Raw genomic sequence first — 57,145 nt, 5'->3', positions numbered from 1 at the left:
TAGCTGATAGCTTACATATTACCTATCCCTGAACTGGTTCAACCAATTGGTCAAATCCACTTCGGTTTCAAAATCCAACAAGGCTTCCCCTAAATCCTCAAACTGGGAAAAGGATAATTGCTCAATTTGATGCTGTAATTGGGGATTGAGCTGACCTAGGCGACGGTTAAGTAGACGGATAATTAAATTAAGCTCATTGCGCTTTCCTTGTTCTAATCCTTGTTCTAATCCTTGTTCTAATCCTTGTTCTAATCCTTGTTCTAATCCTTGTTCTAATCCTTGTTCTAATCCTTGTTCTAATCCTTGTTCTAATCCTTGTTTTAATCCTTGTTTTAATCCTTGTTCTAATCCTTGTTCTAATCCTTGTTCTAATCCTTGTTTTAATCCTTGACTAATAATGCGTTGATAAACCACCGACTCTTGCATCATATCCTCCCGAAAATAAGCTTGAATTAACTGCTCATCAAATTTCACCCCAGCCAACAGTTGCACGCAAGCAGACAGGTTACGCTGCTGTTGTCTATCTTCAATCATATCGATTTTGGCTGCTACCTGGGAGAGTAATGTTTCTGGGACTTCAGCTTGTGCTAATACTGCCAAGGGTAGTAACCCCGGGGTTGTCAGTAACGGTTGTGGATCACATTCCCAAATCCGAATCACTCGGTAGTGGAAGGATAGGTTCGGTTCGGTAAATTGATTCACAAATACTCCCGCTAATCGGGTTGGTTTCAGAAAAATTATTACCTGGTCAATCTTACAGCGATACTGGCGATACAACCTCACCCAATAATCAATCATCCGCAGGGGTAACGGAGGTTCAGATTGGGGTAGGGTTTGAAATTCTAGATGCAAAATAGCATCAGCAACTCGCACAAAAAACAAGGCATCTGCCCGAATTGGTTCTGTACTTAATTCGGTGTTGAGAATTTCTATATCTTCTGGTGGTTCCTGGTTCCACAACCAACGGGTAAAGGATTGGGGATATTGTTCCACCAAATATTTCAGGGTACTGTCATAACTCATAACACATAATAAAAACCGGAAGTTACAGGTTACAGGTTAGTTTAGATTACAGGTTAGTTTAGATTTAATTTCATGAAGGGTCAATTGGCTATAATAGTAGATTATGCTCGTCTATAGTAATCTTGCTCACTTAGGCAAGTGCGATCGCATAAGCCTCTGAGCCTCGTAAATATCTAAATCTAAAATACTTATCCAACATTCCGCCGGAACTCGGCAGGGGTGTGCCCGGTCCAACGCTTGAAGGCTCTGCGGAATGCACGATCTTCTGAGTAACCCAGCAAACAAGATATGGCTTCGATACTGAGTCTGGGGTCACTGAGGAACTGTTGTGCGTTTGCTTGACGAGTTTGGTCTAACAATTGCCGAACGGTGATACCATGGTCTTGGGTCAAGCGTTGTAAAGCACGAAGACTCATGTTCATCTTTCGTGCTAGAGCCTCTGCACCATATTCAGAACGTTCAGCATTGTGAGCGATCGCATCACGGACTCTAGATAGTTCCGGAGAATCACTAGAACCTGCTAACCGTTCTCGCACCAGGTCTAGATGGCTCTGGATATAACGAAATAGATCCGGATCAGGCTGTTTGGTGGGTAGGTCTAGGGCCCCTTGACGAAAGACAAAGGCATTGTGGGATTGTTGAAAGCATACTGGGGTACCAAAGAACTCCTCATAAACCTGGATTGGTCCGAAGGGCAGGTGATTAAAGTCCACGCGCACAAGGAGATCATCCGCTCCCAGAATTTCCCGCATATAGCGCAACCCCAAAGCTAGTCCCACTTCAGCCGCGCAACCCCCATCCTCGGCATCCATCGGATGATGCATTTGTAAAATTCCCTCTGAGGAGGACTCAATCAGGGCGATGTGCAGTTGATCCGATAGCACAGACCGATAGCGCACTAAGTTCTGCAACGCTTGTCTGAGATTTTCAGCATATCTAGCTCCATAGGCTAGTGTTCCAAAGTATGAGAAGGGAGTAGCACTGGCCATGTGGAGTGCGATCGCTTCTCCTGGGTAAGCCTTGGTCAGTAAGCGCCATACCGTTGGTACCAGGTGTTGAGACAGGTGGGCATCGGGATCGAGCAGATCGGTACGGGTTAGTCCTGTGGCGGCAGTGATCTGTTCCATGTCCACTCCCCGTGCCACTGCATAAGCTACGGTACTCGCCACCACGCTAGCTAGCATTTCGGGTTTGTGCAATCTGTCGCGAAATGTCCGTTTTGGTGCGCCCATTGTCCTTATCACACCTCTGTTAAAGATGGCAATTTGGTTATAGAAAGCTCTTAAGCATTCAGCTCTCAGCTCTCAGCCGTCAGCTTAAAACAAGCTATTCGACTGATCAGTTCAACGGACTCAAAGCCAAAGACTATAAATTCCTAGCTTGGGCGTTCCCGTAGCGTAGCCGAAAGGCCAGGGAACTGAGATTAAACGAATGCTTAGCTCTTTCATTCAAAAGCTGATAGTAGCACAGGCTTCGACGCTGGGAGTTAGCCCATTAGCTGTTCGCGTAGCGTGCGCGTAGCGCTTAAGCTGAATGCTTACTATTTCAAAACCATTATAGTGCCCCATGAGCTGCATTATTGGTTTGCCATTTGTAAGGCATTTGATGACAGGGTTGCACCTTTAAATTTAGTCAAGAAATTTTTCAGTAAAGCGAGATTAAAGGAGTAGAACAATGAGTGAATACAATGTAAACGATCGATTTGATGCCCAGGATCTCCTTAAGAAACCTGGTGAAGGAGAAAGGACAGCCACCGACATGATAATCATGGCCCGATCCAGAGACATGGGTGGTGATTTCTCAGTGATGCAGGGTGTGATCAATCCCGGTCACTTGCTGTCACCCCACAGCCATAAGTTTTGCGATCAACTGGTCTACGTGATCTCCAGTGAACTTGTGTTCGAGATTGGCGGTGCAGATGGACTAAGGTTCACAGCTCCTGCGGGAAGCTACGTCCAAAAGCCACGGGGCATTGTCCATGCTTTCTGGAACTCCACCGATACACCGGCTCATTACATCGAGCTGTCAGGTCAGGAAACCTTTGAGGGGTTTGTTGACTCCTTGAAGGGGGGCGATCGCAAGGGTCTCGCGAACGCAGAGCGGGACTGGGGCATGGTTTTTGCTCTCGACGAAATTCCAAGGCTGATCAAGGATAACAACCTCACGGGCCTCGCCATGTCCGAGACTCCCGACTTACCCCATCTACCTAATCTTCCCGAACCAGTGGCAAAGCTGTTTAGCAATATGAAGTTGCGCTAGAAAATCTTGTAGGGTGGGCAAAAATTGTTTGGTTCTTTTGAGTTTTGTAGATAAAAGAACGTTGCCCACCCTACTTTAATTGGTATTTTTTTTACTTGTAGGAATGGGGAGATAGGAAAATGGGTAGGTTGTTGAGAATTCTAGGGATAGCGATCGCATCGGCTTATTTTGCCTCGATGTTAGCACTTAGCAGTGCCACAGCAACCATCCCTACACCGCCATCTCCCTCCTTTGCAAGGAATTTTACTGGGCAAACAGCGATAATCTCAGCCCAAGCTATGGAATCATCAAGGGTTCAACCTGCTATACCGGTCAAGGCTGAGATTGATGCTAAAACTGAAGTGTTGTTTGAGCAACTTTTTGAGGGATTTGGGGCATTCAATATCCTGATTATCTTTTTACTTACCGTCGGTCCGCTCAAACTAATTGTACCCTTTGTCAAGCTGACAGCTAATGCTGATCCGGCCTTGCGTCGCCAGCTTGCTTTACGGGGGTTTGGCATATCCACCTTAGTTATTTTTGCGGTAGCACTACTTTGCCAAAATGTTCTGAAAGCCTGGCAAATCGATCTCTCAGCAATGCTAATCGCAACAGGTATTATCCTTTTTTTAGTGGCTCTGCTAACAGTATTATCCCAGTATAATCACCACCAAAATAACGAGCACTCGCCTGTAAATCCTTCTCTGAAATTAACGATTAATCCTTTAGTTTTTCCCAGTATTTTAACTCCCTATGGCATTGCTGTTGTGGTGACCATTAGCGCCATGTTCGGACGGATGGCAATTGCTCCCGGTTCTATGTTTTTGCTATTATTTGTGGTAATGGTACTAAACTTAGGAGTGATGTTGGTCGCCCATCCCCTTTTGAATCTCATCAAACCCGTCACTCTAAGAGTGCTTGGTTTTGTGTTTGGGGTGATGCAGGTGGCTCTGGGACTAGATATGATTTTGACGGGAGTGAAACTGGAAGCGATCGCACTGAAATTTCTTCTAGGGTTGTAACATAATCGGCGTTGCTGATTCTGAGTATGGTTTCGCCCCCCTAGCCCCCCAATTCTGGGGGGAAAAAAACTCTAAAAGTCCCTTCCGGTGCGCGCCTCCTAGGGCGAGTAAATCGCCCTTGGGTCGCACCGCAAAGTTGGGGGACCCACGGGGGCTTTAAGAAAACCAGATGATCGCGGATTCATTCCTTAATTCAGCAACCCCACATAATCGACCCATAATTACCCGATCTCACCACATACTTCCCATAAATTTCCCTATTCCCGATCACAGACCAAGCTGTTGTCGCAACGCATCGGGCATATTCTCGGCTTTGTCCAAACCTGTAGCATTTTTCCACTTCGTCTGTCGATTCCAAGAGATGCCTTCAAGGTTAGCACTAGTTAGATCTGCACCAGTCAAGTCCATACCATTAAGGTTTGCATCTGTGAGATCTGCACCACTGAGGTCCGCATGTTTGAGGTTTGCACCATTGAGCTTTGCATATCTGAAATCTGAACCAGTCAGGTTCGCACTAGTGAGGTCTGCACCAGTGAGATCCGCACCCATGAAGTTGGCACCACTGAGATCAGCATTCCTGAGATCAGCATTCCTGAGCTCAGTAATACTCAGGTTGGTTTTACTGAGGTTCGCTCTAATTAGCAATGCTTTACTAAGCTTGGCTGTATTAAGGTTAGCTCTCGCAAGATTGGCTTTAGTTAGATCAGCTCCCGTAAGATTAGCTCCAGTAAGTTCAGCGTCATTGAGACTAGCTTGATGAAGTATAGCATTCGCCAAGTCAATGTCAATCAAATCGGCATTTGGGGCATCCAGCCCCCTCATGGAAACACCATAGTTGTTCAAAACCTCAAGGGCTTTTACTCTGGCATGACTAGTAGCTACTCCTGCTCCTGCGGCATTATCGACAATTTGCCATGCCTCATAGATTATCCTTTTTCTGCGCTCTAGACCTTCAAGCATGTAAAGAGACGCTCCAAATAAAAGAGCGAAACCTTCAAGATTTTGCACTTTAGAGACGAACAATAGTTGCTTTACCAAACAAAACCCGTCTGAATCTTGAGGTGAGCAAACTTGTTCGGTTTCAGTTGTCTTTGGCTCCAATGACGTTTCAGTTGTTTTTGGTTCGAATAACGTTTTAGTTATTTTTTGCTCCAATACACTTAATCCCACTAGAAAGAAGTAAGCAATAATGAAGGAAAGCACTACACGAAGCCAGATATTGCTTAGATACTTTTCGCTTTTGGGAACCACTACACGAAGCCAGACATTCCTTAGACGCTTGTTTAATAAGCCAATCACCTGTATCCTTATTTACTAAAAGTCCTGATCTTATTTGCAGTATATAGCAGGTCTTAATTGAGAGAGGTAATTTCGTCCTAGGTTGCGCGGGAGTAGGGAGTAGGGAGTAGGTAACTTCGGAATAGCTATACAGCTTTGGCAAAAGGCATTGCCACCATGAGCAACTGCCGTGGTTTCCCATGAGCAACTTCCCGTTGAGATTGGTTTTAGCACTTTTGGCTTATTTGAATTGGTCAATACATGAGTGCGTATTGTTATAATATGCTATAAGCAAAATAGTATCCCCCCCTGCGCCCGCGCCCCATAATTTGGTGAAAGGGTATTGCAGCTGTTACCCCCTTATAGATTGGGGGATGGGTACCTTGGGTGGAATTTTGCAGGTGGCGCTCTAGCCATCAGAATGCCTGGGAATTTGTCCTGCTTAACAAGGGATAGCTCCTGAAGGGCATCGGGAGCAGGTCAAAGTTGGCTAAAAAATCAACTATATATAGAGTTTTTCGTTCTTATGAGGGACAATCAGTGTCTTGATGCAGTCGGCCAAAGGGTGAAACCCTCAGCATAGGGCTGCATCCCTACTCTGTGTTACGAAGTCTCTGCTCCGATTAACCCACCACAAAAGCACCTCAACCAATTGAGAAATGCTATAAGTGACATACTCCCAAGGCACCTGATGATTTAGAGATGATTTCAAGTTAACTTATTTTGTCCTAAGCTAAGCTGATCTAGCTGGAGCAGTATCTTAGACCCTAGGGTAATACCGAACAGCCACAAAAGATGGTTGTTATGGTCTAACTATTTATGTATTTCACTCAGGGCAAACGCATCTAAAATTATAGAAGCCTTACTCAGAAGCAATGCAGCGCTTTAATCAGGGGGTTTCCACCAGTCGCTACTGCATCAAGACAAAAATTTCAAAATTAATCAGCAAAAATTAATCAGCAAAACTACCTATCCTATGAATCTCATATCCAGTAGGCATTTCAAAATAAGATGCGTCTACCCTGCGTCCTACCCTAAAGTTAAAAAACGCTAATCATCCACCAAGCTATAAAATTAGCTAAAGCAATTAATTCAATTAAAATAACCCAATGATAAGCTTAGAACCAGGAGATTCTATTAAAGACGGCGACTATACCATCCAACGTGAATTAGGAAAGGGAGGCTTTGGAACGACTTACCAAGCTACTCGTCACTTACCCGATGGTCAGGAAGAGATTGTTGCCATAAAAATTGGAAGAGAAGAACTACCCGATAATCAACGAAGCGAAAGAGAAAAAAAATTTAAAGATGAAGCGCAGCGACTCAACCAATTTAACCATAACCATATTGTTAAATTCATAGAGTACTTCTATGAACCAACAATATATCGTCCTTGCATCGTGATGGACTATATCGAAGGAGAGAACCTACACAGACTCACTCAACCAGGGAATGGAATTCCAGAGGAACAAGCCATCAAATATATTCAGCAAGTTGCCGATGCCTTGACAGCAATGCATAAGGTTAAGTTGATTCATAGAGATGTCAAGCCTAGTAATATTATGGTAAGACATGGAACTGAAGAAGCAATACTGATTGATTTTGGGATCTCCCGGGAATTTGTTCCTGACCGGACAATAGAGCTAACGCGACAATGGTCGGAACGTTATGCTCCACCCGAGCAACAACTACGCCGCTTTAAAGCAGGCCCACCACTTGATATCTATGCCTTATCCGCCACCTTCTATTTCTTGTTAACCGGACGCCAACCAGTTAGTAGCAGAGACCGGGAACATGAATTAAAAAGATATAGAAAAGACCCTCAAAAACAAGATGTGGAAAACTTCGTCACCAACAAAAAATTGAGAATAGCAATTCTCAGAGGTATGGAACTAGATCAACAGCGAAGACCTCAGTCAATCTCAGATTGGCTAAAATTACTAGAGTCTCCAGCAATAATAAGTCTAACTGATAGGTTTAGACCTATTGTTGGATATATATTTAGTTTTAGTATTGAAGCTCAAGTTAAAGTTTTATTGACAATTTATAAACTTATAAAATACAGAGATTTATACAGCTTAGAAAAAGCTATCAATCTATTTGAGCAAAATCAAAACAACTATCAAGGAAACAAAGAATTTGAAGAACTCTTTAGTGAAATAACTCGTAGATATGCTCAAGACGTATTAGCTCTAAGCGGAGAGCCAGGAGTTCGTAAGGGAATTGAAAAGTTGGAAGAAATTCAGCAAAGACTGGAGAATAACTTCGACATTGAAAACCTGCCGGAAGATGATATCATCGCTCAGGAATATAAAGATGTTAGTGCTCTTCTAGAGCAGATGATAAATTCCCGTAACGGTAACAATTAGGATTTTCATGTATTATTTAAATAACAGCCAAAGCAATTATCCCCAATAAAGCCAAAGCTGATACAATTGTAGAAGCACCTTTCTTATCCTGAGATAAATCCTCCTGTTCTTCAATCGGTTCTTTAATAGTTTCCCAGCACGCCTCTCTAATGGTCGCACTCCACTCACTGCCCATTTCTGAAAACCAAAACACATTAGGATCACCAATAAATGGCTGACGGTTAATGGTTTGCTCTTCACGGTTGACGGAAATTGGGTGACGGTTAATGGTTGAGCCTTGACGGTTAATGGTTGGCCTTTGATGATTGGTTAATGGGTGACGGTTATGGTAGTATTCGGACTGATATCGGTAAGTATCAACAATAATTGGTTTGGCCTGATCACCAGTAACGGTATTGTTTTTCTGTGACATCGATTAACACCCGATTCTCAAGGTTGACAAGGTAAGCATTCAGCTAAGGCACTAGCTGCTCAATGCTGAGTGCTAATAGCTGATTTCTAAGTATCTATAGACTTATCGGGTTAATCACCAAGAATTATGCAGAAAATTTTCAAGACCAGTAAGCTGTCAGCTGTCAGTGGTCAGCGGTCAGCGGTCAGCGGTCAGTGGTCAGCCGTCAGTGGTTAGCAGTCAGCGGTCAGCCGTCAGCCGTGAGCTTTTAGCTCACGCTACTTGAGGTGCCGTCAGCTTATTTTATTTAAAAGCACCTCAAGTACTGTGGCACAGGCTTCCAGCCTGTGACCTAACCCATAAGCTAATCGCTGCTATTAGCCTAGCTGAGAGCTGAGAGCTGATAGCTGATAGCTGTTCGCGTAGCGTGCGCGTAGCGCATACGCTTACCCTAAACCTATCGCCTCAAATTAACATAGCGAGTCAGAATCCGAATGATCTCACCCTCGACAGGGGAAGGAATCGGCGGGGTCCACGCTATGACTTCGGCAAAGCGAAGCACGTGCAATTGGTTAATCACACTCTCAACACCTTTGGGTACACCACAGGCGAGGAGGCGGACTGGGGTTTTGCCCTGAGGGACATCATAGATCGGAGCTTTGATGAGCTCTGGAAGCGATGCAGCGCGGTCTTGGGGGTTTCCCCCATGAGCGACTGCATCAAGACAGGAACGTGGGTTTACCATGTATATATCACCTTGTTTCTTTGGTGGTGGAATAGCGATCGCACAGAGGTTGTCGAGCCATAGAGTGCGATCGCTTTGTGCTGGCGAGGGAATTGCCAATCACTGTAACTGCGTACTTTTATAGTATATCCTATCTTGGCCAGTTTGTCAACACTTTGAGTTAAAAAAAAAATTATAGAAGTATTATTTTCAACAATTCATGCTGCGAGCGGTTACAATCAAACGTAACGACCGTTTAGTATGGTAAGAGGTTAAACACTAAAGTGGTAATTCACTGGAAATTGGCAGTAGTCATGGCTGAGCGCAACATCAGCAACAAAGACCTAGCTGAGATAATTGGAAAGCATCCTAACTCCGTTTCCAGGCTCAAACGGCATCGCCGTCTACCTAGAATTGACGAAGATATACTCAACTCTCTGTGCAAAGCACTCAAGTGCCAACCAGGGGACTTGATAGTCTATCAAGAGGATGAACAAGACCCCTAAAACGGGAAATTTACCGGTAATCGGAAATCGCAAATCGCAAATCGGTAACCGGTAATCGGTAATTTTCCCTGAGCCTTAGCCATCAGCGCGTTATGGATGGGCCCAAAAGATAGGAGCCCCTAGCTGTCTGGTGAATCGTCTCTGCAATTTTTTTAGCCACCTTTTCACTAGTCCAGTAGCTGTCGTGAGCACTGCCACCATTGATTAATGCTAAAAATGTCGATTGTATCGGTTTAGCGACATTTTCTAATAATCCAGAACCGTAGGTAATTACATCTTCAAGCTTAATAACTTTGTCATACTCATCTACTAATTTTGGTAACACTCCTTCTAGGGGCCAAGCAATGGGATCCCCGGGATGTACAAAGTTTTGCCAGGGTAACGCCACTCCTTGTTGAGTCAGACTTCCCAGTAATTCCTTTAGTTTGGAACTAATATCATGGGTACTCCCCTCTCTGGTGTTGCCAACAATATGGATCAGAGTAAATAGAGCAATCGGTGAACCCATAGTATGAACACTAGCCAGAGGAATGGCACTGTCTTGCTCAGATTCGATGCCCAAAATGCTTTTGCGAATCTCCTGAATACTCTGATGACCAGGTATACTTGGGTCATCCCATCGACTAGCAAACAACACATCAAATAGGATAATCGTTCCCCAACTGTGAGTAACTAGGTGCAAACGATCCTGATCTTGGTATCCTTCCAATCCCTGATAGGCTTGTTTACTCATCTGCTCAATAGCCAGAGAGCTAACATGTCTGCTGAGGTAGAGAGCCCCGTCTCCAACGAATTGTAAGATTTGCTTTTCACGGAAGTCTCTGAACCAGAATTCATTCCACACCTTCGATGCATTCAATGCTGCTACTAGTTCCTTCTCCTGCTCAATTACCACATTCCCCCAGTACAGAGGGATCTTTTTGAGTTGAACGGATGACTCAACATTATTTTGAATCAGATCGAAAAGCTTGTCAGCGTATTGGGGTGTTTCTCGATCTTGGCGAGTATTGACACCATGTATAAACAAAATGTAGTCAGTAGCCACGGATCACCCTCTCTTTTATGGAATTTTATAGATGATTCCATCAGTTTATGCGATCGCGTACCCTACCCGACCGCGATCATGGATTCCTGGTAGGGAGTAGAGAGTAGGGAGTAGAGAGTAGGGAGTAGAGAGTAGGGAGTAGGGAATATGGCATCAAAAACTATCTAAATGGAATTCTTGATCGATGATGTTTTTACAAACATACAAATAAGCAGGTACACAAAATTAATTACACATTTTACAAAATTAAAAGCCTTGCAGGGTAAGGGTTACAGAGATTGGCAGTAGAAAATTAATTCTGTGTAGATGCTTATAAGATGCACCCGATACAATTTATATCTTCTGTATCAGATCAAAAAAATAGCCAATTTATTAGGCTAAAATCAAGCCTTGAACAGGTAGTTTGGTAAAATAGTTTCGCTATCTATCTGTGTCAATTCAATTTGCTTTTGGGTCATATTTTTAGCTCCTTGGAGGTTAGCCCCTCTTAAATCTGTACCCTGGAGATTAGCTCCCTCTAAATTGGCTTCTTGCAAGTTAGCTTTAATCAACGATGCCCGCTGTAAATTAGCATTCCAGAGAATTGCCTTGTCTAGCTTAGCTCTCCTGAGAAATGCCCCTTCTAGGTTAGCATCAAATAAGCAAGCATCTGTCAAGTTAGCTTTTATCAAATATGCTCCTTGGAGGTTAGCTTGATTACAGTCTGCCCCTTCTAGATTGGCTCCGATCACAGATGCTCCTTTTAGATTGGCTTGATTAAGATCAGCTCCTTGTAGTTTGGCTCCATTAAGGTATGCCTCTTTGAGGTTTGCTTCTTTTAAGTTTGCCCCCATCAGTGTGGCGTGACGTAAATCAATTTTCTCATCTCCGAGCTCTTTTGAGCTGTCGCGCCTGCCAATAACCGTCAGGGCACCTTGAATATCAATGGGAAGTTTTTGATCTTCTGTAATGGGAAGAGGACTGCATGAGTCATTTATTTGCTTTTGCACCTCTACATGAATCTTCCAAGGGGACTGATATCGCACAAATGTCGATAAAATTTCCATGATTTTCCAGTGGTCTTCGGCAGAAACCTTAGCAATTCGTTCTAGGGCATAAATTCCACCTAGCCGCAGGGCAATCTGATCAGAACTCAGCCACTCCAAGGCATTATTCAAGGATTGAATTATTTCTTTTTCTTCTGTAACCCTAGGAGTCTTGGTAGTTATACCATTTTTTTCAAGATTCCTCCATAACCCTTTGTTTAAGTAGTAAATTTTAAGCAAAATTCCTAGTCCAATAGCCATTATTACAACTGCTATAAAAAACAAAGTTTGGTTTTTTTGATCTACTTGATTTACAAAAAAAAAGAGTTTATTGAGTTGCGATTTTTCAAGAAATCCCTCAATAAAATTGATGGGAAAAACCACAAACCAATATAACGAAGCAATCCCTAAGTAGACTAAGCCACTATAAATAAAAAAAACAACCATTTTAAACCGTAAAGGGTGATTGTTGGGCGGGTTTACCTTGAGTTTCATCTCTTGTATTATCTTTGACTCAACTGGTAGACCTAATTAAACCACCGTCTTGTGAATATAATGTGAATAAATCAAAAAATTTAACCAATTAGCTATATCTATATACAGCGGATCTGGGAATCGGGAATCGGGAGTCGGGAATCGGGAGTCGGAACCCACCCCTAACCCCTCCCAGGAGGGGAAGAGCGAGAAATGGGGAGAATTATAACGACACTTATTGTGTATTTTGATACATATTTTTAGAAATTTATAGGTAAAAAAAATACGTACTCGCCCCTTTTTAAAAAACCTAGCAATCTCCCCATCTCTCCATCTCCCCATCTCCCCATCTCCCCACACTTCCCTCTCTTTCCCTACTCCCTTGACTAATCAACGGAATAGAATAGGATAAATCTGACGCCAAGCTAGGATATAAAACACAGCAATCCATACCAACAACCAGATTAATTCTAAAAACCAGAACTCTGGTAACCCTAAAGGCCAACGTAACAAATCAACTATCGATGATAGGGGTAAAACAGCAGCGAGATAACCCAGTCCAGTGGGTAATGTATCCCTAGGAAAATAAGTACCACAGAGAGTAAACATTGGTACCACGAACAAGAAAATTGGCACATTAATATGATCAACAGTACGCACCGTTCCAGCTGTAAATAGCCCAATAGCACTAAACAGCATACTCCCCAAAATAATTACTGGAAAAGATACCAGCAATTGCCAGCCAGAGTAAAGTCCCCAGATAACCGCTACTAACCCTGTGATGGTACCAGCTAGAGCTCCCTTTGTAGTTGCCCATAGCCACTCTCCAATAAATACTTCCATGAAAGTCAACGGTGCTGTCAGCAGTGCATGCCAAGTTTTTTGAAAACTCAAGCGAAAAAAACTCCCAAATGCTCCCTCAAAGAATGACTGAAATAGTACCCCAAGTCCGATCATTCCAGGAGCTATAAAGTTCAAGTAAGATGTAGGTTGACCATAGTAAGAAACATCTCCCACTAGGGGAGTTAAACCATAGCCAAAGGCAATCAGATAGATCACCGGTTCAGAAATTGGGAGTAAACTATTGACTAGCCAAGTTTTTTGATACACTTTGGCATGACGATGCCAGACAGAGTAGATGCCCCAAAATGTTACAGAATTTCCTTTCATTATTTTTTATAGCGTTTTTATTTGAGTGTTGAACATAGGATTGAGATAAAAAGGGAGCAGGGAGCAGGGAGCAGGGAGCAGGGAGCAGGGAGCATTATAAAAGAGCTTGTAGGATTTTTTAATGTTATTAAAAATCAGCAAAATTGTTCAGAAACAATTTATAAATGCTATATAATTTTTGCAATTAATAATTTGCAAAAACCTAAAAAAATAAGATTACAATTATTCAACATTATGTTGATAGTAAACCTATCTAATTTACAGGTTTTTTCATAGCTATCAGGTAGACAGGATTTTTGACCTGTTCCCTGTTCCCTGTTCCCTGTTCCCTGTTCCCTGTTCCCTAAAACCTAAGAATTTTTACCTCACCGAATTTAAAACTGCTGTAATCAATCCAATGATGTTCCGGTCAGTCTTAAAAATACATCTTCTAAGTTGGTGCGGCGGCGGGTTAGACTAACAGATGGAATCGTATTTAGGTCCTGCCAGAGAGGTTGGGGATTGTCCATAGGTAATGCAATCAGATAGTTACTGCCAAAGGTGCGATACCAAGTTCCGTACTGAGTCGCTAATTGTTGCAGGATATCTGGCGAGATTCCCTCAATCTCCACTAGCTCTTTACCAACAGTGCGCTCAATCAGGTCATCGGGGGTACCTTCGTCAATCACTTTACCTTGCTGAAGTAAGATTAAGCGATCGCATAACCGTTGTGCTTCATCCATATAGTGAGTAGTCAACAACACCCCACACCCCTGATGTTTCAGGTGAATCACCAGCTTCCAAAAATCCTGCCGTGCATCCGGGTCAAGTCCTGTAGTAGGCTCATCTAAAAACACGACTTGGGGATGATTAATCAAGGCTCGTGCCAATACCAAACGCCGCTTCAAGCCACCAGATAGCTCATCAATCCGCCGCTGAGCATAATCCTGTAGCCCCACGAGCTCCAGTAACTCCCCTGCTCGTGTCCGAGCTGACTTACCGGTGATCCGGTAGTGGTGGGCAAAGACAACCAAATTCTCAAATACGGTGAAGTCCGGGTCAAGATTATCCTCTTGAGTAACAATCCCCATGGAAAAACGAACCTGTCGCCCTTGAGAATGTACCTGATATTGACCCAACTGTACAAAGCCACGACTAGGCACAACTGCGCCGTAGAGCATTCCCACCGTAGTCGTTTTACCCGCACCATTCGGTCCAAGTAAACCCAAAACTTCCCCAGGATTTAGGGTAAAACTAACTCCACTAACGACAGTGCGATGCTCCTTTGGAGCCGCTACGCGAACGCCATAAGATTTCCACAAATCGTAAGCCGTCAGTGCTACTCGTTCCGTATCGATTTCAGATGTTGTAAGATGCATAGCTAAGACCACAGATGGGTGGCTCAATTTTGAAGGTTAGCGGGTTGAAGGTTAGCGGGTTGAAGGTTAGCGGGTTGAAGGTTAGCGGGTTGAAGGTTAGCGGGTTGAAGGTTAGCGGGTTGAAGGTTAGCGGGTTGAAGGTTAGCGGGTTGAAGGTTGGCTGGTTGGAGGTTAGCTGGTTGAAGGTTAGCTGGTTGAAGGTTGGCTGGTTGAAGATTAGCTGCTTGAAGGTTAGCTGAGTGAAATACCCAAGGATAATCGGTAATGGGTAATGGCTCACGGACCACTGACCCAAGGTTAATTGAGTCTTACTTAAATAAATTCATGACTTGGGTAAATTCATTAGCTTCGCAAAGCCAAAGGAAAAACTTTGCTTTCACTTGTACTACAAAAGTAGTATGACGAGACGTTTTAATGCTGTCAAAATTAATCAAGACACCAAAGATGGATGAAGGGATAGAAATCAGGCATTAAAGCCAGAAAAACAGGTACTTATCAAGTCTTATCTCTATTTATCGTTAATTTCAAAGGTAACCAGTTAACCTGTAAGCATTCAGCGATCAGCGATCAGCGATCAGCGATCAGCGATCAGCGATCAGCGATCAGCTAGCTAACCTTGGCCAAAAGGCCACGCGTTCGCGTTCAACCTTGGCCTTTGGCCACGCGTTCGCGTTCAACCCCCTAACCTTAAACCCACTAACCTTAACCCTTCAACCAACTCCCAAAATCAACTCCCAACTATTCAACCTTCCCGTATCCATCGCTACATCATCCACCACCTGTAATTGCCATACTCCCGATGCTGGTTTATTCAAAACCGACTTCAAACCAGGAGTAGTTTCCACGGAATAGGTTTGTTTTAATAGGCATCGGGGATGAATAGGGAACCTTTTAGGACTATTTTCAGTCTGAACCTTAGATCCAACAACTCTGGTACCTGCTTTACCTTTCCAAGAAGCCCTTAATCGTTTGTGGTAATGGTACTATACCAATAGTTTGGATTTACTCTATTATTTTAGGTAACCAATTCCCAAAGCTATAGTATGGTTTATTCTGGCACTCTTAATCCGGTCAGGCTCGCCTGTTTCGTTGCTCTTCCCGTGATGGCAGCTTTGGTAGTACTGCCACCAGCACAGGCGCAAGGTGCTGATATCCAAGTAGAATCAGACATCACTGACCCCAACAATACCGGGCCGTTGACTCAAGAAGACAGCCTATTGAGTATGCCGGGGGGAGAGCGGATGATGCAAGAGGCGACGAACGCTATTGATTCAGGGAACTATAGCGTAGCGGCCAAAAAACTCCAAGAGGCACGTCAGATATTCAACCAGTTGTCTAACTTTTACCAACAGCTGGCTTCCAGTTTTTCCGGCATTGACAACCGAGTCTACGAGTCTCAACGGCAAAAAGCCCTGGAAACTGCTGAAAAGCGAGATGAAGCTACCTATCGGCTAGCCCTAGTCCATCGAGCCAATGACCAGCCAGAATTAGCTGTGCCCTTGTTAATTCAAATTATTCGGTCTCAAAATCCAACCAGGGAATTGGGAAAAAAATCCTACCAACAGCTGTTTGAGCTAGGATTCGTCGATTCTCCCTTTCCTAGAAATGGCAATAGCCAGCCCACCTCGTCCGCTGGTTCTAATAAAGGCAGTTAAATTGTAAGCTATCAGCTATCAGCTATCAGCCAATGGCCTTGGCCGTTGGCCACGCTACGCGAATGGCCACGCTGGGCGAACAGCTTATGGGCACGCTACTTGAGGTGCTTTTGAATAAAACAAGAGGTAAGCATTGGTTTGATCTGAGTTACGGAAAGCTGACCGCTGACCGCTGACCGCACCTTAAGTAGCGTGCGCGTAGCGCATATGCTTACGTTAAATTTTAGTGTATTTTAGAAATTCCAATAGAAACTGGAATAAAAAAAATGGATCCGATTAGTACACAGCAAGTTGAAGAAAAGATTAAAGAATCGATACCGGATGCTCAGGTAAAAGTAGAAGATTTAGGGGGTGGTAACCATCTCCAAGCCACTGTTGTCTCCTCCGAGTTTGAAGGTAAATCCTTGGTGAAACAACATCAGCTGGTTTATGGAGCCCTAAGCGAAGAGTTGGCAACGGAGGCCATTCACGCCCTAGCTCTAAAAACCTATACCCCCGAAGCTTGGGCTGGCAAGCAGTAAACTGGCCTAAGTCATAATTGGAAGAGTCTAGGATTTCGCGCCCGCTAGACTAATATAATATCGACTATCGAAATAACTATCTAGATATCCCAGGAGTTTAAGACAACGATGACACCAGAACTGAAAGAGAGAATAGAAAAATTAACACAAGAGCACAAAATTTTGGTATTCATGAAGGGCAGCAAACTAATGCCCCAGTGTGGCTTTTCTAATAACGTTGTCCAAATTCTGAATAGCCTAGGAATTAAGTACGAAACCGTAGACGTACTAGAAGATTACGAGATTCGCCAGGGAATCAAAGAATATTCCAACTGGCCAACTATTCCTCAAGTGTACATTAAGGGAGAGTTTATCGGTGGCTCCGATGTGATGATTGAAATGTATCAAAATGGTGAATTGCAGCAGACCGTGGAAGTCGCCCTGGCATCCTAATCCTTGACAGCAGCAAAGTATTGACAGAACTGAAGAACCGCAAAAAGCGATCGGATTAGGAAATGCGATCGCTTTTTTTTAGGACTTAAATACTGAAACGAAAAATCAAGATTTCAGCCCTAAGGCTGCTGATCCAACCAAACCGCTAAATCCGTTGCTGTCTCAAAATCCAACAAGGCTTCACTCAATTCCTCCAATCGAGTAATGGATAATCCCTCAATCCGCTGTTGGAGCCCAGGGTCAATTAAACCTAACCTCAGGGTTAGCTGACGCATCACAATTAATACCGCTTCCTGCTGCTTTCCTCGCTGGAGTCCCTGCTGGAGTCCCTTTTGGACTCCTTTTTGGATAATATCTTGATAGGTGACTGATTCTTCCATAACTTCCTCTGACAAGGTGAACACTAACAGTTCAATCTCAGCCGTGATCCAACCAAACCGCTAAATCGGTTGCTGTCTCAAAATCCAACAAGGCTTCACTCAATTCCTCCAATCGAGTAATGGATAATTCCTCAATCTTCTTTTGGAGCCCAGGGTCAATTAAACCTAACCTCAGGGTTAGCTGACGCATCACAATTAATACCGCTTCCTGCTGCTTTCCTCGGTCGAGTCCCTGCTGGAGTCCCTGCTGGAGTCCCTGCTGGAGTCCCTGCTGGAGTCCCTTTTGGACTCCTTTTTGGATAATATCTTGATAGGTGACTGATTCTTCCATAACTTCCTCCCTCAACAATCGACGCACTAAATCTTTGTCAAACCGCAAACCAGCCAGCACATCTACACAGGCCGCTAGGTTTCCCCGTAATGGTTTTTCTTCAATTCTATCGACTTCAGCAACCACTTGCTCCAACAATAGATTAGGCCGATTACTCCTGGCTAAAGTGGCCAAGGGTAACAAAGCCCGATTGGCTAACAGTGGTAATGGGTCTTGCTCCCACAGGCGAATTATTCGATAACGGTGCCAGGTATTAGTATCCCTAAACTCGTTATTGAATACCATCTGTGAGGTCGTAGACTTGAGAAAAATCACCACCTGTTCAATGGGACATCGGTATTTACGGTGTAGTCTGACCCAATAGTCCAACATCCGAAATGGTAATGGTGGCTCAGATTGGGGTAAGGTTTGAAATTCTAGGTGCAGAATTTGGTTAGTACTTTGGAGTACACTCAGAGCATCAGCTTGAATTGGTTCAGCACTTAATTCGGTTTTAAGTACCTGAATATCATCAGGTTCCTCACCCAATAGCCACTGAAAAAACTCTGATGGATATTCTTCTGCTAGGTATTTGCAGATATGATCGTAGGCCAAGGCAAATTGTTCAAAGTTAACACTATCTCAGACAGTGTAGTGAATCTGAGCTAAAAAATTGATCGCACCTGGATCTTGTTTATTTATTCAAGTTATGATACCGGAGTATTTCTGATTGACAGAATACCTTTAGATAAGATCTAAATCAGAAGGGTGCATCTCATTAAAGGTGTTTGACCTGGTGCCTGGAACAGGCATCTTGGTGGAACAGGCATCTTGCCTGTTTCCAGATCCACTGCTCCCTGTTCCCAGATCCGCTGTTCCCTACTCCCTATTCCCTACTCCCTACTCCCTACTCCCTACTCCCTATTCCCTTTGCTATTAGCTGAATGAGCATCCTAGAGTTAGAGTCTACTCTCAATCGTTATGAAGCTGCCCTGACCGCCCTTGAAAAAACTGACAATAATCCATCTCCTGAAGCCATTCTTCGTGTCCTGATTGCTCGCAATATTGTTCAGGAAAAATTTGCTGATATTGCCCACATTTCTAAAGATAAACTGATTAAACTGATTGAGTTAGATAGCAGATTGAAAAAGCAGGCTGGTTTGATTACTCAGACTGTGCAATTAACTAATTGGCGGACTAGCTTTCATCCCCCACAAGACTACTGGTGGTGGTTTCTACAAGCACCTACTCATCGCTTAGACCGTTTCGACTGGCTGTGGAATGCACTGACAGTTACTTCTTTAACGGCATCGGTGAGTCTAGTGGTAGATATTTCCTCCCGTTTTTTAAGTACTAGTCCGGGTTTTATAGGTTCTTTTGCGGTGATTTCCCAGAGTGCATTGACCTTGTTGACAGCTGGGGGGGTTTTAACCAAAGCTGGTCGTACAGGTGTTGAAGAAATTCTATCGGGATTAGGGATTAAAAAATATCTTTGGCAAGAAGTAAAATTGGGACTATCGGTGGTACTTTTAGTTTCGTTAATTGGCTTTCGAGGATCTTTGCCCTTGATTTCGGACTGCTTTAATAAATGGGGTTTCGACAAATATGATAATAAAGGAGACTGGTCAAGTGCTCAGTCTAATTATGAACGAGCATTGAGTCTCAATCCAGATAATGCCGAAGCGCACTACAATTTGGGTCGTCTTTATGAAGATTTACAGGAGTTGGATAAGGCGCGAACTCAGTATAGGTTAGCGGTAGAGGGGGGTTTAGATGCTGCTTATAATGAATTGGTGCGGTTGTATATTCAAGATAAAAACTATTCCCAAGCGGTATCTTTACTTTTGAAGGGGTTAGATACTGTGCCAGAAGCAGAAACGGGAACTCAATATGCATTATTGAAAAACTTAGGCTGGGCTAGGTTGAAGCAAGAACGCTATGCCGAAGCCGAAACCTACCTCAGAGATGCTATTGAACTAGACAAAACCTTTACGCGAACTCCGGCAGCGGCTCACTGTTTATTAGCGCAAGTCATTGAAAACAAACCAGAAAAAGATCCAGACAATGCCTTGGCAGAATGGAAAATTTGTTTACGCTATACTGATATCCGTAACCCTGATGAAGATATCTGGGTTGGGATGGCTCGTGAACGTATAGATGCTCAAGTAGGTGTTAAAGATAAGACTAGTGAATCGACTAAGTAAGCTGATTTGCTCTGCCCCGATCTTGACCATAGTTATGATTATGTTGGGAAGCCTGGTGAGTAAGCCAGTACTGGCAGGGCATTGGATTTTTAAAACCACGGGTAGAGTTGAGCTAGAACGGGAGGGATGGTCACGTTTCCATCCAGTGCCTAACTATACCACGATAAATCCAGGGGATCTGCTGAGACCACCATCGGGGGTTAGGGTTAAACTATTTTGTGATCATGGTAAAACTCACTCTGTACCTGCTGGGGTAACAACAGGCATTAATGGCATATGTCCACCACCGCGAATTAAAAGCTCCAGGAGAATTGTCAGAGCACGTCCGGTAAGCTCCTCTATTCCCTACATTATCAGCCCACGGGCAACTCGTTTACTGACTGACAAGCCCACTCTAAGCTGGCATGATGCCACCGATGCTAGCAGTTTCATGGTAACAGTGAGAGGGCGAGGCTTGAATTGGACTGAGGAATTTAGTCGAGAGCAGGTTTGTCAACAGGGTATTTGTCAGGTTGTTTATCCAGGTGCGACTCGTTAGCTATAAACCTTACCCTATAAGGGTTTGGAGGATTAGCTGCTTGGTTCAACAAACCATGACAACTTGATAATCATGATGGTGAAAAACCATCCCGGAGACAAAACCTTAGAATAGTGCAGCCTTAGTACAAAACCTTACTCCTATGATGCCTAACCTGCTGACCATAAAGGCTGCACTATTGTTTCGGTAACTTCTGACCCTCGCGAAATCCGAGTGACAGCCCTACCCTGATTTATAGAAATAGCAAACCTATAAATTGATGCAAGGGTCGAACGAGCGAAACATCCTTTAACCTGACCGATGTCAACTTAGGCAACGAACTCATGGGTACGCACAGGAAAGTACATCCGAATCATCGTCAGCAACACGTAGCGAAAATAAGGTTGACACGCTACAGACAAATAGTCAATGGAGTAAGGACTATAAGATTCTGGGTTCTTATAAGATTTCCCACAACTCCCGGTGAACAGTACTGCCCTAAAAGTTCAAAATATGATTATCAGGAACGAGGTAATTCTCACATGTACTCTCGAAAAGGTCGAACATTTCGAGTAGGTAGCTAGCCGCAAGTCATGTGAGGACAAGATTGAGTCAGAAGCAAATGCCTAGGGTAATACCTAGGATACGCAGACAGACTCACGTTATAGGAAAAGATATGGTCGTAAGTAGTAATGAATAAGTCTAAAACTCGGGGGTTCGCTCCACAGTCAGAATGGAACAAAGTTAACTGGCAAAAGCTAGAAAAGACTTTGTGGAAGTTACAAAAACGAATATATCAAGCCTCTCAACGTGGAGACGTCCGCGTGGTACGAAAACTACAAAAAATCCTGATGAAGTCCTGGACAGCCAAAATGATTGCGGTCCGAAGGGTTACCCAAGAGAACAAAGGCAAAAAGACTGCTGGAATAGACGGGAAGAAAGCTCTAACAAGTAAGCAACGACTCGCCTTAGTAGACAGCCTAATAATCTCAAAAAGGGCACAACCAACCAGAAGGGTATGGATACCCAAACCTGGACGGAAGGAAAAACGCCCATTAGGAATACCGACCATATACGACCGCGCATTACAGGCAGCGGCCATTCAGGCTCTTGAACCTGAATGGGAAGCCAAATTTGAACCTAACTCATATGGATTCAGACCAGGACGCTCATGTCATGATGCCATCGGAGCAATATATGTAAGCATTAACAAAAAACCTAAATGGGTATTAGATGCTGACATTGCCAAATGCTTCGACAAAATTAACCACGAAGCACTTCTAACTAAATTAAATACTTATCCATCCATGAGACGTCTAATAAAGTCCTGGTTAAAAGCCGGTGTGATGGATAACGGGATATTCTCACCTACAAATGAGGGTACTCCTCAAGGTGGAGTCATCTCTCCACTAAAGCGCGAACATAGCCCTCCACGGAATGGAAAAAGCCATATGGGATTACGCCAACTCTGTAAAAGGTAAAAAAACCCACTACAAAAAGGGATTAGCCTTAATCAGATATGCTGACGATTTCGTCATCCTACATAAAGACCAGAAAGTGGTAGAAGAATGTCAGGAAGTGATTAACAACTGGCTACATAACATGGGTTTGGAATTAAAGCCTAGTAAAACTCAAATGACCCATACCCTTGACGGATTCAACTTCCTCGGATCTAACATACGTCAATACAAAGCAGGTAAAAACCACTCAAAACAAGGCTTTAAAACCATCATCAAACCATCTAAGGAAAAAGTCCAAGAGCATTACGGGCAGCTCTCAAATGCCATTAGGAAACATAGAGCTGCCCCTCAGGAAGCATTAATACGCCACCTTAAACCTATTATACGTGGATGGTGTAACTACTACAGAGGGGTCTGTAGTAAAGAAACCTTCAACGACTTAGGGAACATGCTATGGAATAAACTCCAAAGATGGGGATACAGGAGACATCCAAAGAAATCGAAATCCTGGGTAAACAAGAAATATTGGGGAACCATCGGAGATGATAACTGGGTGTTCATGACTAAAGAGGGTATTAGCCTCCCAAAACATGCTAAAACAGAAATTGTCAGGCATAAAAAAGTCCAGGACACCAGAAGCCCTTACGATGGAGACCTAATCTATTGGAGCACCAGAATGAGAGAACATCCTGAGATGACCACTCAGAAGGGAAAGCTTTTAGAACGGCAAGAAGGGAAATGTACTCATTGTGGACTTACCTTTAAAGATGGAGATTTGTTGGAAAAACATCACATAATACCACGTGCCTTAGGTGGAAGTAATCTAAACAAAAATTTAGAATTATTACACCTCCACTGTCACGATGCCAAACACGGAAACAAAATCAACTCACATGAGATAGATGAAAATCCGTTTTAGAGGTACCAATGACAATGGTTCCTATGATGAGGAGCCGTATGATGGGAAACTATCACGTACGGTTCTGAAGACGAGTCGGTGAGGCGACTCACCGGCTTAGTTTAATGAAGTAAGCCACTAAAACCTGGAGTTAGTTATAAGTTGGTCGTCGAGACTGATAGAAATCGTGCCTCTACAGAAGATAGCACTGGAGGACTAGGATTTACGCGGATTAAGTCAGATCAAGCTAGAGAAATTCAGGTTATTGCTCGGCGGATTCAGGAACAGAATCTACCAAAGGAGTTCAAGCCCTTAGCTCTAGCTGAACTCTATGCTGACTACGATTTAACGGCTGAGGCCATTGAAATCCTGGAAGGACAAGAAAACGATCAAAAAATAGCACCGATTTATCGCTTACTGGGTGATTTGTATAAACGGATAGGACTAGTTGTGGAAGCTAAGGGTCCTTATTCAAAGGCAGTAGAACTGACCACAGCAACTGAGCATTGGGAAGAACTAGCAGCAGCCAAAGCTGGATTAGGGGAGGTTCAGTATGCTCGTGGGAATCGGCAAGAAGGAGTGAGTTTGTTAGAACAAGCGAAGGCAATCTATGAACAGTTTGGGGACCGAAAACGGGTAGGGGAATTAGAAAAGCAACTGTCAGAGTTAAAGTAAGATTTGAGATTCCCTAGGGATTAACACTGACTATACCAATCCTAAATGAATTGTGATATGTTTTGCGGCCATATTACCTACTCCCTACTCCCTGCTCCGAAGCTCCCTAAAACCCAGATATTTTTACCTCACTCGTTCTGAGAATTGCTAGATATGATTCAAACTATACCAGCCAGAGAAATTACTCTATACGAATTAGAAACAAAATTTGGGATTCACTTAGTTGAGGATAACGAATTTTTTCGAGAGTGGCAAGATGATTTGCCAGAAATTACTGCTACGGAAAAAGAAAGATTAGACCGAGTCAAGGTTAGTTATACAAATTTAACGAAATATCCTCCTCTGTTAGAAAACACCGTCAAAATGGTTGTGCTCTCTCCCTTGTTAGATTTAGCAGGGTTATACTTGCCTCCTTTTCACATCAAGTCAGAGAAGTCTGTAGAAATTGCCGAAGAAGACCGGGGAGTTATCGTCAGAGGAAATATCGATGTATTGGTGTTATGGGAGCAGTTTTTGGTAGTGGTTATTGAATCCAAGAAAGTGGCCTTTTCTTTGGAAGTGGGTAAACCCCAACTCCTGGCTTATATGCTGTCAAATCCCTATCCTGAAAAACCGGTTTATGGACTGATTACGAATGGCAGTAGCTTCAGGTTTATCAAATTAGTTAAAGGCGAAATAACTCAGTACGCTGTCTCTAAATTGTTTGATATTTTCAATCCAGGAAATGAGCTGTATAGCGTTCTAAGGGTACTGAAGGGTTTGGGTCAATTGGCAATTAACCAGGAATAATGGTGATTTGTGATGAGGGATAGGAGTTTACCGCCAATAGTTCTACATTACCTGGGAGTTCGTCTGTTGATGGTAACCCTGGTTCCTGCTATCTTCTCTGCTACTGTAACTGTGCCACTGATGGCTCAATCGAGCTGGGCACAGACTCAAAACTCCCAGGAAGAAGCCACCCCCTCAGACTTACTTCAGGCTAAAGCTGACCAACTGTTTGAGCAAGGAATTGAACAATACCAGTCAATATAAAGCTGCCCTCCAGTCCTGGCAAGAAGCCCTAGGCATTTATCGCGAACTGGAAGACCGCCACGGGGAAGCCAACTCCCTCAACAATCTCGGGCTTGCTTAGGATAGCCTAGGGCAATACCGCAAAGCGATTGAGTTTCATCAGCAGTCTTTATCCGATACTTTTTAGCTACCAAAACCTACCAAAGGCAAATTCTGGCTCGCCAATGCAAGATGCAATAGCATCCAGGGGGTATCTCCGCGCTTCTCTGACGGAATATCCCGCGAGCGCCATAAAAATGTCAAAAAAGTCTAACACCGGGATAGAGAGCGCAACTACTAAACCCTTGGTTTTCGGCTTTAATTTAAGTTACATAATAATCCCTGTCGGTGTTACCCTAATTTAAGTTTAACAAATAATAAGAGTTTTTGGTAGAGTCTGCGATATTTTCTCTAGCTGTTTACTAACTCTCCGCAACCGTCCCAAAAACCAGTGGGATCACGAAACGATTGCCGAAACCGAAAACAACCGAACTGCTCTGCGAAAAGACTACCAGGACTTGCTGGTTCAATTAAAAGTCCAAAACCCTGAAATCGCTAGCTTAAAAACTGTAGAAGTTGCCTCCCTCCCTGAAATCCAAGGCTTGCTGGATAGCGATACTACCCTAGTCGAGTACTTTGTCACGGATGAACGCACCCTAGCCTTCATTATCACCCGCAACAGCTTCCACACTGTCCCCCTCAATGTCACTCGCCAACAACTGACCGAAGAACTGACACTTTTCCAAGACTTTGCTGACTTAGATCAACCCCATCCCCTAGAACTTAAAAACCTGCACGACTGGCTAATTGTACCCCTCCAGCCCCATCTCAACACCACCACTATCACCATTGTTCCCCACGGTATCCTGCACTATCTCCCCTTTGCTGCCCTCACTGACGGCAAGGAGTACCTCAGTGACAACTACGCCCTATTGTCCCTGCCCAGTGCTAGCATCCTGCGCTACTTACCCGACAAGGGCAAATCAACCACAGGCAGTCTTCTCGCCCTGGGAGATCCCACCATTCCTGGACTTTCCCCCTTAAATCATGCTCAAAAAGAAGTAGAGACCATTGCCAACCTCTTCCAGACCAAAGCCCTGGTGGGGAAAGCGGCTACCGAAACCGCTCTCCGCTCTAGGGCTTGTAACAGTTTCCGAAAATATTCATATACCTCCCACAATCTCCCAGAATGTGTGTTAGATTAAAAACATGGCACTCATTCCACTCCGTAAGGCGGTCGAACTTACGGGACTCTCCAAAAATACACTAAGAAAGTACGCGGACGATGGAACGATTAGATGCGAGAAAACGCCAGGCGGAACAAGATTGTTTGACGTCGAAAGCCTGCTCACTTTCGGGAACAGTTCGTCAAGCTCTCGATCAGATCATTTTACAATTTGCTACTGTCGAGTCAGTTCCACTAAACAAAAAGACGACCTCGCCAGACAAATCGCCTACATGCACTCCCTTTTCCCGCAAGCCGAAATCATTAAAGACATCGGCTCAGGACTCAACTACAAAAGGAAAGGGCTTCGATCCATATTGGAACGAGTTGTGCGTGGAGATCAGCTCACGATTGTTGTTGCCTGTAGAGACAGACTTACACGATTTGGGTTTGAACTCATTGAGTACTTGGTTAGAAGTTACCGTAAGAGTAGTGCAGCCTTTATAGTTGGTAAATTATGCAGCATAGGGTAAAGGTTTTGTAGTAAGGCTGCACTACTCTAAGGTTTCATCTCCGGTCGGCATCAACGGTGGAAAAATCTTGGTTCTCGACCAGCCTGAAAGTTGTCCAGAATCAGAACTTACCGCAGATCTTCTCTCCATCATTCACGTCTTCTCTTGCCGTGTCCACGGACTCAGAAAGTACGGGTCAAAAATCAAAAAAGATCCGGATATTCCTCAATGCTGAACAGCGATATACTGTTCGTAAGTGGTTTGGAGTTTCCCGTTATGTTTTCAACAAAACCGTCAAGATTCTTGAAGATGGTGAGACTAAAGCTAACTGGAAAGCCATCAAGACCGACATTCTGAATAGCTTACCAGAGTGGTGTAAGGCAGTACCTTATCAAATCAAATCTATAGCGATAAAGGATGCTTGCACCGCTGTAAGGGAGGCCAAGAAAAAGTATAAAAAGACTGGACAAATAAATCGAGTGCGATTTAGATCTCGTAAAAATCCTGTTCAGTCTTGCTACATCCCTAAGTCGGCTGGGGGGGCGACGATATGGCTTGAAACGATTGATACGTCAAGAGTGTAACGATCTGTGATAGAAAAAGATAGGTCTCAAATTGTCAATAAGACCTATCTGTTGCAAATGTTACCCTTATTCTATCANGGTACTGACCCCGAGCCTGGTAGCAGCGACTCGGGGAGGAACATATTTAATTTGTTCATTCATTGACACATCTTGTTCAGTAAAGTTAGATTATCCAACAAGATGTCGGAAAATGTCAAATATGTCGAAAAAAATATTTATCAGGACGTAACTCTCAAGCAAGACCTCAATGTCTGGCCTTTTGGGATGGATTATCGGATTACCTACAGGCAGGACGAACAGATTCACGATGAGCAGAATAACCTGATCAGTAATGTGATTCAGGCAGTGGTTGGTGTTTTTATCATCTTGTTCATTGCCCTGACCTGGCGAGAAGCCATAATTGCAGGGTTATCGATTCCTTTAACCTTTCTCGGAGCTATATTTCTGCTCTGGCTTGGTGGGTACACCCTCAACAATATGATCTTATATGGGATGGTCATCGCACTAGGATTGCTGGTGGATGTATTCATCTTAATGATGGAGGGGATGCATGATGCACTGTTTGTGGAGGGGTTAACCTTTAATCAGGCAGCCCTTAAGACTGTGAAAACCTATGCAGCACCAGCTTTTTCCGGTCAGCTCACAACCATTCTAGCGATGGCACCCCTGCTGGTAATTAGTGGCACAATGGGCAAGTTTGTACGCTTGATGCCCATCACAGCAATTATCTGTCTGTTGCTCAGTTATGCGATCGCTTTATTAATCGATATACCCTTGTCTCGCTTTCTGTTAGGTAATGTCAAAGGCGGGATGCAAAAAACCCGCATTGATAAACTAACCGAATCCGTCTCTGAATGGTTTAAAAACTGGAGTCTCAAGTTTACAGTACGTAACCGAGCAATAGCTGGTGCTTGGATTGTCGGAACTATAGTTCTTTTTATGACTTCTTTGGTGGCAGTTGCGCAATTACCAGGAACGCTTTTTCCTGATGCTGACATCCGCCCTGTCAGTATCAATGTGGAATTACCCCCCACAGCCACCTTGGCAAAGTCTCAACAAGTGGCAGATGATTTAGGAGAAATTTTGCGTTCCAAGGATTATTTTGAAAGTGTTACCAAATTAGTTGGTCAAAAAAGTGCTTTAGTGGCAGAGAGTGGTCTTAAGCCGACACAGGATAACTATTTACTAGGTTTCTCAGCACTATTTACCAAAAAAAACGAGCGCGACCAGTTCTCCTATGACTATATAGATGACTTGCGAACAGAACTGAATCAGGCCATCCGTAATTATCCTGGAGCATCCCTAGTCATCAATGTTCCTGGTACTGGTGAAGGCGGAGACCCCATTGCCATTGAGCTAAAAGGCAATGACATGAACACACTGCGGCAGATTTCCGGTGAAGTCCAATTAGCACTGCGCCAGATTGATGGGACTGAAGATGTCCGTGATGGCTTGGGAGACTTGCGCAACGACATCAAACTTCGACCCAAACGGGAAGCTATGGATTTTTATGGCATCAGTGAAAATGACCTAGCCCTGCAGGGACGCTACATTATGACCGATAACGAGATTACAGACTCTGCCATTAGAGCAGGAAAAGACGACTTAGAAATTCGTCTTAGTACTGCGTGGCCCTCCCGCAATGGCGCTGTAGGTGGTCCCACTCGTCGTGATGAGTTGAGAATGATTCAATTGTTTTCACCAGACCACGGAGCAATATCTGGAAATGCGATATTGGATATTGAGCAGAGCATGGCTCCCCTATCGATTACCCATACAGATACCGAACGCACAGTTACTGTTTATTCTAAAGCTAAAGGTCGCACGTCTGGAGAGATTTTGGCAGAGTTACAGCCAAAATTAGACCAAATGAAGAAAACATGGTCCCCAGGTTATGATTACAAATTCGGCGGAGAGGCTGCTACTCAAAGTGAGACCTTTGGTTCCGCAGTTAACATGTCCTATGTATCACTTTTCTTAGTTTTTTCGGTACTGGTGCTGCAATTTGGCTCTTTCAGCCAGCCTTTCATTATTATGCTCTCTATCCCCTTTGCTTTGATTGGCACTTTTAGTGGTTTCTCTTTGCTCGGGATACCCCTTTCGTTTCCTAGCATGATTGGGATTATTTCTCTAGTGGGGATTGTAGTTAATGATTCCATCGTGATCGTAGAAACCATGAACAAGCATCGTTCAAGTGGAATGAAAGTGCGACAAGCTGCAGCTCATGGTGCTTCTGACCGACTGCGCCCGGTACTCACCACCAGTATTACCACCATGGTTGGTTTGATTCCTTTAGCACTAAGTGATCCCATTTGGTTTCCGTTGTGTATGGCAATTATCTTCGGTTTATGTGCCTCAACCTTGAGTGCGTTGCTGGTGATTCCTTGTTTATATTTACAGTTGACGCCAGCTAATACTAATTCTTAAAAGATAGGCAAGAGGCAAGAGGCAAACGTTGGTTTTACTGTCAGTTATCAGCTATCAGCTATCAGCTATCAGTTAAAGGCTCTCAACTATCAGCTAAAGACTGACGGCTGACCGCTGACCGCTGACCGCTGAATGCTTAGAGAATTATTAATTCTTATTCTTCAAACTTGATCTGGATTCACTCCCATTGCTCGTAAGCGAGCAGCCAGTTTTTCAGCCCTTTCTTGAGCGATCGCCGCTTGTTCTTGAGCGATCGCCGCTTGTTCTTGAGCGATCGCCGCATTTTCTTCAGGAGTAGGTAGCACAATTCCCTCCAAAGTAGCCCAACGCAGCCAAGTGGCCTCCACATCCTTGTAAAAGCCTGACCAACGCACTAAGGCTAACCCTAATATTTCGCTAACTAGTCGCTCCTGTTCATCTTCACTTAAAGGTTGATAGACTCCATTGTCTAAGCTAAATCCGGCAAAATCCTTTGGATTAAACGGGTCGTACCAAAAATACTCTGGTACTCTAACTTGGTCTTGATAAACTAGCTTTTTGGTAGTTTTATCGGTCTTGGCTGTACTGTCAGAAATTAATTCAATGATCACATCAGGTGCTTTACCTTCTTCCCAAACTACCCAACTAAGTCGTTCGCCTTTGGGAACTCCAAGCACTACAAAGACATCTGGACCTCGGAAGTCTTGATTTTTAAGTTGTGCTTCACTGAAATGAAGAAACATATTACCGCCCACATAGCCATCTTCCCGCTGGGCTAACCACGGCAATAACGGATCAATCAGCAATTGCATCTGGAGTTTATGTCGTTCAGTTTCCATCGGAATACCGTCATCACAGGGAAGGTCATACTGAGTTGGCAGTAAAGGAGTATCAGGTACAACAGCAGAGGTCATGGTTTTAGACATAGCGATCGCATTACCTACTCAAATTTAACGCCCATAGCTACGGTATCGTTGAAATTTGGGAAAAAACCCAGCGCTTGGATCTATCTTTTTGGCTAAAAATCTGGTACGGAAGTTCAAAATTAAATTATTGTTTATAGCGTTTCTGATAGTAACCAGGTACACAGGATTTTTTACCTCTTCCCCATTCCCTACTCCCTACTCCCTATTCCCTATTCCCTATTCCCTATTCCCTATTCCCTGTTCCCTGGGAACATCTCTAGCTTCTGGCAAAATTAACATCGCATCACCAAAGGAATAAAAGCGATAACCCTGAGCGATCGCATCCTGGTACAAACTCAGTAACCTCTCCCTGCCTACCATGGCGCTAACTAACATTAATAAACTCGACCGAGGTAAGTGGAAATTGGTAATCAATCCCTCCACTACCTGCCACTGATAGCCTGGGTAGATAAATAAGTTAGTCTTACCACAATAGGGTTGTAATTCCCCATCCACAACAGCTCCCTCTAGAGCACGGACTACCGTTGTGCCTACGGCAATAACTCGACCTCCCGTTGCTCTAGTTTCCTGAATTTGCTCCACAGTTGATTGGGGGACTTCTAACCACTCTCCGTGCATGTCGTGTTCGGTAATATCCTCCACTTCTACAGGTCGAAATGTACCAACCCCCACGTGTAGGGTGATATACCCTAGCCGAATTCCCCGTTGGCGGCAGTTTTCCAATAGCTCATTGGTGAAATGGAGTCCAGCGGTGGGAGCCGCAACAGCACCATTCTTTTGAGCATAAATGGTTTGATACTGGTCTGGGGTAGCTTGAGAGTCTTGGATATAGGGGGGTAGAGGAACCTGGCCATACAACTCCAACAGGGTTTCCCAGGATACTCCCTCTGGGAAATCAAACTGCAATATCCGCCCACTGGTTGCTTCATCTGTTGCCAGAACAGTTGCTTTAAGAGGAGGTAGGGGGGTAGTTAGTTGTTTTGAGACGCTACTATCGTTGAGCCCAACTTGGGATGAGGGGGTAAACCAAATCTCTGCTCCTGGCTTAAGACGCCTACCTGGTTTCACTAAAGCTAGCCAACTCTGGTGTTGTCCCTGATGTTCTCGCTCTTCTAACAACAATATCTCCACAGGCGCACCAGTGGATTTACGCCCATAGAGTCGAGCGGGGATAACCCTGGTGTTATTGAGGATCAATAGGTCACCCGGTTGCAGTAGCTGAGGTAATTCCCTAAAGATGTGGTGGCTATGGTGAGTTGGTGAATCTACCACCAGCAGTTTTGAACCATCCCTCTCGCTCAAGGGTGTTTGGGCAATTTGCTCTTGGGGTAGTTCATAGTCATAGCTTGAGACTAATTGGTCGATTTGGTGCTTGGATGTCTGTTTGTCAATCCCTGTCATGCTGTTATTCCTACATTGGGGAATATCCCCTATCTAAGATCGGGGGAGTATCCCCTACCAGTTAGCAATCCTGGCTTGCGAAAATAAAGATATCGGATATGATATCAAGCCTCAGTTGGTTACTAACTAACTCCTCTCTATGGATTACCTTTACTTTTTAGCTAATGCCAGTCTAACTCTGCGAGTCGTTGAGTATCTAAAAGACTCGCCCCAGCTACCTATCAAATTTGCCACGGTGATTCATCGGATTGATGGCTGGGTGGTTAAGGTCAAGATGGACACACCTTTAACCGCTCAACAACATGGAGACTTTCGGGCTTATATGAACGAGTTGGGGATTCCCTACAGCCCTGACATTCGTGTGCAAATGGCTCTGTGGAGTCTGGAAACCGGACAGTCACCGGTAGAGGTCATGCGTCGCTACCAAGTTGCTGTGGTTTCTCATGGTAGTCCAAACCAGAGCGACATAGAAGCTTTTTGCGAACAATTTACCATGGGTTTGGGATATTGTCCAGAAACCTTGGCTTGAGCAACGCTCAATTAATGTAGGGTGGGCAGTGGATCAGACAGATAATGAAACTGACCAAGCACGTTGCTAGGCACTGCCCACCCTAGGATTAATCACAACGGTGCCAGATCTCAGTAATACCTAGAATTTTGATAAAATCGGTTATGATTCAGCACGGTAATGTAACCGAAGTCTATGCCCTTGCCAGCAAATCTAGTCACCCTAACTACGACGGAAAATCAACAGACTTTAAGCATAAATCCCCCAACCTCTGGTCTATCTTTGCAGGGAGTTATCAGCATACCAGGGGATAAATCGATTTCCCATCGAGCCTTAATGTTGGGAGCGATAGCCTCAGGAAAAACTACCATTAAAGGGTTACTGTTGGGAGAAGACCCCCAAAGCACTGCTAGCTGCTTTCGTGCTTTGGGCGCAGATATCTCGGAACTTAATACTGAACAAGTGATTGTTAAGGGTATAGGACTAGGGAAACTGCAAGAACCCGTTGATGTCTTAAATGCAGGTAACTCGGGTACTACCCTACGACTGATTCTGGGACTACTCGCCTCTGCTGCTGACCGATTTTTTACTGTAACCGGTGACAAGTCTTTGCGATCGCGTCCGATGTCCCGTGTAGTCAAACCCCTACAACAAATGGGAGCAAGCATCTGGGGGCGTGAAGGTGCAACGCTCGCTCCCCTGGCCATTAAAGGCTCTGTTCTTAAACCAATTCACTACCACTCTCCCATCGCCTCAGCTCAAGTAAAATCCTGTATTCTCCTCGCTGGTTTAATCACCGAAGGACAAACAACGGTCACTGAACCAGCCCTCTCCCGTGACCACAGCGAACGGATGCTCAAAGCCTTTGGAGCTCAAATTATTACTGACCCAAAAACCAATAGTGTTACGGTGACAGGACCGGCTCAGTTGCAAGGGCAAACCGTAATTGTTCCTGGTGATATTAGCTCAGCGGCCTTTTGGTTAGTAGCCGGAGCGATTGTACCCGGTTCAGAACTGATTGTGGAAAATGTCGGTGTTAACCCTACCCGTACAGGTATTTTAGAAGCCCTATCTATGATGGGGGCTGATATTGAGCTGTTAAATCAGCGAGTAGTGGCTGGGGAGCCGGTGGCAGATTTGCGGGTACGTCACAGTAACCTCAAAGGATGCACCATTGCGGGTGACTTGATTCCCCGCCTGATTGATGAAGTGCCAATATTAGCAGTAGCAGCAGTCTTTGCCCAAGGAACTACTATCATTCGGGATGCAGCAGAACTGCGAGTCAAAGAAAGCGATCGCTTAGCCGTAATGGCATCCCAGTTGAACCAGATGGGAGCTCAGGTCACTGAATTGCCCGATGGTTTAGAAATTATCGGTGGTACTCCCTTAAGCGGTACAGACGTGGATAGTCATACTGACCACCGCATTGCCATGAGTTTAGCGATCGCAGCCCTCAATTCCCAAGGTACAACTACCATTCACGGTGCTGAAGCGGCTGCCATCTCTTATCCAAACTTTACTACCACCTTGCAAGAGGTAATTAAGGCTTCTTGACCGCAAGTATTCAGCTGTCAGCTATCAGCTATCAGCTGTCAGCTATCAGCTGTCAGCTTTTGAATACAAGAGGTAAACATTCGTTTAATAGTCACTAAAGCACAGCGCTTGTGGCCTGTGCCACAAAGAAGCCTGTGCCACAAAGCACCGATTGCGCTACGCGCACGCTACGGGAATGGCCAAGGGCTTTTACCCAGACTTTCAATTCTGATTAATATTGAACTATTCAATTCTATCCTTAGAGGTTTATTTTAAGCTGAACGCGCACCCGTGAGCTAAAAGCTGACCGCTGACCGCTGACCGCTGACCGCTGACCCCTCAAAATTAATCTAAAAATCAATAAAGTAAAGGGTAAAGGTTTCTAACATTACCATTTACCCATTACTCGTTACCCTCTAACCCCAATTTTTACCCGAGCAGCTAGCCCAAATCATTAAGGCTATCACTTTATGTCAGGGATTGGAGAACTTAACAAAGCTAGTTTACGCAGCTGCTTAGCTTGGGATAGGAACAACCTTTCGTAGGCTTTAATATCCTTATCCTTAGCAAATTCCTGATAGTAGCGCTCTTTGCTGGCTAGTTTCATTTTTTGCAGTTCATCAGCATTATTTAGCAGTATCTCCAGTTTCTCTTCCAATTCCGCTTCATTTTTGAAATAGTGAGCACCGGGTCCTGCAACCCAACGATTGAAGCGATTATTGTTTGCCAGAACCGGTTGACCAGCGCTGAGGGCTTCTACTAAAGAAGGATTAGTTCCACCAACTTGATGTCCATGAATATAGAGTCGTGCGTGGAATCTCAAGGCATTAACCACTGACTTATTATAGATAGCACCAGGAAATATCACCTCATCACTGGCTGCTTCTAAAACTTGTTTGTGATAGGGTATCTGATCAGGTAAATAGCGACCAAGCACCACCAATTTAAGACCCCGAGGTCGCCTGGAAAAGCTAGAAACAATCTCTAGAATCGAGTTTTCTGGTTCTGGTCTGGCAATCACCAAAGCATACTCCTTCGGAGCCAGATTATAGGGGATCAAAAGTTGTGAGTCGCCATCAACAACTTTCTCGGTTCCATAAGGAATAACCGTGATTTTATCAGAAGCTACTTTTCGGGTCAATAAATGACTTTTGATTGCTGGGTGATCAGCAATTAAGCTGTTAGCTAACCAACACCCAGCCCATTCATTGAGATATAACCAAATTTTTTCAGGAAGCCTCCATTTACTGCGTTTCCATTCCAGACCATCCATATTCATAAAATTGGTAATCCCTTTGAGGCGATACCAAATACTGAAGATAGCTGTGTTATAGCCAAGGGTAAGCACAATACCCTTTTGCTTGAGCGCATGTAATGTAGATTTCCAGTCAAAAATTATCGATCCCAGTGCGTTGCCATACGGAACCGGTATATGAACCAGACGAATACCATTCCAGTATTCTTCAAACATCTGATTTTTGTGCTCTTCCTGACAATAGACTGTGACTTCCCATCCCTGAGATACAAGATATTTTGACAGCCGTTCCGCGAAAGTTTCAAATCCACCATATTGGGCGGGAATGCCACGGATACCAAGAATTGATAGTTTCAACATTTTAGATGCCCGAGTCTAACAGTATACAAAGGCAAAAATTTGCCTTCCCAATCCAGCAGTTACTTAGACTAACTGAGTTGCTGAACGAAAATGCACCGAACAGCCGATAACAAACGGCTATCAAAGCGATGCAGAGGTGCGACCCGTGGCGAATTTAATTCGCCTACGGAAAGCGCACCTAAGCGGTCTTGGGGGTCCCCCCCATGAGCGACTGCATCAAGAGAGGTAGATAAACCCGATAATTATTTTTTTTCTACCTTGAGCTGCTTTATCAATCAAGTAGATTTATAGGATAAGGCTAGGCCATGATTTGTCAAAACTCTGTTAGTTTGGCGCAGTTTGACAATGGACTATCACCTGCCATCACTGAACATGGTATTTATCAACAAACCCTTAAAATCATTAATTATAATACGTTCCAGCGCGGTTGTTAATGTCAGACTTGATTTGATTGTAATACTGCTGGAACGCAGTACAACCGAGGATAGGGGATGTGATCCGCTTCACGCTGTGTCCCCTAGACATTTAGGATTTGTGTGATAAATAGTCTCTGAACTTTAGGCGGTCGTTGAAGCGGTTGTGCCAACTTTTCAAAATCGCCATAATCTGTTACGATTTCAGGATTTTTGAAGACGAATAACTTGACCATAGATGCAAGAATCACCATTAGTTTTGTAAATGGTTTAACGATGGCTTTGCTATTTAATCAGCCTTTCACACAATATATTAAAATCCCTGTCAAAATTCAAGATTTTAAAAAAAGTTAATGTTGTCAACAGCGGTCAATCAATTGTCAATCAAGTGCTACATATTGTAGTATCTCCCCTTCAATCAAATCAACGATGATCGACGTGGAACTGAGCTAGTTCATGGACAAACCTCCAACAATTAAATTGAGCTGAAGCAACATCTGATTAGTGTTCAGACTTTAGTAATCAGACTTGGCTAACAGGTTAATCAGACTTTGTGAAAAACTTGTGAACTCATCTATCTAGTAGGGGAAACACTTAGCTATTTTAAGCTAATAAACTATTTAACGACGTAGATTTGATGATTAAAGTTCCAGAATTTATAGGAGTTACGAAGTTTAGTTGGTTTTAGCTCCCTAACCCACCAAATATGGGGGGTACTACTTAAAAAATATACTAAGTTTGGTGGAGCAACGAGGGCAATGGGTAAGTCCTGATTGATCAAAAAAATCTCAAAAAAAATCTAAAACAGCGCGCTGAGTTGGCTTACAGTAAATCGTTTAACCCTGTCTTGATGCAGTCGCTCATGGGGGTTTCCCCCAAGACCGTAATGGTGCGTTTTCCGTAGGCGAATTAAATTCGCCACGGGTCGCACCTCTGCATCGCTGTTTTCAGGCTAAGTATTGAATAAATCATTGAAAAAAAGCTATAATAGTTGAAGTTTGCTATAATAGCTAACATTTGCTGTGAAATATGAGCAATCATTGCTAATCACGTCATGGCTAAGCAAGTAACGGTTAAGCAAGTAAGCTAATCAGCAACCGGGAAATAAGCGATGTTTTTGAACCGAGTACTCGCCAACCCAAACAATTATTGATAAACGGCCAACAGCCCAAGCTTCAGCCTGTAGCGTTTATGTTTCCAGTACAGGGAGCGCAATATGTCAATATGGGGCTGGAACTAGCCCATTACCTATCAACCCCTGCTGGGTCAGGAACTATCCTTAGCAATGATTAATGGGCCATCCCAATCGGTTATTTCCAATCCTAGTGAAGCGATCGCTTCGCGAACGGAACATCGCATTATCGCGCTCGAAACTCTCAGAAAGTCCTTGAGCACCAGCTGCTCACGTCGGTAAATCATCCAGGACAGGAGCAATCCGATCTAACCTTATTTTCCAGATTCTCTAGATTATCAAAACATCTTAGACGTTTAAAACCTCTGCACAACAGCGGCAGGGTTGAAAACAACTGACAGACTTGAGTCTGTCGTGTATAATTAAGGGATTTTTAAGTTATCAATCCAATCTTCAATGAGTTGAGTGATGGTTTGAGTTCTAATTTCAGAAATTTTACGCAAGCATTTTTTAAAATCTGCTGATATTAATCTATAGTCATAGGTGGCATTTTTTTTATCTTGACATTTTTTTTATTAATATCTATCTTGTAAATAGATAAATTAAAAAGTAACCGTTACATAAATAAAATTAAATTATTGCCTAGTAAGTAAACAGTTTTTGTAAAAAATAATGGAAAATATTACAAACGGTTTTAAGCGAATCGATCAAGACTTACAGGAACTAGGAAGCCGTTTTTCAAAGGTAGATCTAGCTGGGGTAGACTTAGATGAGATTCAAAGCCAATTGGAAAGTATTGCCGAGACGGAAAAAAAATTAAAAGAATATCTAGCAGACGTCTCACAGTTAAAGTCAGAATCAAGCGATGCAGCGCGGTCTTGGGGGTTTCCCCCATGAGCGACTGCATCAAGACAAGGCGATAATCAAGGAGCTCACCGAAGCCCATAAAACCTTTGAGCAGCGTTTCACTGAACTGAGCAAGAGCCATGAGCGAGAACAGGAAACCTTTGAGCAGCGTTTCACTGAGCTTAGAGATAATAATCACCTGCAAGTTGAAACCCTAAAGTTAGAACTATTGAAAGCCGAAACTCGATTAAACGTCTATGGTTATCAGATCCAAAAGCTTCAGGATTATATGAATAGTATCGAAACTAATTTTGCTGATATTAGAAATGATTTTCGTAGTTTACCCAACCAAATACCAACTTTAGTTGAGCCAGGAGTAGTTCAAAGTCAACAAAAAACTATTAAAAAACTGAATAAACAAATCCGGATGATATGGTATATTGATGTTATTATTGTTTATTGCCTTGGGCTGGGCTTAATTAGCCTCCTGAAGATATAGCGTCAGCTGTAAGCTTAAAATAAACCTCGTTAGCGTAGCATGGGCATCCCAGAAACGGTCGAATTTAATACTTCGAGATTACCCTGTCGCCCATTTAAACGACCTTTGATTAAATTAGACTAAGTCTTGCAGAAATTATTAAAAAAACCTATAGTGGCTTACTTGAGCAAGTAAAGTTGGCTATATTAGTTAACGTTTGCTGTTACATCTGAGCAATCATGGCTTTTGCAAGTAATAGCTCCCGTACGTAAGCCAATCAGCAACCGGGAAATCAGGGATGTGTTTGAACCGAGTACTCGCCAACCCCAACAACTACCGAAACAATTACCCAAACAACTATTTATAAACGGCCAACAGCCCAAGCTTCAGCCTGTGGCATTTATGTTTCCAGGACAGGGAGCACAATATGTCAATATGGGGCTGGAACTAACCCATGAAATATCAACATTTTGTGATTTGATTGATCGATGCTCAGAACTCCTCAAACCCCATCTGGGTATTGACCTGCGCCATGTACTCTACCCAAAGCAGGAACAGACTAATCAGGCCACAGAGCAACTGAAACAGACTACTATTACCCAGCCAGCCCTGTTTGTGATCGAGTACGCCCTAGCTCAGTTATGGATGTCGTGGGGAGTCCGTCCCCAAGCCATGATCGGTCACAGTATCGGTGAATATGTGGCAGCCTGTGTAGCTGGGGTCTTCTCCTTAGAGGATGCATTATCTCTGGTTGCCCTTCGAGGGCAGATGATGCAACAACTTCCTGGTGGTTCAATGCTTGCTGTTCCTTTACCAGAACAAGAGGTGGAATCCCTGCTAGGTCAGGAACTATCCTTAGCAGTGATTAACGGGCCATCCCAATCAGTGATTTCTGGTCCGACTGATGCGATCGCATTATTACAAAACCAATTGGATCAACAAGGGCTAGAGTACCGCAGGCTACATACCTCCCATGCCTTTCATTCCAAGATGATGGAACCGATCTTGGACTCCTTCACCAACCAGGTAAAACAGGTTAGTCTCAAGCCCCCACAAATTCCCTACCTATCTAATGTTACTGGCACTTGGATTACAGCCGAGCAAGCAGTCAATCCACGCTATTGGGCACAGCATCTGCGGCAAACTGTGCGATTTTCTCAAGGTGTGCAACAGTTGTTGAAACAACCAGAGACCATCCTGCTAGAAGTAGGGCCTGGGCGAACCTTGAGCACATTAACTAAACGACACTCTCAGAAAGCGGTTGAGCAGCTGGTGCTAACGTCAGTACGTCATCCACGACAGGAGCAATCGGATCTAAGCTTCTTGCTCACTACCGTAGAACAGCTCAGGGAAGCAGGGGTATCAGTGGATTGGGATGGATGCTATGGTCAGACACCTGACCAGCAAGACATCCCAAGGCACAAAGGCCAAGAAGATGATGCTCAAAAAGACAACAGTACTCTGGTAGCACCTGACCAACCTCAGCCAGAGTCATCCCACACCTTTGTTGCTCCCCGAGATGACTTAGAACGTCAATTGAGCAAAATTTGGGAAAACGTCTTAGGAATCAAATCTATCAGTGTTACAGATAACTTCTATGACCTAGGAGGAGACTCTCTCCTAGCCGTGCGCCTGTTTGCTGATATTGAGAAAGTTTTCCAGAAAAAACTGCCCTTAGCTTCTCTGCTAATGGCTCCAACTGTAGCCCAATTAGTAAACCACCTGCGCCAAGACCAAAGTGCTGCTCCTTGGTCCTCAGTGGTACCAATTCAGAGCAATGGTTCCAAGCCCCCTCTATTTTGTATTCATGGAGCCGGTGGTAACATTCTCAGCTTTCGAGATTTGGCACGTTATTTAGGTTCGGAGCAACCGTTTTATGGACTACAATCATTGGGTCTCGATGGCAAACAGACTCCCCTGACCACAGTTGAAGATATGGCTCGCTGCTACCTCCAGGAAATACGTACTATTCAGCCCAACGGTCCCTATTTTCTGTCAGGATACTGCTTTGGAAGTAAGATTGCTCTGGAAATTGCTCAGCTGCTCCGCTTAGACGGTGAGACAGTGGCTCTGCTAGCTCTCCTTGAACCTAGCCCTGTTAACTTCTCCACAAGTGAAAACCAAGTTCCCTATCAACGCAGCTATAGTGACCGATTAAAGGGACTGTTTCAGCGATTGATTCATAGAGGTTTTCAAGACGTACTCAAGCAGCAATTCCTAAAAGCTGTTTCTAAGTTATATCAGTCCTTTGGGATTTCCTTACCGCAATCTCTCCAAATCATCAAAGTCCAAGAAGCTAACACCTTCGCTTCAAAAAATTATGTGGCCAAACGCTACTATCGGGACCCAGTAACAATGTTCTTGACCAGTGAGCGGATTGCCCAGTCTCCAGAACTCCAAAAAGGCTGGATAGAGTTAGTTACTGGAGAGCTGGAAATCCAGGAAATCTCTGGTAAGCACTTAGATGACCAACCAGGGAGTTTTCTCAAAGACCCCCATGTAGAGCTACTAGCTCAAAAGATTAGGGCTTGTATAGATCAGGTAATTGTTAGTTAATGGTTAATTTAAACCTAAGCATTCAGCCGTCAGCCATCAGCCGTCAGCTTTGTGGCACAGGCTTCTAGCCTGTGACTTCACCTCAAGTAGCGTGGCCATTGGCCAAGGCTAATGCCTGATAGCTGATAGCTGATAGCTGATAGCTGATAGCTAATAGCTGATAGCTGTTCGCGTAGCGTGCGCGTAGCGCTTAAGCTGATAGCTGAATGCTTACGAATTGATGACTTCCTGATATAGATTCAACATTTGTTCACCGATTATCTCCCATGACCAATTCTCTGAAACTATCACTCGTCCTTTTAGTCCCATAGATATGCGTTTTTCCCCATTAGTTGCTAACTGCAACAGTGCTTGATCTAAATCATTGATCACTTGGGATAGGTTATCGACAGGCACTTTAATTCCCCAGTCTTCTTGAACCATCAACGAGGGTCCACCAATATCGAGACAAACTACAGGTCTAGCAGACGCCATTGCTTCCAACACCACCGTCGGCCAATGATCATGGAAACTCGGATGCATTAACACGTCCACCTCTGCCATCCGTTGTAACACCTGATCACGGGAAAGCTTCCCCCAAAAACGTACAGCATCACCGCATCCAAGGTCCTTGGCCAATTTCTCTAGCCTCTCCTTTTCAGGACCATCACCAATCAGCCAGTATTCACTAGTAGGCCGTTCACGATGGAACTGGGCAAAGGCACGGATGCCCAATGCAAACCCTTTCCAACCCAAAAATCGGCCAATACTAACTACTCGAAAGGGTTCGTCTTGGCGCTGGGGGAGTTGAGCTAATCTTTCAATATCCTTTTGATTAAGACCAAAGGGAGGAAAAGCTTTAACTGGTAAATTGTCTGACCATTGGCTCGCTTCCCGAGATAGAATTAATTGAGCGCGAGAAGCGACACACCACTGGGTAAAGCCACCTAGAAGATTCATCGACACCATCCGAATCCGTTCCATCATGGCCGATTGTAGGGATAATGTGTTCAAGAGTACCGAAGGAATTTTATCTTTAGCGCCACCATTCCAAATCAAGGGCACACCTAACCAGCCTATCCATGTGGGCAACCAGGAATTTTGATAGGTGACATGGTGAACTAAATCAAAGCCAATTTGCCCCTGGAGTTTTTTCGCCACAAAAAATGCTCTAATCTGCCAGGCGATATAGTACAAATAATGGGATAATCCTGAATTACGAGACCCTTCAGACATTGCTACAAAGATAAAGGTAACATTGTCTAAAGGTGAATTAGCCAATTCCTGTTCAATCTGAGATTGATCAGTTATGTTAGTGAGCACCCAACACTTATGGCTATGGTCCTTAGCTATTTGTTTTACGACATTCCAACCTATACCATATTCAGACCCTCTTACTGGGGAACAGCCATAAGCAGAAATCAGGATATTCATGATTCTTTTTCCCTGATTAATTCAGCTGATAATTAGTTATATTTTAACAGTTAACAGACTTAGGCGTCTGACTAGGGAGTATGTTACCTTTGTAATTAGGTAAATTGATCCCCTCCGATCACAGGATAGACTATCCTGAAGCACCATAGACAGATCCAAGTGTGGGTTAGTGCTCACGAAAAACAGGGCATTGCTGAATCAAGGAATGAATATGAGTGGGGTGGGCATCCTACCTGGGGTGAAAATATCAGAAACAGGCAAGATGCCTGTTCCACGAAACTCTTAAAATCATTCCATTATTAAGCAACGCCGCCTTGAGAACCTGATTGGGCTGTAATGGCTGTATGCCAGACTTGGGAACAGTGAGCGGAGATTAATCTAGCAGTAGTGGCGGCGGAGTTAAAGCAAGTGGATCGCAATTTGGTAGAAATTGATGCCACGATCGAGGGGATTTTGTGATTAGTTAGGGATGGATGCTCCTTACATGTTTGTTTAGGTAAATTAAAGAGTATGAAAATCCTTACCATAAAAATTAAAAACTATCGTGTATTTGAAAACCTGGAAATAAAAAATATTCCCGCATTTTTTGTTGTAGTTGGTGCCAATGGAACCGGTAAATCAACCCTATTTGACATATTTGGTTTTATCCACGATGCTCTCAAAAATAATATTCGTCAAGCTCTCCAAGTTCGTGGCGGTTTCAATGAAGTTATCACCCGAGAAAAAGAGCAAGAATATATCGAAATAGAACTGCAGTTCCGTATGAAAATTCTGGGAACTCAGCGCCTGGTTACCTATATTCTGATCATTGGACAAGACAAAAGACGACCGTTCATAAAACGAGAAATTCTGCGTTATAAACGTGGCGAACACGGTAAACCTTTTCATTTCCTAGACTTTCGAGAAGGAAAAGGATTCGCTATTATTAACGAAGAAAACTTTGAACAAGCTGACACAGAACTAGAAAGGGAAGAACAACAACTTGAATCCAGCGACATTTTAGCCATAAAAGGCTTAGGACAATTCCAACGCTTCAAAGCCGCCAGTGCCTTTCGTTCCCTGATCGAAAACTGGCATGTTTCCGACTTTCATATCAATGAAGCTAGAGGCAGCAAAGACGCACTCTATGCTGAACACCTCTCCCCCACAGGAGATAATATGGCAGTAGTAGCCCAATACATCTATCAAGAACACCCCGATATATTCGATAAAATTCTCCAGCGCATGCAACAACGAGTCCCCGGCATTTCCAAAGTAGAAGCCAAAAACACCGAAGACGGCAGACTAATCCTAAAATTTCAAGATCAAGCCTTTAAAGACCCCTTTATCGATCGCTATGTTTCCGATGGCACCATGAAAATGTTTGCCTATTTAATATTGCTCTTCGATCCTAAACCTCACCCCCTGCTCTGTGTCGAAGAACCCGAAAACCAACTTTACCCCAGCCTTTTACATGAACTCGCCGAAGAATTTGCCAGCTATGCCCATCGTGGTGGCCAGGTCTTTGTCTCTACCCACTCCCCTGACTTTTTAAATGCCGTTCCCCTGGAGAGCATCTTTTGGCTGACCAAAGAACATGGGATCACCAAATTTTCAAGGGCTAAAGATAATCCAACCCTTGTCAATCTAGTCGAAGCTGGAGACTTACCCGGCTATCTCTGGAATCAAGGCTGGTTTAAAGGAGTTGCCCCCTAATGATTGATAAGCTAATTTTTCTGCTAGAAGAACCCTCCATGAAAAATGTTTTAGAGCAACTCCTACCGAAAATTATCCCCGATCAAATCACCTATATTTGTATCCCCCACCAAGGCAAACAGGACTTATGTAAATCTATTCCAAATAAAATTAAAGCCTTTCAATATAGTCCTGACACTAGATTTATTATCGTCCATGACCAAAACTCCCATGATTGCCAAAAACTCAAATCCGAACTATTAGAAATTTGTCAAACTGCCGGAAAATCCAATAATGTGATGATTCGGATCATCTGTCATGAATTAGAATCCTGGTTCTTAGGAAATTTGGCGGCAGTCGAAAAAGCCTATCACATGAAACCTAATAGCCTCAGTAAACAACAAAGTAAAAAGAAATATCGTAACCCCGATCAGCTTAACTCTGCCAAACAAGAGCTTAAACGTTTAGTTGAGGAATACTATCCAGGAATTCATTCTAAAAAAATTGCACCCCATTTATCCTTAACTGACAATAGATCCCACAGTTTTCAAGTCTTTATTAAAGGTATTAAACATCTCCTATCGGTATCACCATGACCAAATCCGGTTGGGTGCATCTCATTGTCTTGATGCAGTCGCTCATGGGGGAAACCCCCAAGACCGCGCTGCCTCCCCAAGACCGCGCTGCATCGCTTTTGCTGTTTGATACGGTGGTGCGTTATGGGCAGCAACCTAACGCTGGCTACCGTAAAAATGAGGGCAAACCCTTCGGTGGTGCGTTACGGGGCTACTGGCTACGAAGTTGAATATGATGGCAATCCCCCCCTAACGCACCCTACGCACCCTACGCAAAATTTTCAAATATGAGATGCTACGATCTACAAGCGTCTGCGAATCGCTTCTACAATGTTTCGGGTTCGGTGAAGATTCATTAACAAGGCTAGGGTCAATTTTACCGGTAAAAATGCCCAGCTTAATGCTAACATCAAGGGGTTGGGCTCAATCGAAGCATAGGAGTAACCATGGTTGAGCATGTTAGTATAGGTTACTTGCTGGCAAATATGAATCTCTGTCACAGAAAGTCCCCCACGCCGCCATTTTCCAGTGGTATTGGGATCAATCCCTCGACGTTTTGGTGTAATTTGCTTATGGGATGAGACACCGCCCTCATTTTGAGGAACGTCCAACATTTGAGCTTGGAACTCCAGACCTAGAAACTGGCAAATCTCTTCCACGGTCTGCTCTGGATTTGTGACCAAATCTTCAAATCTCACCGTACGACATCGGGGATGATTGGCAAATTTTTCAGCAGCGTTAATCGAGGCATTCCAAAGTTTTGAGATGGTAAAGGGATGATAATTGCACCAAGACCGGAAGGCTTCTCGATAGGGAATATTATTGGCACCCAGGAATTTGATTCGCCACTTATATTTTTGTGAAAGCAGTACGTCTCGGGGGTCACGAACCATATGAATAATCCGGCTTTCGGGATAAAGTTCGAGAATTTCAGCTATATATAAGACATTGCGCGGAGTTTGTTCACAAGGAATCTTCTTACCGTTTTTGCCAGCTTTGTATTCCAGAAATACCTTAAAGACATCCCCAGAGGTCAGCCTTTGCTCCGGAAGCTGGGAAATAATTACTTTGGCTTCTTCACTAAAGTCACTGGGATCTCCTGGACGCAGAACATCACTATGCTGAATTGATAAGAGGCGAGCGGCTAGCTGTTCTGCTTCTGCCTGAGTCAGGTAAGAGTCCCGATGCTGGTCGGACCATAACTGCCCAAAAAAATGGAGTTCCTCAAAGGTGAAAACCTCTGAATTTAATCCCAATATTAGACCCATCAGAGTAGTTCCACTACGGGAGTTTCCCACTACAAATATCTGTTCCACTCTGGGTTGATGATCAATCATGATGGGCTGATGGGGTGATAGGGTGATTGGGGAATTGCCAACAGTATGATGATAAGTATATCAGCACTAAGGATTCAGCATAGCAAAAAAAATGCTTGTCTTTTTTTGATACTGTTCTCTTTTGCATTTTGCCTTTTTCCTTAAAAAGTGGTGCGTTACGGGGCTACTGGCTACAAAGTTGGATATGATGGTAATGCCGCCCCTAACGCACCCTACTCCTTTTGCCTGTTCCCGATTCGCGATTCCCGATTCCCGATTCCCGATTCCCTATTCTCTTGTTGAACAGACCAGGAATTAACTACTAGTCCAGCCAGTAACCAAAAATAAAAACTAAAGGGTCGCAGTTTAAATGTCCGTTCCACAAAGGTGTACAAAAAAGAAACAATAATTATAGTACAAAGCATCACCCCAAGGGATTTGTATTCCAGGGATGAAGAGGATTTAATTAGAGATTGAGAGGTTTGGTAAAGCCGTAGCAAGATTAGCCAAAAAATCCCCAAACCAACAATTCCAAAATACCCCAGGAAGGCAAACCAGTAGGCATCTTCCAGGAGTTCCACATGCCAGGATAAATGCCGTTGTTCATCTGGGGAGAGAATCACGGAATTTTCTATTCCTCTTTGTAAGGCACCAGGCTCTGGACCAAAGCCAAACCAGCCTCCTGAATTCATCAAACCATTAACAATGGTCTTGGCTGCCCAACCCCGCTGAGCTTCTAAGTTGTGTTGCCAGTAATCTGGAGAAAAAATGGAGAAGAAATAGGAAGTAAGATCAGGTATTTCACCGTCGTCAGAGACTGAAGCGGCTGATGTTTGAAGATTGAGTAATGGAGAAATCAATACTACAGTTATCAAAAGTGCTGTAGCAAACCAGAGGATGAGGGCAGTATCTCTTTTTCTGTTGAGATGAATTAAGACTAGAATAGGAATTAGTAGCGATATCATCAGTCCAGCTCGCTTTTTGGAAGCAAAGTTAGCGAAATAGAGCACTAAAATACTAGCGGAATCTTTCAAGTTGGGAATAATATGACTAGAGTGAGTGTAGACATGGCTAATAAATACTGAAATTGCTAACATCAGGAATCCTGAGAGGATGGCACTGTCGCCAAAGGTGCCAATGCTGGCATTTTTGGCAGCCATTGTGCCGGAGTGGATGACTTGCCTGGTGAATAGTTTCTGACTGATGCTGGCGGGTAAGAAGTATTGGATTGAGGCTATACCGGCCTGGATTAAACTGGCTAGTCTAATACTTTTTAATAAGGTGGCAAGCTGTTCGATAGAAATGTCAATATTAACAACAGTATAGTAAACGGAGATATACCGAAAATTAGTGCGTAAGTTTTTTATGCTGCCTGGAATTCCAGCATGGTTAACCACAATGGAAATCATGCTAGCAATGAAAAAGGCAATAATTAGGATATCTAGGGGGGTTTTTCGTATACCTTTACCAGAGGATAGCCGCAGGTAAATTACCCTTACCATTAGGATGTAAAGGATAATTTCTGGAACAAAACGTATTAAGCCGATTAACGGTGATGGTAAGGGCAGCCAGTTGAGAAAAAAGTCTTCAAAGGGTTGGTAGATGGTGAGGGTTAAAATTATCGCAAATGGTAGTTGCCCTGTTTGCATCGCCCATCTATACCAGGCAATTATTTTGTTCATTGTTGGGAGTAGGGAGTTAAAAGTTGGGAGTTGAAAGTTGAAAGTTGAAAGTTGAAAGTTGGGAGTAGGGAGTTAAAAGTTGGGAGTTGAAAGTTGGGAGTTAGGAGTTGAAAGTTGAAAGTTGTCTAAATGCCTGTTCATTTCTGGGTTTATTCAGTGGTATTCTAGCTAAGTTGGTAATTCTGGTAACATCTATAGGGTAAGTAAATGAATTAATTGTGAAATTTTTTGTTCCCAACTCCCTGTTCCCTACTGGGTGCATCTCATTTTTGCTGCTTGACCTGGTGGTGCGTTACGGGACGGGCTATCCTAACACTGGCGGTAGAGCGGAAAATTAGGGCGACCCCGTCCCTAACGCACCCTACGCCACTACTCCCTATTCCCTATTCCCTGTTCCCTGTTTCCGGTGCTATAAGCTATGTCTGTTGCTTTAATTGCCCATTACCTTGGTCCTCGCTTAGGCATTGGGCAGTATCTAAATCGATTACTACCACCTCTAGTTGAGGAACTGCTCAGCCGAGACACTAAGGTGAAAATCTTGGCTTCTCCGAATGCGTTTGAGAATACCCCTACCCTACAGGAGTTGGCAGATAGTGTTAATATCCTACCACCGCTGGATTACTCCCCAGCAAAGCGGTATGGTTGGGTGGCGACTCGCTTGAATGGGTATTGTGCTCAAGCAGGAGTAGAGGCTCTTGTCTGGCTATCTAACCCGATTGTTCTGCCGTGGCATCCACCTACTATTGCAGTGCTTCATGATGTCAATGAATGGAAAGCGGCTAATAAGTATGGCGATCGCATAAAAACGGCTTTGCGATCGCTAATCTACCTCGATGCCTCGATTCGTTTTGCCCAGCAGATTATCGTGGTTAGCAAAGCTACCGAGAATGACCTGCTACACTTTCGTCCTAACCCAAGGCTTCAACAGAAGCTGAAAACTATTCCCAATGGAGTAGACTCACCCCTAGCTAAGTTACCAACCGTCTCAATTCCTGCTCCCAGTGGACCATTCTTGTTATCGGTAGGTCGCATCGACCCAGCTGCTAAGCGCTTACCGGAAGCTGTGGCATTAACCACTCAACTCAGAGAGCTTAGTGGTGAACCTTGGGAATTGCATTTAGTGGGAGGGATGAATACTTCCACCCAAGCTAGCGGTGAAGCATTCCTCAAGTCAATTGAGAGCTTGCCTTGGGTTCAGTATCATGGCCACATAAGCGATCGCATTTTGGCTCAATGGTATCGAGAGGCAACAGCGGTAGTGTTTCTGTCTGACCGGGAGGGATTTGGACTACCCATTGCCGAAGCCGCATCATTTGGTCGCTTCGTCGTCGTCTCTCAAGGGAATCAAGCCGGTCTGGAAGCGGGGGGGTCTGCCATCATTACCGTTGATCCTGATCAGCCTAGGGAGGCAGCCGAGAAGGTAATGGGTGGCTTGAAAGAAAAACAATTAGCTTCGATTAGTAGTAATTTGCCCAAGTGGGAAACAGCAGCAATGGCTTATGCTGATGCGATTAATCAACTCAATAGGGAGTAGGGAGTAGGAAATAGGGATGCGATTCCTGCTCCCCTGCTCTGATAATAATAGAATTTAAATGAAGACTAGCTTATATGACCACAGCCACTCCACCCCTAACCTTAGAGGAGTTCCTCAAACTTCCAGAAACCAAACCCCGATCAGAATTTATCAATGGGGAAATCACTGTTAAGCCCATGCCACAAGGCCAACATAGTCTGCTTCAGATTGAATTGTGTCAAGCTATCAATCAAGTCGCTAATCCCAACAAAATTGCCAAGGCTTTCCCGGAACTGCGCTGTACCTTTGGGGGTGAATCAATTATTCCCGACATCACAGTATTTCGTTGGGCAAACATCCCCATTGAACCAACTGGCAAAATTGCCAACCCCTTTGAAATACATCCAGATTGGGCAATCGAAATTCTTTCCCCAGACCAAAGACAAACCAAAGTCCTGAGCAAACTCATCCACTGTTTGCGTCATGGAACCGAACTAGGATGGTTAATTGATCCGGAAGAAGAAAGTATTATCGTGATTGATCAGACTCAACGATTGGAAATCTTTTCAGCAACCTCTACGTTACCGATTCTCAATGGAGTAGAGTTAGAACTAACAGTTGAGCAAGTTTTTGGGTGGTTAACCCTAGGGTAAGGTTACATGGGGTGCATCTCATAGGAAGCGGTCTGGCGTTGCTGAATAATAGAATGATTTTAATAGAATGATAAAACCTAGAATCACTCTATTAAGCCCGTCTCAGTTTTGTGCGATACATCAGATAATAAAATGAAGTAAATAAAATCAGGGCAAAAAATCCAGCCGAAACTACGGATGTCGTGAGCGGAATCAACAGTAAAGAAGTCAGCAATTCAATTCCAATTAAACTAATCAAAATCCCAACCACCATTTGGCGTTTCATCAGACTACAAAGAATTGCTCCGGTTGGCGCACCCACTACCACAACTGGAACCGCCGCTAACCAATAATTACTGACGGGAGTCACAAAATCCCCCAGGATAAAGTTATGAATTAAAAAGCCTATGACGGCATTAATTGCCATCAAAATCACTGAAGTTGGAGTGCTAACTTTTTCACATAAGCCAAACAGTAACACCATTACAGAGTAGGCAAAAACATCCATTCCACTCCCAACTAACCCACTAATCATACCGCCCATTACTCCGACGACTAGACATAAAATTTTTTCTCGTTTACCCCAGTGTTCAATCGTAAATTTACGTTCAGTCTTAGTTAAATTTAAGTGAATTAAAATGAGGGCAAAACTGCTGACCATCATTGTAAATGAAATTTTTATGACTTCGGGAGGAAGTAAAGGAGCCAGAAAAGCTGTTCCCATAAAAATACCTGGAATTCCCCCTAAACTCACCCAACGAATTAACTTCCATTCTACTGGAGTTTTCATAGCCACAATTGTAAAAGATGCGGCACTCATTCCAATACTTTGAATGGCTAAAGAAAAGAGTTTTGCATCGGGGGGAGAGACGTGAAGCCACTTTGTTAAAGCTGGAAAAGCAACTGCGCCTCCTCCCATACTTGTCGCTCCTGCAACCATGGAACCAAAGACCATTGTGAAGGCAAATTCCCAATGTTCAATCAGGTTGTAAATAGCTCGACTTGGTTCAATAATAATCAGCCAGCTTGTCCAAACTGTGAGTACACACAATAGACTATAACGAATAGAACGTTGGTCTAAAATAAACTGAAAAAATGAATACATAAACTTTAAAATATTGAAGATTATTTGATTGATATAAAAAATAATTTTAGAAGCTTTTTGATTTCGGTTTTGGTAAAACATAATTACTATTGTTTAGCTTTATGATTCTAAAAAAATGACATGAGAGAGATTTAAAGCATCATCAAAATATGATAATTTAATCAACAAAAAAACTATTGAGTTAAGTTTCATCAGTTGTCACAAAAAATCTAATCAGTTGAGCATCAGAAAGTGAAGGGTTTTTGCTCTTTGATAAATAGTGTTTTTAAATAGTCGAGTTCAACTACCATCAATAAGGGCAGAGCTGTTTCATTTTCAGGAATAAATTTACAGGTCAATCGGTTGAAAGGGAGCTGGGGTGCTGGAGAGAGTATTTTTATTAATAAAAATATCCCTATCTCCCTACCCGTTAAATTTTATTCGAACTATGAAACAGCCCTGCCTCAATAAGGGGGATCTGAAGGGAGTAAAAGTAAAAATCTAGAGAGAGATAAGAAAGATGTCTGGAATCAGAAAATTGCAGAATGCATAATATTTCTGTTGAAATAGCACCAGACATCTCTATCTATTGTGATGAACTTAGAAAGGAATAGGCCCAGGAACTTGAATTCCTTTCTGAACCGCAGGACGTTCTGCAATTTGATCATGCCATGCGATTAAGCTGGAAAACTGATCGAAGCTAAATCCCATACGTTTAGCAGTATAAATCCAACCCCAATGGGCAATATCTACAATGGAGTATTCATCACCGCAGAGATATTTTTGCTGCTTCAAACGTTGTTCAAGGACACCATACAGCCTTTCAGTTTCTTTGGTATAGCGTTCAATTGCGTAAGGGATTTTTTCGGGAGCAAACAAGGCAAAGTGTGCTCGTTGTCCGAACATTGGCCCAATAGAAGCCGCTTGGAAAAAGAGCCATTGAATTGCTTCCCAACGACCTTGAGTTGATTGCGGTACTAACCGTCCAGTTTTATCTGCAAGATAGAGTAAAATTGCACAGGATTCAAATACCGTTTGTCCAGTTTCTTGATCTACAATTACTGGAACTTTAGCATTAGGATTGAGTGCAACAAATTCTTCTTTAAATTGTTCTCCTTCATAGACATTTATATCCTTTACAGTGTAAGGGAGTTCAAGTTCTTCCAAACAAATAGAAATTTTGTGACCGTTTGGGGTATTGTGTGTGTACAGTTCAATCATTGAAGACTCTTGGGTTGATTAGTGAAATGTTCAGTGAACTTGAGAGGAAATCATCAAGATTTAATTGTTTTAAAATAATTATATCTTGCTTGATTTGTTTTAAGTTTTTATCCTCTCAATATCTTTATATTACTACAATTCATTGTAGCTTAATTCCGGATGATTTATCTTGTTTTTTTTGATAAATTATTACTCACAAATAAGAATGCCAATACAATCACTAATCCGGAATTAAAAATTGAAGGTTCGGGTACAGATTGAAGGGGATATTCTTGAGTGGCTTTGACAATACTCAGCACTTCAGAAACCTCAGAAAGAGATTTCTGAGCCTGATTTGCAAATAAATTATGAGAACGAACAGTAGGATGAATGGGATTCCAGAATACAAATTCATCAGGATTGGTTGCATTCGTATCTAAAAAAGCCTCTGTGACATTAGAAAAGCCAAAGTTAGCTGGATTTTCTATAGCTTGATTCAGGGCTGAATACATATCAACCTGAATAATATTGATGTCTGAATTTTGTTCAACTTCTTCTAAAGCTATTTGCAACGCCGCATTATGATCTCGGGTAGCTTGTGCCAGTCTTTGCTGAACTTCAGGAGAACCATTAACAGCAAGGGGAATTGCACCTAAATCAAAAATATTAGGTATCATAATATTTTTTGCCCCTGCATCGGCTAACTTATCAATTGTTGTTAATAAGTTGGTAATGGGTGTATCAACTTCCGTTAAACTTAAACCCACATAATCATTACCTCCTCCCCAAACCATATAAAGTGCATCGGGATCGGCAACGGGATTTTCGGCGACAAAATCATCAATTTGTGTTTGGATTCCCGGTAAAGGCAGTAGGTTATCGGGTAAAACATCTGTTCTCGGATTGAGAACATTATCGGTTCCTGTCGTTGCACCTCCATGGGCGACATTATTTTCAGGATTGATCTCTAAACCCAACTCAGGGATTAAAGTTTCAATCCAAATTATCCCATTGGTAAAACGTCCTTCAAAATTTGGAAATTCTGGAAAAATACCGTTAGTCAGTTCAAACAAATTCCCATCATCAGAAAAACTATCTCCAAAAACATAAACATCGCTAAAAAGTTTGCCGGGAAGATAACCCTGATATTGACCAACTGTTAGGTAATGATCAATGGGACTCTTGGCTGTACCATTTGCGATCGCATCAGCCACTTCTGGATATTGAGAAAGATAAAAATCCTCATCAAAGATTTGATCGATAGTGATGCTCATCAAAAATTTATCCTTGTCCTAGTTGAGTTATCAATTTTAAGTCCTAGAGCGGGATGTTTTCCCACTCCAATTTTTAATTTTTGAGATTAAAAAAGTCTGACGCTAAAATTATGTTTATACCGTTTTATAAGACTTTATTTTAGATGAATTAAACATAAAATGACGTTCTACATTCCATTGATTTGACTTCCGATTTTTGAGCATTAAACCTGCACCTATTGCACCAAAAGCTAACAAACCAACAGGGAAAGAAGACTCAGGGATTGATATTGTGCTAATAATAGCCTGGTCTGCTAGCAGACCAATAAAAGCTCCACCCGTAGGATTTTTTAAGAATAAGTCAATGGTGTTAATGTCATCAGGTAGGGGAATATCTATACTTTGAAAACTCTCGCCAATACCAAACTCAATTGGGATTTCAGTTCCAGTGCCTATAAAAATGCTACCACCAACGATATCCTCAACAGCACCAGTGCGGATTACGTCTACTGTTGCTACAGAAGACCCTTTCTCAGTGAAGAATTGATTACCGGCAAACTCTAGTGAGCTAGGAAATATAAGCCCGTTTGCTGGGGCGGCTTCCAAAAGTTCTTCAGGATTTACAGGAGGTTGATTAAATGGATCTGTTACGGGCTGACCGACTTCCCGGAAAAAGTCTTCAACTCCTGTAGGTTCATAATAAATGAGTAGCCTCGCCAAATCTGATGTCTGATTTCGGAAGGCGTGCTTGCCATTTTGGGGGCCAAAAATAAGCGTTTCAGATGGTGTCAGTGCTGTTTGGTCTTCTAATTGAAACTCTAAAGTACCATCCAGCATGAAAAACCACTCAGCTTCATCTTCATGGAAGTGTAATGGAGTACCACCGCCAGGGACAACAACGACATCTAATAGTGTGTACTGTTCATCAGTGGTCTCGCCTGTTTCGACAAAGGAAATTCGTCCACCTGCGACCCATGCAGTTTCTAAATCTTGGTAGAATAAAGATGTCGATGATGTATCATCTAACCCGGCTAAATAATCAGTGATAGGCGTGGGAATGGGGCCATTCAAAAAATCAGAGATATCAATCGAACTAGATGTTACTGTTGAGGAATTCTGTTGTCCATGCTGATGGAAATCAAAACCAAAGTGAGCTTCTGCGGGAAAACTAATTCCCAAAGTTAATAGAAATGAGCTAGCGACGTAAAATGCGGTAGACTTAGTTTTGAAATTCATGGGTATACCTACTAAAAATTTTGACAATGTAATGGTCTGAAATTCCCTGCTCTTCCAAGGAATTTAAAATATTATACAATACCAACGTAGTTCCGGGCAACATTTTTAGCAAAAGTTAATGAAGTTGTCAGTTGAGAGAGTTTGGATTCACTTAACTTGCGTCGAAAACGCACATCTTCTAAATCTTCTCCTTGTGGTGAGTGCAGCATGGTTAACAAGCTGTAAGAGAATTCTTGAGCACGCCAGATGTAGGGCAAGCGAATTTCGGAGTACTGCTCAAGATAATAAATATCATTGTTTTCGAGATAAGCTGTTGAGCATTTAGATTGGGATACCTAAATTGCTCAAAGGGAACAGGTAACAGGGAATAGGGAACAGTAAAACAACCATTTAAATGCTCAACAGCTTAGTAGCTAATCAATGTTTATGCTAGGACTACTGCATCTTGCACCGCTAAATTTAAGCCTTTTCCACCCATTGGGGGAATAATATGAGCCGTATCTCCTACTAATAATAATCGCTGATAACCCATGGGTTCCATCACATAATTTCGCAGCTCCATAATATGCTTTTGAAAGATTTCACCTTCATTTAATGGGCATCCTTTTTTAGCAAGCCGCTGGTGTAAATTACTCCAGATGCGTTCATCTGAGCAATCTTCTAAAGTATCGGTGCTGGGAAATGGAAACCCTGGTTTATCTTGCTCATGTTTGGAAAACACACGACTCATGCTTGTATGTTTATTTAGGGGGAATTTAAAATATTTAATTCCCCCTAAATTTCCAAGATAAATGTTTGTTATAATGGTCTCAGGAAACCTTGATCAAATTAATTTGACTCGAAAATTAATATTCTCATTTAATGATTTACGATTTTTATTCAACAGAGCGCCTGCACTGCAAGCCATGAGTAGTAAACCGGAAATCAAAGAAGGCTCAGGAATATTTACATTCTCTTCATCATTTGTAACACCAAATGTTTTAACAAAGTTTTCTAATTTATACGGATTATCAGCCGTAAATAGTAGAGTGCGAGCGGACAATTGTCCCAAGTTACTAAAACTGTACTTGCTTCCTTCTGGCAAGTAAATAAAGGTATTCGGATCAGCACTAAAAGATTGATCGGCAACATTAATAGTTAGCTCTCCATCCAACGTGTAGAGTGCTAAATCAGTTGGAGCTATTAATAATTCTTCAAGCCCTGAGTTTTGTTCGGGAATAAATACATCGAATAATGAGAGCAGTCCTTCCGTTTGATTCACGTTAGCCACCTGTGTATAATTACTTCCACCTAACCAAAAAGAATTCGGATTCGGATCAGGGAGTAACAGAGGAAAATCATCCGGAGAATACCCATCAATTAAGGTGTAAGTATTATCCTCACCCAAGGTTAAAAGGGCTTTATTTTGTAGGAGTGCAATACTGGTATCAATCGGATCAACTAAGGTCAGTTCAAAGTTCTGATTTTCTACACCTTCAATACCCGTAATCTCTACGTTCTGAATTCGTTCTCCATCCCCAAAGGTAACAGGAATTTCAGCAACAGTTGAGTCATCTTCAGGATTACTAACAATCAGTGTCGCACTCGCTTCTCCATCAGCTTCACCCGGACGAATAACCACAAGTTCAGGATCACCCTCTTGGGTAATTCCAAATTGAGGGGGAGTAATGAGTAATGAGTCAGGTGCCACCACCCCAAAATCGCTCAACAGTTGGAAGCCACCCTCTATTAATTCAGGGGTTGGAAGTTGAGGAAAAGGTGGATTATCAGAGGTTCCCGGTTGACCCAGCCCTTCAAATAGGCCATCAATTCCAGCTGGGATTACAAACTCTATGTGACGGGCAGGTTGTTCACCTGCATTAACAAAAGCGTGGAGAACATTTTTCGGTTTAGAAATGAAGGTTCCAGGTGTCGCCGTAAAGAGTTGATCTTCCAGTTGATAGGTGATTTCTCCATCAAGAACGTAGACAAACTCATCTTCAAGGGTGTGATAGTGAGGGAGTGGCCCACCCGGTAAGGTAGTGAAATCAAAGACTGCTAATTGCCCATCAGTATTGTCACCGATTTCAACAAACTCTGCGTTGTCACTGAATAGCCAAAACCCTGGACGATCTACATCAGGTAATACAACTGGAGTGTCACCATCTGCTGTGATTTCAATAGTATTTGAAGCTTCAGTAGCATTGGTCGGAATGGTAAAAGAAGAAACATTTGAAGAATCCTGTTGTTCATGCTGATGGAAATCCCAACTAAAGTGAGCTTCTGCGGGAAAACTGATTCCCAAAGTTAATAGAAATGAGCTAGCGACGTGAAATACGGTAGACTTAGTCTTAGGATTCATGGGTATACCTACTAAAAACTTTGACAATGTAATAGTCTGAAATTTCCTGGTCTTCCAAGGAATTCCAAAAATTATACAATACCAACGTAGTTTCGGGCAAAATTTTTAGCAAAAGTTAATGAAGTTGTAAGTTGAGACAGTTTGGATTCACTTAATTTGCGTCGGAAACGCACATCTTCTAAATCTTCTCCTTCCGGTGAGTGCAGCATGGTTAACAAGCTGTAAGAGAATTCTTGAGCACGCCAGATGTAGGGCAAGCGAATTTTGGAGTACCGCTCAAGATAAGAAATATCATGGTTTTCGAGGTAGTAGCTAATCAGTGTTTCTGCTAAAACTCCCGCATCTTGCACCGCTAAATTTAAGCCTTTTCCACCCATTGGGGTAATAATATGAGCCGCATCTCCTGCTAATAATAATCGCTGATAA

The 57,145-nt window shown here is 43.2% G+C and carries 61 protein-coding genes and 2 pseudogenes (1 of these 63 running past the window's edge); 33 read left to right on the top strand and 30 right to left on the bottom strand.

Going from position 1 to position 57,145, the window contains the following annotated elements; translation table 11 throughout:
• Positions 1-18: 18 nt before the first annotated feature.
• Entirely contained in the window at positions 19-1,023 is a 1,005-nt protein-coding gene (locus F6K63_RS07940; RefSeq protein WP_008188923.1) for a DUF4351 domain-containing protein, read from the bottom strand.
• A gap of 188 nt (positions 1,024-1,211) precedes the next feature.
• Positions 1,212-2,255, bottom strand: a complete 1,044-nt coding sequence (locus tag F6K63_RS07935; protein WP_287311565.1) for an AraC family transcriptional regulator — start codon at positions 2,253-2,255, stop codon at positions 1,212-1,214.
• A 535-nt stretch (positions 2,256-2,790) separates the two neighbouring features.
• Here F6K63_RS07935 and F6K63_RS07930 point away from each other — a divergent pair.
• Positions 2,791-3,282, top strand: coding sequence for a cupin domain-containing protein (locus tag F6K63_RS07930; protein WP_202799269.1), 492 nt, complete (start codon positions 2,791-2,793; stop codon positions 3,280-3,282).
• Positions 3,283-3,401: 119 nt separating this feature from the next.
• Entirely contained in the window at positions 3,402-4,283 is an 882-nt protein-coding gene (locus F6K63_RS07925; protein ID WP_287311563.1) for a MarC family protein, read from the top strand.
• 267 nt (positions 4,284-4,550) lie between these two features.
• Here F6K63_RS07925 and F6K63_RS07920 read toward each other — a convergent pair whose 3' ends face one another.
• Together F6K63_RS07920 and F6K63_RS07915 are read right to left on the bottom strand one after the other, a co-directional pair.
• The gene (locus F6K63_RS07920; protein WP_008188934.1) at positions 4,551-5,582 is read right to left on the bottom strand and encodes a pentapeptide repeat-containing protein; all 1,032 of its coding nucleotides are present in this window, start codon (positions 5,580-5,582) and stop codon (positions 4,551-4,553) included.
• 30 nt (positions 5,583-5,612) lie between these two features.
• Positions 5,613-5,819 carry a hypothetical protein gene (locus F6K63_RS07915; protein WP_131827127.1) on the bottom strand — a complete coding sequence of 69 codons (207 nt, stop codon included), beginning with the start codon at positions 5,817-5,819 and terminating at the stop codon, positions 5,613-5,615.
• Positions 5,820-6,670: 851 nt separating this feature from the next.
• On the opposite strand from F6K63_RS07915, the gene F6K63_RS07910 reads away from it, so the two are divergent.
• Positions 6,671-7,930 (top strand): serine/threonine protein kinase, encoded by a 1,260-nt coding sequence (locus tag F6K63_RS07910; protein ID WP_008188935.1) that lies wholly within the window; start codon positions 6,671-6,673, stop codon positions 7,928-7,930.
• Positions 7,931-7,946: 16 nt separating this feature from the next.
• Here F6K63_RS07910 and F6K63_RS07905 read toward each other — a convergent pair whose 3' ends face one another.
• Both F6K63_RS07905 and F6K63_RS07900 read right to left on the bottom strand, forming a co-directional pair.
• Positions 7,947-8,342: a hypothetical protein gene (locus F6K63_RS07905; RefSeq protein WP_008188937.1), complete on the bottom strand. Its 396-nt coding sequence runs from the start codon at positions 8,340-8,342 to the stop codon at positions 7,947-7,949.
• A gap of 436 nt (positions 8,343-8,778) precedes the next feature.
• The gene (locus tag F6K63_RS07900; protein WP_008188938.1) at positions 8,779-9,165 is read right to left on the bottom strand and encodes a hypothetical protein; all 387 of its coding nucleotides are present in this window, start codon (positions 9,163-9,165) and stop codon (positions 8,779-8,781) included.
• Between the two features lie 164 nt (positions 9,166-9,329).
• Here F6K63_RS07900 and F6K63_RS07895 point away from each other — a divergent pair, with 164 nt between their 5' ends.
• Complete coding sequence (locus F6K63_RS07895; RefSeq protein WP_008188939.1) at positions 9,330-9,551, top strand: helix-turn-helix domain-containing protein; 222 nt, start codon at positions 9,330-9,332, stop codon at positions 9,549-9,551.
• Positions 9,552-9,633: 82 nt separating this feature from the next.
• Here the strand turns inward: F6K63_RS07895 and F6K63_RS07890 are convergent, their stop codons facing one another.
• From F6K63_RS07890 to F6K63_RS07875, 4 genes are all read right to left on the bottom strand, one after another.
• Positions 9,634-10,596, bottom strand: coding sequence for a hypothetical protein (locus F6K63_RS07890; RefSeq protein ID WP_287294819.1), 963 nt, complete (start codon positions 10,594-10,596; stop codon positions 9,634-9,636).
• Between the two features lie 383 nt (positions 10,597-10,979).
• A complete protein-coding gene (locus F6K63_RS07885) occupies positions 10,980-11,882 on the bottom strand; it encodes a pentapeptide repeat-containing protein (RefSeq protein ID WP_287311562.1) in 903 nt (300 codons plus the stop codon).
• A 270-nt stretch (positions 11,883-12,152) separates the two neighbouring features.
• Positions 12,153-12,437 (bottom strand): hypothetical protein, encoded by a 285-nt coding sequence (locus tag F6K63_RS07880; RefSeq protein WP_287311561.1) that lies wholly within the window; start codon positions 12,435-12,437, stop codon positions 12,153-12,155.
• 48 nt (positions 12,438-12,485) lie between these two features.
• The gene (locus tag F6K63_RS07875) at positions 12,486-13,265 is read right to left on the bottom strand and encodes an ABC transporter permease (RefSeq protein WP_287311558.1); all 780 of its coding nucleotides are present in this window, start codon (positions 13,263-13,265) and stop codon (positions 12,486-12,488) included.
• A gap of 21 nt (positions 13,266-13,286) precedes the next feature.
• Here F6K63_RS07875 and F6K63_RS07870 point away from each other — a divergent pair, with 21 nt between their 5' ends.
• Complete coding sequence (locus F6K63_RS07870; RefSeq protein ID WP_287311556.1) at positions 13,287-13,541, top strand: hypothetical protein; 255 nt, start codon at positions 13,287-13,289, stop codon at positions 13,539-13,541.
• 113 nt (positions 13,542-13,654) lie between these two features.
• Here F6K63_RS07870 and F6K63_RS07865 read toward each other — a convergent pair whose 3' ends face one another.
• From F6K63_RS07865 to F6K63_RS07855, 3 genes are all read right to left on the bottom strand, one after another.
• Positions 13,655-14,623 (bottom strand): ABC transporter ATP-binding protein, encoded by a 969-nt coding sequence (locus tag F6K63_RS07865; RefSeq protein WP_044495031.1) that lies wholly within the window; start codon positions 14,621-14,623, stop codon positions 13,655-13,657.
• Between the two features lie 23 nt (positions 14,624-14,646).
• Complete coding sequence (locus F6K63_RS07860) at positions 14,647-14,910, bottom strand: pentapeptide repeat-containing protein (RefSeq protein WP_287252163.1); 264 nt, start codon at positions 14,908-14,910, stop codon at positions 14,647-14,649.
• 423 nt (positions 14,911-15,333) lie between these two features.
• Positions 15,334-15,468, bottom strand: coding sequence for a proprotein convertase P-domain-containing protein (locus F6K63_RS07855; protein ID WP_008188949.1), 135 nt, complete (start codon positions 15,466-15,468; stop codon positions 15,334-15,336).
• 198 nt (positions 15,469-15,666) lie between these two features.
• Here F6K63_RS07855 and F6K63_RS07850 point away from each other — a divergent pair, with 198 nt between their 5' ends.
• From F6K63_RS07850 to grxD, 3 genes are all read left to right on the top strand, one after another.
• Positions 15,667-16,278 (top strand): tetratricopeptide repeat protein, encoded by a 612-nt coding sequence (locus F6K63_RS07850; protein WP_044495021.1) that lies wholly within the window; start codon positions 15,667-15,669, stop codon positions 16,276-16,278.
• 266 nt (positions 16,279-16,544) lie between these two features.
• A complete protein-coding gene (locus F6K63_RS07845; RefSeq protein ID WP_008188957.1) occupies positions 16,545-16,799 on the top strand; it encodes a BolA family protein in 255 nt (84 codons plus the stop codon).
• A gap of 108 nt (positions 16,800-16,907) precedes the next feature.
• Positions 16,908-17,231, top strand: a complete 324-nt coding sequence (gene grxD, locus F6K63_RS07840) for a Grx4 family monothiol glutaredoxin (protein WP_008188959.1) — start codon at positions 16,908-16,910, stop codon at positions 17,229-17,231.
• A 119-nt stretch (positions 17,232-17,350) separates the two neighbouring features.
• Here grxD and F6K63_RS07835 read toward each other — a convergent pair whose 3' ends face one another.
• Positions 17,351-17,611 (bottom strand): DUF4351 domain-containing protein, encoded by a 261-nt coding sequence (locus tag F6K63_RS07835; protein ID WP_081431891.1) that lies wholly within the window; start codon positions 17,609-17,611, stop codon positions 17,351-17,353.
• A 37-nt stretch (positions 17,612-17,648) separates the two neighbouring features.
• Positions 17,649-18,536 (bottom strand): DUF4351 domain-containing protein, encoded by an 888-nt coding sequence (locus F6K63_RS07830; RefSeq protein ID WP_287311553.1) that lies wholly within the window; start codon positions 18,534-18,536, stop codon positions 17,649-17,651.
• A 181-nt stretch (positions 18,537-18,717) separates the two neighbouring features.
• Between F6K63_RS07830 and F6K63_RS07825 the strand changes: the two genes are divergently transcribed.
• The 13 genes and pseudogenes from F6K63_RS07825 (at position 18,718) to F6K63_RS07770 (ending at position 29,413) form a co-directional block, all read left to right on the top strand.
• Entirely contained in the window at positions 18,718-18,861 is a 144-nt protein-coding gene (locus tag F6K63_RS07825; RefSeq protein ID WP_165691808.1) for a hypothetical protein, read from the top strand.
• A gap of 4 nt (positions 18,862-18,865) precedes the next feature.
• On the top strand, positions 18,866-20,125 hold the full coding sequence (locus F6K63_RS07820) for a tetratricopeptide repeat protein (protein ID WP_008188962.1): 1,260 nt from the start codon (positions 18,866-18,868) through the stop codon (positions 20,123-20,125).
• A complete protein-coding gene (locus F6K63_RS07815; RefSeq protein ID WP_008188964.1) occupies positions 20,109-20,663 on the top strand; it encodes a hypothetical protein in 555 nt (184 codons plus the stop codon). Before F6K63_RS07820 ends, F6K63_RS07815 begins: the two co-directional genes overlap by 17 nt.
• Positions 20,664-21,334: 671 nt before the next feature.
• Positions 21,335-22,123 (top strand): reverse transcriptase N-terminal domain-containing protein, encoded by a 789-nt coding sequence (locus F6K63_RS37140; protein WP_008188965.1) that lies wholly within the window; start codon positions 21,335-21,337, stop codon positions 22,121-22,123.
• Complete coding sequence (locus F6K63_RS37135; protein WP_008188966.1) at positions 22,080-23,021, top strand: group II intron reverse transcriptase; 942 nt, start codon at positions 22,080-22,082, stop codon at positions 23,019-23,021. The genes F6K63_RS37140 and F6K63_RS37135 overlap by 44 nt, the downstream gene beginning before the upstream one ends.
• Positions 23,022-23,162: 141 nt before the next feature.
• Positions 23,163-23,675 carry a tetratricopeptide repeat protein gene (locus F6K63_RS07805; protein ID WP_008188968.1) on the top strand — a complete coding sequence of 171 codons (513 nt, stop codon included), beginning with the start codon at positions 23,163-23,165 and terminating at the stop codon, positions 23,673-23,675.
• Between the two features lie 153 nt (positions 23,676-23,828).
• A complete protein-coding gene (locus tag F6K63_RS07800) occupies positions 23,829-24,464 on the top strand; it encodes a PD-(D/E)XK nuclease family protein (RefSeq protein WP_008188971.1) in 636 nt (211 codons plus the stop codon).
• Between the two features lie 12 nt (positions 24,465-24,476).
• Entirely contained in the window at positions 24,477-24,707 is a 231-nt protein-coding gene (locus F6K63_RS07795) for a hypothetical protein (protein WP_075873635.1), read from the top strand.
• Positions 24,685-24,807, top strand: coding sequence for a hypothetical protein (locus F6K63_RS07790; protein ID WP_008188975.1), 123 nt, complete (start codon positions 24,685-24,687; stop codon positions 24,805-24,807). The genes F6K63_RS07795 and F6K63_RS07790 overlap by 23 nt, the downstream gene beginning before the upstream one ends.
• 436 nt (positions 24,808-25,243) lie before the next feature.
• Positions 25,244-25,930 (top strand): CHAT domain-containing protein, encoded by a 687-nt coding sequence (locus F6K63_RS07785; RefSeq protein ID WP_287311550.1) that lies wholly within the window; start codon positions 25,244-25,246, stop codon positions 25,928-25,930.
• A gap of 4 nt (positions 25,931-25,934) precedes the next feature.
• Positions 25,935-26,637 (top strand): annotated as a pseudogene (locus F6K63_RS07780) (IS607 family transposase).
• Positions 26,573-26,986, top strand: coding sequence for a helix-turn-helix domain-containing protein (locus tag F6K63_RS07775; RefSeq protein ID WP_502708289.1), 414 nt, complete (start codon positions 26,573-26,575; stop codon positions 26,984-26,986). The pseudogene F6K63_RS07780 and the gene F6K63_RS07775 overlap by 65 nt, the downstream one beginning before the upstream one ends.
• Before the next feature lie 150 nt (positions 26,987-27,136).
• Positions 27,137-29,413, top strand: coding sequence for an efflux RND transporter permease subunit (locus F6K63_RS07770; RefSeq protein ID WP_287311548.1), 2,277 nt, complete (start codon positions 27,137-27,139; stop codon positions 29,411-29,413).
• Positions 29,414-29,574: 161 nt separating this feature from the next.
• On the opposite strand, the gene F6K63_RS07765 is transcribed toward F6K63_RS07770, so the two are convergent.
• Both F6K63_RS07765 and queA read right to left on the bottom strand, forming a co-directional pair.
• Positions 29,575-30,318, bottom strand: coding sequence for a Uma2 family endonuclease (locus tag F6K63_RS07765; protein ID WP_008188518.1), 744 nt, complete (start codon positions 30,316-30,318; stop codon positions 29,575-29,577).
• Between the two features lie 216 nt (positions 30,319-30,534).
• Positions 30,535-31,719 (bottom strand): tRNA preQ1(34) S-adenosylmethionine ribosyltransferase-isomerase QueA, encoded by a 1,185-nt coding sequence (gene queA, locus F6K63_RS07760; protein WP_287311547.1) that lies wholly within the window; start codon positions 31,717-31,719, stop codon positions 30,535-30,537.
• Between the two features lie 139 nt (positions 31,720-31,858).
• Between queA and F6K63_RS07755 the strand changes: the two genes are divergently transcribed.
• Positions 31,859-32,248 carry a hypothetical protein gene (locus tag F6K63_RS07755; protein ID WP_008188520.1) on the top strand — a complete coding sequence of 130 codons (390 nt, stop codon included), beginning with the start codon at positions 31,859-31,861 and terminating at the stop codon, positions 32,246-32,248.
• A 174-nt stretch (positions 32,249-32,422) separates the two neighbouring features.
• On the top strand, positions 32,423-33,781 hold the full coding sequence (gene aroA, locus F6K63_RS07750) for a 3-phosphoshikimate 1-carboxyvinyltransferase (protein ID WP_502708288.1): 1,359 nt from the start codon (positions 32,423-32,425) through the stop codon (positions 33,779-33,781).
• 442 nt (positions 33,782-34,223) lie between these two features.
• Here aroA and F6K63_RS07745 read toward each other — a convergent pair whose 3' ends face one another.
• Both F6K63_RS07745 and F6K63_RS07740 read right to left on the bottom strand, forming a co-directional pair.
• Positions 34,224-35,375, bottom strand: coding sequence for a DUF1972 domain-containing protein (locus tag F6K63_RS07745; protein WP_287311544.1), 1,152 nt, complete (start codon positions 35,373-35,375; stop codon positions 34,224-34,226).
• A 1,212-nt stretch (positions 35,376-36,587) separates the two neighbouring features.
• Positions 36,588-36,710: a hypothetical protein gene (locus tag F6K63_RS07740; protein ID WP_287311541.1), complete on the bottom strand. Its 123-nt coding sequence runs from the start codon at positions 36,708-36,710 to the stop codon at positions 36,588-36,590.
• 363 nt (positions 36,711-37,073) lie between these two features.
• On the opposite strand from F6K63_RS07740, the gene F6K63_RS07735 reads away from it, so the two are divergent.
• The 5 genes and pseudogenes from F6K63_RS07735 (at position 37,074) to F6K63_RS37690 (ending at position 40,800) form a co-directional block, all read left to right on the top strand.
• Positions 37,074-37,202: a hypothetical protein gene (locus F6K63_RS07735; RefSeq protein ID WP_287311538.1), complete on the top strand. Its 129-nt coding sequence runs from the start codon at positions 37,074-37,076 to the stop codon at positions 37,200-37,202.
• A 390-nt stretch (positions 37,203-37,592) separates the two neighbouring features.
• Positions 37,593-37,817, top strand: a complete 225-nt coding sequence (locus F6K63_RS07730) for a hypothetical protein (protein WP_287311536.1) — start codon at positions 37,593-37,595, stop codon at positions 37,815-37,817.
• Positions 37,786-38,265, top strand: coding sequence for a hypothetical protein (locus F6K63_RS07725; protein WP_287311533.1), 480 nt, complete (start codon positions 37,786-37,788; stop codon positions 38,263-38,265). Before F6K63_RS07730 ends, F6K63_RS07725 begins: the two co-directional genes overlap by 32 nt.
• Before the next feature lie 330 nt (positions 38,266-38,595).
• Positions 38,596-39,630: pseudogene (locus F6K63_RS37695) on the top strand (acyltransferase domain-containing protein); the annotation flags it as partial.
• Positions 39,610-40,800, top strand: coding sequence for a thioesterase domain-containing protein (locus F6K63_RS37690; protein WP_502708290.1), 1,191 nt, complete (start codon positions 39,610-39,612; stop codon positions 40,798-40,800). The pseudogene F6K63_RS37695 and the gene F6K63_RS37690, both read left to right, overlap by 21 nt.
• 210 nt (positions 40,801-41,010) lie before the next feature.
• Here the strand turns inward: F6K63_RS37690 and F6K63_RS07715 are convergent, their stop codons facing one another.
• Positions 41,011-42,213: a glycosyltransferase family 4 protein gene (locus F6K63_RS07715; protein ID WP_287311528.1), complete on the bottom strand. Its 1,203-nt coding sequence runs from the start codon at positions 42,211-42,213 to the stop codon at positions 41,011-41,013.
• Positions 42,214-42,723: 510 nt separating this feature from the next.
• Between F6K63_RS07715 and F6K63_RS07710 the strand changes: the two genes are divergently transcribed.
• From F6K63_RS07710 to F6K63_RS07700, 3 genes are read left to right on the top strand one after another with little or no spacing between them, the layout of a single operon-like run.
• A complete protein-coding gene (locus tag F6K63_RS07710) occupies positions 42,724-43,908 on the top strand; it encodes an AAA family ATPase (RefSeq protein WP_287311526.1) in 1,185 nt (394 codons plus the stop codon).
• Positions 43,908-44,483, top strand: coding sequence for a DUF4276 family protein (locus F6K63_RS07705; protein WP_287311523.1), 576 nt, complete (start codon positions 43,908-43,910; stop codon positions 44,481-44,483). Before F6K63_RS07710 ends, F6K63_RS07705 begins: the two co-directional genes overlap by 1 nt.
• Positions 44,484-44,527: 44 nt before the next feature.
• Entirely contained in the window at positions 44,528-44,692 is a 165-nt protein-coding gene (locus F6K63_RS07700) for a hypothetical protein (RefSeq protein WP_158026392.1), read from the top strand.
• Between the two features lie 72 nt (positions 44,693-44,764).
• Here F6K63_RS07700 and F6K63_RS07695 read toward each other — a convergent pair whose 3' ends face one another.
• Both F6K63_RS07695 and F6K63_RS07690 read right to left on the bottom strand, forming a co-directional pair.
• A complete protein-coding gene (locus F6K63_RS07695; protein ID WP_287311520.1) occupies positions 44,765-45,799 on the bottom strand; it encodes a sulfotransferase family protein in 1,035 nt (344 codons plus the stop codon).
• 212 nt (positions 45,800-46,011) lie between these two features.
• Positions 46,012-47,460, bottom strand: coding sequence for a hypothetical protein (locus F6K63_RS07690; RefSeq protein ID WP_287311518.1), 1,449 nt, complete (start codon positions 47,458-47,460; stop codon positions 46,012-46,014).
• 418 nt (positions 47,461-47,878) lie between these two features.
• Between F6K63_RS07690 and F6K63_RS07685 the strand changes: the two genes are divergently transcribed.
• The gene (locus F6K63_RS07685) at positions 47,879-48,994 is read left to right on the top strand and encodes a glycosyltransferase (RefSeq protein WP_287311516.1); all 1,116 of its coding nucleotides are present in this window, start codon (positions 47,879-47,881) and stop codon (positions 48,992-48,994) included.
• Between the two features lie 74 nt (positions 48,995-49,068).
• Positions 49,069-49,626: a Uma2 family endonuclease gene (locus F6K63_RS07680; protein ID WP_287254121.1), complete on the top strand. Its 558-nt coding sequence runs from the start codon at positions 49,069-49,071 to the stop codon at positions 49,624-49,626.
• A gap of 91 nt (positions 49,627-49,717) precedes the next feature.
• Here the strand turns inward: F6K63_RS07680 and F6K63_RS07675 are convergent, their stop codons facing one another.
• From F6K63_RS07675 to F6K63_RS07640, 8 genes are all read right to left on the bottom strand, one after another.
• On the bottom strand, positions 49,718-50,791 hold the full coding sequence (locus tag F6K63_RS07675; RefSeq protein WP_287311515.1) for a sulfite exporter TauE/SafE family protein: 1,074 nt from the start codon (positions 50,789-50,791) through the stop codon (positions 49,718-49,720).
• Between the two features lie 498 nt (positions 50,792-51,289).
• Complete coding sequence (locus F6K63_RS07670; RefSeq protein WP_287311513.1) at positions 51,290-51,910, bottom strand: glutathione S-transferase family protein; 621 nt, start codon at positions 51,908-51,910, stop codon at positions 51,290-51,292.
• A gap of 164 nt (positions 51,911-52,074) precedes the next feature.
• A complete protein-coding gene (locus tag F6K63_RS07665; protein ID WP_287311511.1) occupies positions 52,075-53,163 on the bottom strand; it encodes an SGNH/GDSL hydrolase family protein in 1,089 nt (362 codons plus the stop codon).
• Between the two features lie 114 nt (positions 53,164-53,277).
• Positions 53,278-54,378, bottom strand: coding sequence for a cupin domain-containing protein (locus F6K63_RS07660; protein ID WP_287311509.1), 1,101 nt, complete (start codon positions 54,376-54,378; stop codon positions 53,278-53,280).
• 71 nt (positions 54,379-54,449) lie between these two features.
• Positions 54,450-54,587, bottom strand: a complete 138-nt coding sequence (locus F6K63_RS07655; protein WP_287311507.1) for a hypothetical protein — start codon at positions 54,585-54,587, stop codon at positions 54,450-54,452.
• A gap of 215 nt (positions 54,588-54,802) precedes the next feature.
• Entirely contained in the window at positions 54,803-55,108 is a 306-nt protein-coding gene (locus F6K63_RS07650; RefSeq protein ID WP_287311505.1) for an FAD-dependent monooxygenase, read from the bottom strand.
• Between the two features lie 93 nt (positions 55,109-55,201).
• Complete coding sequence (locus F6K63_RS07645) at positions 55,202-56,662, bottom strand: cupin domain-containing protein (protein WP_287311504.1); 1,461 nt, start codon at positions 56,660-56,662, stop codon at positions 55,202-55,204.
• A gap of 128 nt (positions 56,663-56,790) precedes the next feature.
• Positions 56,791-57,145, bottom strand: partial view of a 4-hydroxybenzoate 3-monooxygenase gene (locus tag F6K63_RS07640; protein ID WP_287311502.1) — the 3' end only. The gene runs 848 nt beyond the window's last position; 355 of the gene's 1,203 nt are visible here — the last part of the coding sequence; the start codon falls outside the window, past its right edge; it ends in the stop codon at positions 56,791-56,793.

This window comes from Moorena sp. SIO1G6 (assembly GCF_010672795.1).
Lineage (GTDB): Bacteria > Cyanobacteriota > Cyanobacteriia > Cyanobacteriales > Coleofasciculaceae > Moorena > Moorena producens.
This window is presented reverse-complemented; position numbering and strand designations above follow the sequence as displayed.

Excerpts from the sequence above, each read along its gene's own strand:
- F6K63_RS07710 (WP_287311526.1), top strand. The coding sequence starts at position 42,724 with ATGAAAATCCTTACCATAAAAATTAAAAACTATCGTGTATTTGAAAAC.
- F6K63_RS07940 (WP_008188923.1), bottom strand. The coding sequence starts at position 1,023 with ATGAGTTATGACAGTACCCTGAAATATTTGGTGGAACAATATCCCCAA.
- F6K63_RS07885 (WP_287311562.1), bottom strand. The coding sequence starts at position 11,882 with ATGGCTATTGGACTAGGAATTTTGCTTAAAATTTACTACTTAAACAAA.
- F6K63_RS07690 (WP_287311518.1), bottom strand. The coding sequence starts at position 47,460 with ATGAACAAAATAATTGCCTGGTATAGATGGGCGATGCAAACAGGGCAA.
- F6K63_RS07670 (WP_287311513.1), bottom strand. The coding sequence starts at position 51,910 with ATGATTGAACTGTACACACACAATACCCCAAACGGTCACAAAATTTCT.
- F6K63_RS07680 (WP_287254121.1), top strand. The coding sequence starts at position 49,069 with ATGACCACAGCCACTCCACCCCTAACCTTAGAGGAGTTCCTCAAACTT.
- F6K63_RS07715 (WP_287311528.1), bottom strand. The coding sequence starts at position 42,213 with ATGAATATCCTGATTTCTGCTTATGGCTGTTCCCCAGTAAGAGGGTCT.
- F6K63_RS07665 (WP_287311511.1), bottom strand. The coding sequence starts at position 53,163 with ATGAGCATCACTATCGATCAAATCTTTGATGAGGATTTTTATCTTTCT.
- F6K63_RS07685 (WP_287311516.1), top strand. The coding sequence starts at position 47,879 with ATGTCTGTTGCTTTAATTGCCCATTACCTTGGTCCTCGCTTAGGCATT.
- F6K63_RS07735 (WP_287311538.1), top strand. The coding sequence starts at position 37,074 with ATGATTAATGGGCCATCCCAATCGGTTATTTCCAATCCTAGTGAAGCG.
- F6K63_RS07725 (WP_287311533.1), top strand. The coding sequence starts at position 37,786 with ATGCAGCGCGGTCTTGGGGGTTTCCCCCATGAGCGACTGCATCAAGAC.
- F6K63_RS07755 (WP_008188520.1), top strand. The coding sequence starts at position 31,859 with ATGGATTACCTTTACTTTTTAGCTAATGCCAGTCTAACTCTGCGAGTC.
- F6K63_RS07880 (WP_287311561.1), bottom strand. The coding sequence starts at position 12,437 with ATGGGGAGATGGAGAGATGGGGAGATTGCTAGGTTTTTTAAAAAGGGG.
- F6K63_RS07850 (WP_044495021.1), top strand. The coding sequence starts at position 15,667 with ATGGTTTATTCTGGCACTCTTAATCCGGTCAGGCTCGCCTGTTTCGTT.
- F6K63_RS07835 (WP_081431891.1), bottom strand. The coding sequence starts at position 17,611 with ATGGAAGAATCAGTCACCTATCAAGATATTATCCAAAAAGGAGTCCAA.
- aroA (WP_502708288.1), top strand. The coding sequence starts at position 32,423 with ATGCCCTTGCCAGCAAATCTAGTCACCCTAACTACGACGGAAAATCAA.
- grxD (WP_008188959.1), top strand. The coding sequence starts at position 16,908 with ATGACACCAGAACTGAAAGAGAGAATAGAAAAATTAACACAAGAGCAC.
- F6K63_RS07865 (WP_044495031.1), bottom strand. The coding sequence starts at position 14,623 with ATGCATCTTACAACATCTGAAATCGATACGGAACGAGTAGCACTGACG.
- F6K63_RS07930 (WP_202799269.1), top strand. The coding sequence starts at position 2,791 with ATGGCCCGATCCAGAGACATGGGTGGTGATTTCTCAGTGATGCAGGGT.
- F6K63_RS07705 (WP_287311523.1), top strand. The coding sequence starts at position 43,908 with ATGATTGATAAGCTAATTTTTCTGCTAGAAGAACCCTCCATGAAAAAT.
- F6K63_RS07695 (WP_287311520.1), bottom strand. The coding sequence starts at position 45,799 with ATGATTGATCATCAACCCAGAGTGGAACAGATATTTGTAGTGGGAAAC.
- F6K63_RS07875 (WP_287311558.1), bottom strand. The coding sequence starts at position 13,265 with ATGAAAGGAAATTCTGTAACATTTTGGGGCATCTACTCTGTCTGGCAT.
- F6K63_RS07765 (WP_008188518.1), bottom strand. The coding sequence starts at position 30,318 with ATGTCTAAAACCATGACCTCTGCTGTTGTACCTGATACTCCTTTACTG.
- F6K63_RS07820 (WP_008188962.1), top strand. The coding sequence starts at position 18,866 with ATGAGCATCCTAGAGTTAGAGTCTACTCTCAATCGTTATGAAGCTGCC.
- F6K63_RS07660 (WP_287311509.1), bottom strand. The coding sequence starts at position 54,378 with ATGAATTTCAAAACTAAGTCTACCGCATTTTACGTCGCTAGCTCATTT.
- F6K63_RS07800 (WP_008188971.1), top strand. The coding sequence starts at position 23,829 with ATGATTCAAACTATACCAGCCAGAGAAATTACTCTATACGAATTAGAA.
- F6K63_RS07730 (WP_287311536.1), top strand. The coding sequence starts at position 37,593 with ATGGAAAATATTACAAACGGTTTTAAGCGAATCGATCAAGACTTACAG.
- F6K63_RS07795 (WP_075873635.1), top strand. The coding sequence starts at position 24,477 with ATGAGGGATAGGAGTTTACCGCCAATAGTTCTACATTACCTGGGAGTT.
- F6K63_RS07700 (WP_158026392.1), top strand. The coding sequence starts at position 44,528 with ATGGGGGAAACCCCCAAGACCGCGCTGCCTCCCCAAGACCGCGCTGCA.
- F6K63_RS07925 (WP_287311563.1), top strand. The coding sequence starts at position 3,402 with ATGGGTAGGTTGTTGAGAATTCTAGGGATAGCGATCGCATCGGCTTAT.
- F6K63_RS07655 (WP_287311507.1), bottom strand. The coding sequence starts at position 54,587 with ATGCTGCACTCACCACAAGGAGAAGATTTAGAAGATGTGCGTTTTCGA.
- F6K63_RS07675 (WP_287311515.1), bottom strand. The coding sequence starts at position 50,791 with ATGTTTTACCAAAACCGAAATCAAAAAGCTTCTAAAATTATTTTTTAT.
- queA (WP_287311547.1), bottom strand. The coding sequence starts at position 31,719 with ATGACAGGGATTGACAAACAGACATCCAAGCACCAAATCGACCAATTA.
- F6K63_RS07935 (WP_287311565.1), bottom strand. The coding sequence starts at position 2,255 with ATGGGCGCACCAAAACGGACATTTCGCGACAGATTGCACAAACCCGAA.
- F6K63_RS07910 (WP_008188935.1), top strand. The coding sequence starts at position 6,671 with ATGATAAGCTTAGAACCAGGAGATTCTATTAAAGACGGCGACTATACC.
- F6K63_RS37135 (WP_008188966.1), top strand. The coding sequence starts at position 22,080 with ATGGAAAAAGCCATATGGGATTACGCCAACTCTGTAAAAGGTAAAAAA.
- F6K63_RS07905 (WP_008188937.1), bottom strand. The coding sequence starts at position 8,342 with ATGTCACAGAAAAACAATACCGTTACTGGTGATCAGGCCAAACCAATT.
- F6K63_RS07650 (WP_287311505.1), bottom strand. The coding sequence starts at position 55,108 with ATGAGTCGTGTGTTTTCCAAACATGAGCAAGATAAACCAGGGTTTCCA.
- F6K63_RS07745 (WP_287311544.1), bottom strand. The coding sequence starts at position 35,375 with ATGTTGAAACTATCAATTCTTGGTATCCGTGGCATTCCCGCCCAATAT.
- F6K63_RS37140 (WP_008188965.1), top strand. The coding sequence starts at position 21,335 with ATGAATAAGTCTAAAACTCGGGGGTTCGCTCCACAGTCAGAATGGAAC.
- F6K63_RS07845 (WP_008188957.1), top strand. The coding sequence starts at position 16,545 with ATGGATCCGATTAGTACACAGCAAGTTGAAGAAAAGATTAAAGAATCG.